Annotated in this window: 48 protein-coding genes, 5 tRNA genes, 1 other RNA gene and 2 pseudogenes (1 of these 56 cut by a window edge); 24 read left to right on the top strand and 32 right to left on the bottom strand. The window is 70.3% G+C overall.

What is annotated here, in order from left to right:
* Window positions 1-227 precede the first annotated feature (227 nt).
* Window positions 228-1,289, bottom strand: coding sequence for an aspartate-semialdehyde dehydrogenase (locus AB0B35_RS18365; protein WP_361046637.1), 1,062 nt, complete (start codon window positions 1,287-1,289; stop codon window positions 228-230).
* Window positions 1,290-1,346: 57 nt separating this feature from the next.
* A complete protein-coding gene (locus AB0B35_RS18360) occupies window positions 1,347-2,612 on the bottom strand; it encodes an aspartate kinase (RefSeq protein ID WP_360523857.1) in 1,266 nt (421 codons plus the stop codon).
* 296 nt (window positions 2,613-2,908) lie between these two features.
* On the opposite strand from AB0B35_RS18360, the gene AB0B35_RS18355 reads away from it, so the two are divergent.
* The 3 genes from AB0B35_RS18355 (at window position 2,909) to leuA (ending at window position 7,075) form a co-directional block, all read left to right on the top strand.
* The gene (locus AB0B35_RS18355) at window positions 2,909-3,685 is read left to right on the top strand and encodes a hypothetical protein (protein WP_360523854.1); all 777 of its coding nucleotides are present in this window, start codon (window positions 2,909-2,911) and stop codon (window positions 3,683-3,685) included.
* Between the two features lie 151 nt (window positions 3,686-3,836).
* The gene (locus AB0B35_RS18350) at window positions 3,837-5,078 is read left to right on the top strand and encodes an MFS transporter (protein ID WP_361046635.1); all 1,242 of its coding nucleotides are present in this window, start codon (window positions 3,837-3,839) and stop codon (window positions 5,076-5,078) included.
* Between the two features lie 272 nt (window positions 5,079-5,350).
* A complete protein-coding gene (gene leuA / locus AB0B35_RS18345; protein WP_361046633.1) occupies window positions 5,351-7,075 on the top strand; it encodes a 2-isopropylmalate synthase in 1,725 nt (574 codons plus the stop codon).
* A 69-nt stretch (window positions 7,076-7,144) separates the two neighbouring features.
* Here leuA and AB0B35_RS18340 read toward each other — a convergent pair whose 3' ends face one another.
* A complete protein-coding gene (locus AB0B35_RS18340; protein WP_361046630.1) occupies window positions 7,145-8,620 on the bottom strand; it encodes an MFS transporter in 1,476 nt (491 codons plus the stop codon).
* Window positions 8,621-8,754: 134 nt separating this feature from the next.
* Here AB0B35_RS18340 and AB0B35_RS18335 point away from each other — a divergent pair, with 134 nt between their 5' ends.
* Both AB0B35_RS18335 and AB0B35_RS18330 read left to right on the top strand, forming a co-directional pair.
* Window positions 8,755-9,384 carry an HNH endonuclease family protein gene (locus tag AB0B35_RS18335; RefSeq protein WP_361046628.1) on the top strand — a complete coding sequence of 210 codons (630 nt, stop codon included), beginning with the start codon at window positions 8,755-8,757 and terminating at the stop codon, window positions 9,382-9,384.
* A gap of 105 nt (window positions 9,385-9,489) precedes the next feature.
* A pseudogene (locus tag AB0B35_RS18330) lies at window positions 9,490-9,723 on the top strand (hypothetical protein); the annotation flags it as partial.
* A 7-nt stretch (window positions 9,724-9,730) separates the two neighbouring features.
* On the opposite strand, the gene AB0B35_RS18325 reads toward AB0B35_RS18330, so the two are convergent.
* Together AB0B35_RS18325 and AB0B35_RS18320 are read right to left on the bottom strand one after the other, a co-directional pair.
* Entirely contained in the window at window positions 9,731-10,810 is a 1,080-nt protein-coding gene (locus tag AB0B35_RS18325) for a hypothetical protein (protein WP_360523839.1), read from the bottom strand.
* A 182-nt stretch (window positions 10,811-10,992) separates the two neighbouring features.
* A complete protein-coding gene (locus AB0B35_RS18320; RefSeq protein WP_361046625.1) occupies window positions 10,993-12,663 on the bottom strand; it encodes an ABC transporter substrate-binding protein in 1,671 nt (556 codons plus the stop codon).
* Window positions 12,664-12,910: 247 nt separating this feature from the next.
* On the opposite strand from AB0B35_RS18320, the gene AB0B35_RS18315 reads away from it, so the two are divergent.
* Window positions 12,911-15,124, top strand: a complete 2,214-nt coding sequence (locus AB0B35_RS18315; protein ID WP_361046623.1) for a DNA polymerase III subunit gamma and tau — start codon at window positions 12,911-12,913, stop codon at window positions 15,122-15,124.
* A gap of 193 nt (window positions 15,125-15,317) precedes the next feature.
* On the opposite strand, the gene AB0B35_RS18310 is transcribed toward AB0B35_RS18315, so the two are convergent.
* The 8 genes from AB0B35_RS18310 to ffs all read right to left on the bottom strand — a co-directional run bounded on the left by AB0B35_RS18310 (window position 15,318) and on the right by ffs (window position 22,925).
* A complete protein-coding gene (locus tag AB0B35_RS18310) occupies window positions 15,318-16,334 on the bottom strand; it encodes an ABC transporter ATP-binding protein (RefSeq protein WP_361046620.1) in 1,017 nt (338 codons plus the stop codon).
* A complete protein-coding gene (locus AB0B35_RS18305; protein ID WP_361046618.1) occupies window positions 16,331-17,467 on the bottom strand; it encodes an ABC transporter ATP-binding protein in 1,137 nt (378 codons plus the stop codon). Before AB0B35_RS18305 ends, AB0B35_RS18310 begins: the two co-directional genes overlap by 4 nt.
* Window positions 17,464-18,477: an ABC transporter permease gene (locus AB0B35_RS18300; protein WP_203698492.1), complete on the bottom strand. Its 1,014-nt coding sequence runs from the start codon at window positions 18,475-18,477 to the stop codon at window positions 17,464-17,466. The genes AB0B35_RS18305 and AB0B35_RS18300 overlap by 4 nt, the downstream gene beginning before the upstream one ends.
* A gap of 111 nt (window positions 18,478-18,588) precedes the next feature.
* Window positions 18,589-20,346, bottom strand: a complete 1,758-nt coding sequence (locus AB0B35_RS18295; protein WP_361046615.1) for an ABC transporter substrate-binding protein — start codon at window positions 20,344-20,346, stop codon at window positions 18,589-18,591.
* A 69-nt stretch (window positions 20,347-20,415) separates the two neighbouring features.
* Entirely contained in the window at window positions 20,416-21,426 is a 1,011-nt protein-coding gene (locus AB0B35_RS18290) for an ABC transporter permease (protein WP_361046612.1), read from the bottom strand.
* A 366-nt stretch (window positions 21,427-21,792) separates the two neighbouring features.
* On the bottom strand, window positions 21,793-22,386 hold the full coding sequence (recR, locus tag AB0B35_RS18285) for a recombination mediator RecR (RefSeq protein WP_360523815.1): 594 nt from the start codon (window positions 22,384-22,386) through the stop codon (window positions 21,793-21,795).
* Window positions 22,387-22,398: 12 nt separating this feature from the next.
* The gene (locus AB0B35_RS18280; RefSeq protein ID WP_361046663.1) at window positions 22,399-22,704 is read right to left on the bottom strand and encodes a YbaB/EbfC family nucleoid-associated protein; all 306 of its coding nucleotides are present in this window, start codon (window positions 22,702-22,704) and stop codon (window positions 22,399-22,401) included.
* A gap of 125 nt (window positions 22,705-22,829) precedes the next feature.
* An RNA gene (ffs, locus tag AB0B35_RS18275) (signal recognition particle sRNA small type) lies at window positions 22,830-22,925 on the bottom strand.
* Window positions 22,926-22,985: 60 nt separating this feature from the next.
* Between ffs and AB0B35_RS18270 the strand changes: the two genes are divergently transcribed.
* A tRNA-Ser gene (locus tag AB0B35_RS18270) sits at window positions 22,986-23,070 on the top strand.
* Between the two features lie 63 nt (window positions 23,071-23,133).
* On the opposite strand, the gene AB0B35_RS18265 is transcribed toward AB0B35_RS18270, so the two are convergent.
* The gene (locus AB0B35_RS18265) at window positions 23,134-25,458 is read right to left on the bottom strand and encodes a carboxypeptidase regulatory-like domain-containing protein (protein ID WP_361046610.1); all 2,325 of its coding nucleotides are present in this window, start codon (window positions 25,456-25,458) and stop codon (window positions 23,134-23,136) included.
* A 349-nt stretch (window positions 25,459-25,807) separates the two neighbouring features.
* Here AB0B35_RS18265 and AB0B35_RS18260 point away from each other — a divergent pair, with 349 nt between their 5' ends.
* The 4 genes from AB0B35_RS18260 to deoD all read left to right on the top strand — a co-directional run bounded on the left by AB0B35_RS18260 (window position 25,808) and on the right by deoD (window position 27,925).
* Entirely contained in the window at window positions 25,808-26,347 is a 540-nt protein-coding gene (locus AB0B35_RS18260; protein ID WP_361046607.1) for a hypothetical protein, read from the top strand.
* 22 nt (window positions 26,348-26,369) lie between these two features.
* Window positions 26,370-26,459: transfer RNA gene (locus tag AB0B35_RS18255), tRNA-Ser, on the top strand.
* Between the two features lie 69 nt (window positions 26,460-26,528).
* A complete protein-coding gene (locus tag AB0B35_RS18250; protein ID WP_361046604.1) occupies window positions 26,529-27,173 on the top strand; it encodes a hypothetical protein in 645 nt (214 codons plus the stop codon).
* 41 nt (window positions 27,174-27,214) lie between these two features.
* Window positions 27,215-27,925, top strand: a complete 711-nt coding sequence (deoD, locus tag AB0B35_RS18245) for a purine-nucleoside phosphorylase (protein WP_203698501.1) — start codon at window positions 27,215-27,217, stop codon at window positions 27,923-27,925.
* 68 nt (window positions 27,926-27,993) lie between these two features.
* Here the strand turns inward: deoD and AB0B35_RS18240 are convergent, their stop codons facing one another.
* The gene (locus AB0B35_RS18240; RefSeq protein ID WP_361046601.1) at window positions 27,994-29,343 is read right to left on the bottom strand and encodes a DUF6114 domain-containing protein; all 1,350 of its coding nucleotides are present in this window, start codon (window positions 29,341-29,343) and stop codon (window positions 27,994-27,996) included.
* Between the two features lie 66 nt (window positions 29,344-29,409).
* The gene (locus AB0B35_RS18235) at window positions 29,410-30,036 is read right to left on the bottom strand and encodes a DUF6230 family protein (protein ID WP_361046598.1); all 627 of its coding nucleotides are present in this window, start codon (window positions 30,034-30,036) and stop codon (window positions 29,410-29,412) included.
* Window positions 30,037-30,667: 631 nt separating this feature from the next.
* Between AB0B35_RS18235 and AB0B35_RS18230 the strand changes: the two genes are divergently transcribed.
* Entirely contained in the window at window positions 30,668-30,892 is a 225-nt protein-coding gene (locus AB0B35_RS18230) for a winged helix-turn-helix domain-containing protein (protein ID WP_144119775.1), read from the top strand.
* Window positions 30,893-31,046: 154 nt separating this feature from the next.
* Here AB0B35_RS18230 and AB0B35_RS18225 read toward each other — a convergent pair.
* A tRNA-Arg gene (locus tag AB0B35_RS18225) sits at window positions 31,047-31,119 on the bottom strand.
* 55 nt (window positions 31,120-31,174) lie between these two features.
* Window positions 31,175-31,265: transfer RNA gene (locus AB0B35_RS18220), tRNA-Ser, on the bottom strand.
* A gap of 144 nt (window positions 31,266-31,409) precedes the next feature.
* On the opposite strand from AB0B35_RS18220, the gene AB0B35_RS18215 reads away from it, so the two are divergent.
* Both AB0B35_RS18215 and AB0B35_RS18210 read left to right on the top strand, forming a co-directional pair.
* Window positions 31,410-33,710, top strand: a complete 2,301-nt coding sequence (locus AB0B35_RS18215; RefSeq protein WP_361046595.1) for a carboxypeptidase-like regulatory domain-containing protein — start codon at window positions 31,410-31,412, stop codon at window positions 33,708-33,710.
* A 163-nt stretch (window positions 33,711-33,873) separates the two neighbouring features.
* Window positions 33,874-36,198 carry a carboxypeptidase-like regulatory domain-containing protein gene (locus AB0B35_RS18210; RefSeq protein ID WP_361046592.1) on the top strand — a complete coding sequence of 775 codons (2,325 nt, stop codon included), beginning with the start codon at window positions 33,874-33,876 and terminating at the stop codon, window positions 36,196-36,198.
* A 46-nt stretch (window positions 36,199-36,244) separates the two neighbouring features.
* Here AB0B35_RS18210 and AB0B35_RS18205 read toward each other — a convergent pair whose 3' ends face one another.
* On the bottom strand, window positions 36,245-36,619 hold the full coding sequence (locus tag AB0B35_RS18205) for a hypothetical protein (RefSeq protein ID WP_361046589.1): 375 nt from the start codon (window positions 36,617-36,619) through the stop codon (window positions 36,245-36,247).
* A 34-nt stretch (window positions 36,620-36,653) separates the two neighbouring features.
* Window positions 36,654-37,451, bottom strand: a complete 798-nt coding sequence (locus tag AB0B35_RS18200) for a type II CAAX endopeptidase family protein (protein ID WP_361046586.1) — start codon at window positions 37,449-37,451, stop codon at window positions 36,654-36,656.
* A 63-nt stretch (window positions 37,452-37,514) separates the two neighbouring features.
* Here AB0B35_RS18200 and AB0B35_RS18195 point away from each other — a divergent pair, with 63 nt between their 5' ends.
* Window positions 37,515-38,627: a globin domain-containing protein gene (locus AB0B35_RS18195; RefSeq protein ID WP_361046583.1), complete on the top strand. Its 1,113-nt coding sequence runs from the start codon at window positions 37,515-37,517 to the stop codon at window positions 38,625-38,627.
* Between the two features lie 88 nt (window positions 38,628-38,715).
* Here the strand turns inward: AB0B35_RS18195 and AB0B35_RS18190 are convergent.
* Window positions 38,716-39,651 (bottom strand): annotated as a pseudogene (locus tag AB0B35_RS18190) (helix-turn-helix transcriptional regulator); the annotation flags it as partial.
* A 384-nt stretch (window positions 39,652-40,035) separates the two neighbouring features.
* Between AB0B35_RS18190 and AB0B35_RS18185 the strand changes: the two are divergent.
* The 3 genes from AB0B35_RS18185 (at window position 40,036) to AB0B35_RS18175 (ending at window position 41,963) form a co-directional block, all read left to right on the top strand.
* Entirely contained in the window at window positions 40,036-40,743 is a 708-nt protein-coding gene (locus tag AB0B35_RS18185; RefSeq protein WP_361046580.1) for a (2Fe-2S)-binding protein, read from the top strand.
* Window positions 40,744-40,951: 208 nt separating this feature from the next.
* Entirely contained in the window at window positions 40,952-41,221 is a 270-nt protein-coding gene (locus AB0B35_RS18180) for a hypothetical protein (protein ID WP_360523779.1), read from the top strand.
* 139 nt (window positions 41,222-41,360) lie between these two features.
* A complete protein-coding gene (locus AB0B35_RS18175; RefSeq protein ID WP_361046577.1) occupies window positions 41,361-41,963 on the top strand; it encodes a GNAT family N-acetyltransferase in 603 nt (200 codons plus the stop codon).
* A gap of 49 nt (window positions 41,964-42,012) precedes the next feature.
* Here AB0B35_RS18175 and AB0B35_RS18170 read toward each other — a convergent pair.
* Window positions 42,013-42,099 (bottom strand) — tRNA-Ser (locus AB0B35_RS18170).
* Between the two features lie 84 nt (window positions 42,100-42,183).
* Here AB0B35_RS18170 and AB0B35_RS18165 point away from each other — a divergent pair.
* Window positions 42,184-43,146, top strand: a complete 963-nt coding sequence (locus AB0B35_RS18165; RefSeq protein WP_361046574.1) for an NAD(P)H-quinone oxidoreductase — start codon at window positions 42,184-42,186, stop codon at window positions 43,144-43,146.
* On the opposite strand, the gene AB0B35_RS18160 is transcribed toward AB0B35_RS18165, so the two are convergent.
* The 7 genes from AB0B35_RS18160 to AB0B35_RS18130 all read right to left on the bottom strand — a co-directional run bounded on the left by AB0B35_RS18160 (window position 43,100) and on the right by AB0B35_RS18130 (window position 48,907).
* The gene (locus AB0B35_RS18160) at window positions 43,100-43,804 is read right to left on the bottom strand and encodes a glycosyltransferase family 2 protein (RefSeq protein WP_361046571.1); all 705 of its coding nucleotides are present in this window, start codon (window positions 43,802-43,804) and stop codon (window positions 43,100-43,102) included. The two genes, AB0B35_RS18165 and AB0B35_RS18160, sit on opposite strands and share 47 nt — an antisense overlap.
* Before the next feature lie 154 nt (window positions 43,805-43,958).
* Entirely contained in the window at window positions 43,959-44,513 is a 555-nt protein-coding gene (locus AB0B35_RS18155) for a hypothetical protein (protein ID WP_361046568.1), read from the bottom strand.
* Window positions 44,514-44,547: 34 nt separating this feature from the next.
* Window positions 44,548-45,963, bottom strand: a complete 1,416-nt coding sequence (locus AB0B35_RS18150; protein WP_361046565.1) for a HAMP domain-containing sensor histidine kinase — start codon at window positions 45,961-45,963, stop codon at window positions 44,548-44,550.
* Window positions 45,956-46,636, bottom strand: coding sequence for a response regulator transcription factor (locus AB0B35_RS18145; RefSeq protein ID WP_361046562.1), 681 nt, complete (start codon window positions 46,634-46,636; stop codon window positions 45,956-45,958). The genes AB0B35_RS18150 and AB0B35_RS18145 overlap by 8 nt, the downstream gene beginning before the upstream one ends.
* 222 nt (window positions 46,637-46,858) lie before the next feature.
* Window positions 46,859-47,353: a hypothetical protein gene (locus AB0B35_RS18140; RefSeq protein ID WP_239167283.1), complete on the bottom strand. Its 495-nt coding sequence runs from the start codon at window positions 47,351-47,353 to the stop codon at window positions 46,859-46,861.
* A 77-nt stretch (window positions 47,354-47,430) separates the two neighbouring features.
* The gene (locus AB0B35_RS18135) at window positions 47,431-48,372 is read right to left on the bottom strand and encodes a rhomboid family intramembrane serine protease (protein ID WP_361046559.1); all 942 of its coding nucleotides are present in this window, start codon (window positions 48,370-48,372) and stop codon (window positions 47,431-47,433) included.
* Window positions 48,373-48,382: 10 nt separating this feature from the next.
* Window positions 48,383-48,907 (bottom strand): peptidylprolyl isomerase, encoded by a 525-nt coding sequence (locus tag AB0B35_RS18130; protein WP_361046556.1) that lies wholly within the window; start codon window positions 48,905-48,907, stop codon window positions 48,383-48,385.
* Between the two features lie 222 nt (window positions 48,908-49,129).
* Here AB0B35_RS18130 and AB0B35_RS18125 point away from each other — a divergent pair, with 222 nt between their 5' ends.
* On the top strand, window positions 49,130-49,807 hold the full coding sequence (locus AB0B35_RS18125) for a hypothetical protein (protein ID WP_361046554.1): 678 nt from the start codon (window positions 49,130-49,132) through the stop codon (window positions 49,805-49,807).
* A 66-nt stretch (window positions 49,808-49,873) separates the two neighbouring features.
* Here the strand turns inward: AB0B35_RS18125 and corA are convergent, their stop codons facing one another.
* The 3 genes from corA to AB0B35_RS18110 form a co-directional block, all read right to left on the bottom strand.
* Entirely contained in the window at window positions 49,874-50,938 is a 1,065-nt protein-coding gene (corA, locus tag AB0B35_RS18120) for a magnesium/cobalt transporter CorA (protein WP_361046660.1), read from the bottom strand.
* 522 nt (window positions 50,939-51,460) lie between these two features.
* Window positions 51,461-52,555 (bottom strand): PLP-dependent aminotransferase family protein, encoded by a 1,095-nt coding sequence (locus AB0B35_RS18115; RefSeq protein ID WP_361046551.1) that lies wholly within the window; start codon window positions 52,553-52,555, stop codon window positions 51,461-51,463.
* 153 nt (window positions 52,556-52,708) lie between these two features.
* Entirely contained in the window at window positions 52,709-53,107 is a 399-nt protein-coding gene (locus AB0B35_RS18110) for a CBS domain-containing protein (protein WP_120321578.1), read from the bottom strand.
* Window positions 53,108-53,323: 216 nt separating this feature from the next.
* Between AB0B35_RS18110 and AB0B35_RS18105 the strand changes: the two genes are divergently transcribed.
* The 4 genes in view from AB0B35_RS18105 to AB0B35_RS18090 are tightly spaced (at most 54 nt apart) and all read left to right on the top strand, a layout consistent with a single transcriptional unit that may run on beyond the window.
* Window positions 53,324-54,073, top strand: a complete 750-nt coding sequence (locus tag AB0B35_RS18105; RefSeq protein ID WP_360523746.1) for a phosphocholine cytidylyltransferase family protein — start codon at window positions 53,324-53,326, stop codon at window positions 54,071-54,073.
* Window positions 54,061-55,131 carry an iron-containing alcohol dehydrogenase family protein gene (locus AB0B35_RS18100; protein ID WP_361046548.1) on the top strand — a complete coding sequence of 357 codons (1,071 nt, stop codon included), beginning with the start codon at window positions 54,061-54,063 and terminating at the stop codon, window positions 55,129-55,131. The genes AB0B35_RS18105 and AB0B35_RS18100 overlap by 13 nt, the downstream gene beginning before the upstream one ends.
* Window positions 55,118-55,822: a CDP-alcohol phosphatidyltransferase family protein gene (locus AB0B35_RS18095; protein WP_361046545.1), complete on the top strand. Its 705-nt coding sequence runs from the start codon at window positions 55,118-55,120 to the stop codon at window positions 55,820-55,822. Before AB0B35_RS18100 ends, AB0B35_RS18095 begins: the two co-directional genes overlap by 14 nt.
* 54 nt (window positions 55,823-55,876) lie before the next feature.
* Window positions 55,877-55,989, top strand: the start of a protein-coding gene (locus tag AB0B35_RS18090) for an ATP-binding protein (RefSeq protein ID WP_361046542.1). The gene runs 1,333 nt beyond the window's last position; only the first 113 of its 1,446 coding nucleotides appear in the window; it begins with the start codon at window positions 55,877-55,879; its stop codon lies off the right edge, out of view.

Below are 55,989 nucleotides of genomic sequence, written 5' to 3'. Positions count from 1 at the left end.
CGGTCGGGTTCACGGCGGCCCGGCGTGCAACTGCTGGATCTAGAAGAGTTGTGGTCGCCGGGGCGACCACAACTCTTCTAGATCCGAGAATCGCCACCCGCCCGCGAGCGCCGCCCCAGACCGCCACGCGGTGCGCTGCCGCGTTGGCACAGCTCAACGCATGTCAGACGTTAAGAAGGGCACCTTCTTCAACGCGGAGCGTTAAGAAGGTGCCCTTCCTTCAACAACTAGCGGGAGAGGTCGGCGGCGAGGAGTTCGGCGATCTGGGCGGTGTTGAGGGCAGCGCCCTTGCGGAGGTTGTCGCCGGTCACGAAGAAGTCGAGGGCACGGGGGTCGTCGACGGAGCGGCGGATCCGGCCGACCCACGACGGGTCGGTGCCGACGGCGTCGATGGGCATGGGGAACTCCCCCGCCGCCGGATCGTCCACCACGATCACCCCAGGCGCGCCCTGCAGCACCTCACGGGCCCCGATGGCGTCGACCTCGGAACCGAAGACCGCGTGCACCGCGACCGAGTGCCCGGTGACCACGGGCACACGCACACACGTAGCGCTGACCTTCAGATCCGGCAGCCCCAGGATCTTGCGGGACTCGTTGCGCATCTTCAGCTCTTCGCTGGACCAGCCGCCGTCCTTGAGGGACCCCGCGAACGGCACCACGTTCAGCGCGACCGGCGCCGCGAACGGCCCCAGGTCGTCGCCGACGGCGTGCCGCACGTTGCCGGGCCGGGTGCCGAGCACCCGGTCCCCCGCGACCTTGGCGATCTGGTCGTGCAGGGTGTCCACCCCGATCTGCCCCGCCCCGGACACGGCCTGGTACGAGGCCAGCACCAGCTCCTTGAGGCCGTACGCGTTGTGCAGCGGGGCGATCGCCACGATCATCGCCAGGGTGGTGCAGTTGGCGTTGGCGATGATGCCCTTGGGCCGGTTGCGGATCTGCGCCGGGTTGATCTCGGGGACGACCAGGGGCACGTCCGGGTCCATCCGGAACGCGCCGGAGTTGTCGACCGCGACCGCGCCGCGGGCTGCCGCGATGGGCGCCCAGTAGGCGGAGACCTCGTCGGGCACGTCGAACATGGCGACGTCGACGCCGTCGAAGGCCCCCTCGGTGAGCGCGACGACCTCGACCTCCTGGCCGCGTACGAGCAGGCGGCGGCCGGCCGAGCGCGCGGACGCGACCAGCCGGATGTCGCCCCACACGTTGCGGCGGTTGCTGAGGATGTCGAGCATCACCGTGCCGACGGCGCCGGTGGCCCCGACGACGGCGAGGGTGGGCAGTTTGTGGCTCATGCCTTCTCCTCGCTCCAGGTGCGGCCGCCGGTTCGCTTGTTTCGCGGGTTCATCGCGCTACCGGCCGGTCCCGGCGTACACCACGGCCTCTTCGTCGCCGCCGAGTTCGAAGGCGTCGTGCACGGCGCGCACCGCGGCGTCGAGGTCGGTGTCGCGGCAGACCACCGAGATGCGGATCTCCGAGGTGGAGATGATCTCGATGTTGACCCCCGCGCGGGCCAGCGCCTCGCAGAAGGTGGCGGTGACGCCCGGGTTGGAGCGCATGCCCGCGCCGACCAGGGAAATCTTGCCGATGTGGTCGTCGTAGAGCAGGCCCTTGAAGCCGACCCGCTCCTGGATCTTCTGCAGGGCGGCCATCGCGGTGGGGCCGTCGTCCTTGGGCAGCGTGAAGGAGATGTCGGTGCGGCCGGAGGCCTCGGTGGAGACGTTCTGCACGATCATGTCGATGTTGATCTCGGCATCGGCCAGCGTGCGGAAGATCGACGCGGCCTCGCCCGGCTCGTCCGGCACGGAGACGATGGTGATCTTCGCTTCGTTCCGGTCGTGCGCGACGCCGGTGATGAGTGCCTGCTCCACGGAAAGGTCCTCCATTGATCCCGTCACCAGGGTGCCGGTGTTGTTCGAGTACGACGAGCGGACGTGGATCGGCAGCCCGAACCGGCGGGCGTACTCCACGCTGCGCAGGTGCAGGATCTTGGCGCCGGACGCGGCCAGCTCCAGCATCTCCTCATAGGTGATCTGGTCCACCTTGGCCGCGTTGGGCACGATGCGCGGGTCGGCGGTGTACACGCCGTCCACGTCGGTGTAGATCTCGCAGACGTCGGCCTTCAGCGCGGCGGCCAGCGCCACCGCGGTCGTGTCCGAGCCGCCGCGGCCGAGCGTGGTGATGTCCTTGGTGTCCTGGGCGACGCCCTGGAAGCCGGCCACGATCACGATCGCGCCCTCGTCGAGCGCGCCGCGCAGGCGGCCCGGGGTGACGTCGATGATGCGCGCCTTGCCGTGCACCGACGTGGTGATGACGCCGGCCTGCGATCCGGTGTACGAGCGCGCCTCGTAGCCGAGGTTGTGGATGGCCATGGCGAGCAGCGCCATCGAGATGCGCTCGCCGGCGGTGAGCAGCATGTCGAACTCGCGACCCGGAGGCAGCGGGCTGACCTGGTGCGCCAGGTCGATCAGCTCGTCGGTCGTGTCGCCCATCGCGGAGACGACCACGCAGACGTCGTTGCCGGCCTTCCGCGTCGCGACGATGCGCTCGGCGACCCGCTTGATCCGCTCAGCGTTGGCGACTGACGAGCCGCCGTACTTCTGCACGACGAGGGCCACGGTTGCACGGCTCCTCTCCACCTCAGGGACTAAAGACGCTTCAGCTTAGCGGCGGGTCCCGCCGCTCCTCGCGGGTCGATCCCAGCTGTCGGGCAGCGCCGCCCGGGAAAGTCCGAGATCCTCTTTCGTACGGCTCCCGTCGCCGCGCAGTCGCCCGCCTCCCCCGCATCGCCGCCGCAGGATTTAACGCTTGTGACGCGCGCCACAGACCGCGGGTTGCCTGATCATTCGGCGATCTTGTGTAGACCGGGGCGCGTCACGCCGGAGATGACGCACGTTGGGTTGAGAATGGGCGCGTGCGCCGGGCTCTCCTCTCCCTCTGTCTCATCGCCGCCTGCTGGTCGGTCTCCGCCTGCGGCGGCGACACGCCGGAGACCACGCCGACGTCGGCCGCCCCGGTCTCCACCGCGCTCCCCGAGCCGGCCGGGGCGCGAGCGCAGCTCGCCGCCCGCGCGGCCGCCGCCAAGGATCTGCGCCAGGTGGCGATGTACACCTTCAAGAGCCCGAAGCGCCCCGACCGCCGCGTGGTGGTCACCCGGGCCGTCGACGGCACCTGGCGCATCGACGTGCCCGGCGGGGCGCACGGCGGCGCGGTGGACATCGCGCTGGTCTTCGCGGCGAACACCCTGCACCAGTGCGCGCTGGCGGCGGGCAACCACCCGTACTCGGGGTGCGTGAAGATCAACGGGGCGCTGCCCGCGAAGGCCGACCTGAAGATCCAGCACCTGATCACGGACTGGCAGAACATGCTCACCGACCGGCGGCTCGCGATCGCCGTCGCCGAGGTCGCCCCGCTGCCCGGAGCCCGCGGCAAGTGCTACTCGGTGGAGTCGTCCGCGGCCAGCATGACGCTGCCGATGGACGCGGGCATCTACTGCTACGAGACCGACGGCACGCTCACCGCGGCCAAGGTCGCCTTCGGCACCCTGCTGCTGGAGGGAACTCCCGGGCTGGCTCCGCCGTCGGTGCAGCTGCCCGGCCCGGTGGTGCCCGGCAACCCGCTGCCGCTGAACGCGCCCCCGTCGCCGAAGCCGTCCGCCAGCACGACGGCCTCGCCCTCGCCGAAGGCCTGACCCGGAGCCCTGCGTCGCGGGCCAGGCCCTTAGCAGATCCGGCCGCGGCCCGCCGTCCCGCGCGCCCGGTTGTGTGGATCGGGTGAAGGAAAGCGCCGGATGGTGGATATCGGCTGGAGAAACCCGGCCGCATCAGGCTGGAATCGGTGCCATGGCCTTACGCGACAACCTCATCCCGCCGCCCGGACTCCCCCGCCGACTCGCCACCCAGAACCTGCTCTTCGGCGTCGGTGCGGGCACCTTCCTCACCGGCAGCGCCGTCTTCTTCACCCGGGTGGTCGGCCTGCGGCCGCACGAGATCGGCATCGGGCTGTCGCTGGCGGCGGCGATCGCGCTGGTCACCGCTGTGCCGCTGAGCGCGCTGACCGACCGGTTCGGCGCGCACCGGATGTGGACGGGCGGGGTCGTGGCCCAGGGCCTGCTCTTCGCGGCGTGGCCGTTCGCCCGGGGCTTCTGGAGCTTCCTGCTCGTCATCGCCTGCCTGGAACTGGTCGCCACGGTCGGCCAGGCCGGGCGCAACGTGTACCTGATCGAGGCGCTCGACCCGGAGACGCGGGTGCGCACGCAGGCGTTCTCCCGCTCCTGGCTGAACGTGGGCTGGTCGCTGGGGGCCGGACTGGCCGCGCTGGCACTGGCGATCGACACCGTCCCGGCGTACTACACGCTGGTCCTGCTCAACAGCGCGCTGTTGCTCGCCAACGCGTACTTCATCAGCCGCCTGCCGCGGGTGGAGCGGAGCGCGACCGCGACCGCCCGGCGGCGGGTCGGTGCGGTGTTCGCGGACCGGCCCTTCCTCGCCGTGACCGCGGTCTGCGCCGTGCTGACCTGCTACATGACCGTGCTGATGGAGGTGGCCCCCCTGTGGCTGCTGCACCGGACCGACGCGCCCAAGTGGTGGCTCGGCGTGATGACGGTGACGAACACGCTCATGGCCACGACGCTGCAGGTCGCGGTGACCAAGGGTGCGCACACCGTCGGTGGGGCGGCGGCGGCCTCCCGTCGGGCAGGCCTGGTGGCCGCGCTGGGCTGCCCGGTCTACCTGCTCACCGGAGCCACCAGTGGCGTCTGGACCATGGTGCTGCTGGTGCTGGCGACGATCCTGCTGACCATGGCCGAGCTGTGGCAGTCGGCCGGGGCCTGGACGTTCATGGCCGAACTGCCGCCGGCCGACCGGCGCGGGGAGTACATCGGCGCGTTCCGGATGGGCGGCTCCGCCCAGTCCATGATCGCTCCGGCGTCGCTGATCGCGCTGGCGGTGACCTCGGGCGGCTGGGGCTGGTTCGCCATCGCGGGGCTGTTCCTCGGCGCGGCGCTGCTGATCGGGCCCGCGGCCCGGCTGGCGGCCCGGTCCCGGGAACAACTGCCCAGCGTGCCGGCCCCGGTGCCTGCCTGACGGGACACGGCGTCCCATTTCGTGGACAGCGTGCCCGAACGGCGATCTATGGGCGTACAGTTGCCGACATCATGTGCTGCGTGAGCCTCCTGCTTCGCCGCCGCGACGAGGTCTGACCGACCGGCACCTCGTCGCGGAGTAGCGACGTGCGCTCGCCCGCTGGTCCCTCCACGTTTCTGGTTGACCGCAGAAGTTGCCGGTTCAACGAATCTTGATAGCGGCCGATGTTCCCTTGGGCACAATCCGCCGCTGGACCACGCGCGAAACACATGATGTCTAGGAGCATGGAAGCCATGTCTGCTGCTGCTCAGCGCCCCAGCAAGATGCCGTACCAGCGTTACCGCGGCTACCACGAACAGTTCCAGGTAGAGGTGCCGGACCGCGCCTGGCCGACCCGCCGCGTCACGGCCGCCCCGCAGTGGTGCGCGGTGGACCTGCGCGACGGCAACCAGGCCCTGATCGACCCGATGTCCCCCGACCGCAAGCGCCGCATGTTCGAGCTGCTGGTGCGGATGGGATACAAGGAGATCGAGGTCGGTTTCCCGGCGGCCAGCGAGACCGACTTCTCGTTCGTGCGGCAGCTCATCGAGGAGCAGCTGATCCCGGACGACGTGACCATCCAGGTGCTGGTCCAGTGCCGCGAGCACCTGATCGAGCGGACCTTCGAGAGCCTGCGGGGCGCGAAGCGGGCGATCGTGCACTTCTACAACTCGACCTCCACGCTGCAGCGCGAGGTGGTGTTCGGCCTGGACAAGGACGGCATCACCGCGATCGCGACGGACGGCGCGCGGATGTGCCAGAAGTACGCCGAGATCATCACCCCGGACACCGAGATCCGGTACGAGTACTCCCCCGAGTCCTACACCGGCACCGAGCTGGAGTACGCGCTGGAGGTGTGCTCGGCGGTCATCGAGGTCATCGACCCGACCCCGGACCGCCCCCTGATCATCAACCTGCCCGCCACCGTCGAGATGGCGTCGCCGAACGTGTACGCCGACTCGATCGAGTGGATGGACCGCCGCCTGCCGCGCCGCGACTCGGTCATCCTGAGCCTGCACCCGCACAACGACCGGGGCACCGGTGTCGCCGCCGCCGAGCTGGGCCTGCTGGCCGGCGCGGACCGGATCGAGGGCTGCCTGTTCGGCAACGGCGAGCGCACCGGCAACGTCGACCTGGTCACGCTGGGCCTGAACCTGTTCAGCCAGGGCATCGACCCGCAGATCGACTTCACCGGCATCGACGAGATCAAGCGCGCCGTGGAGTACTGCAACCAGCTGCCCGTGCACGAGCGCCACCCGTACGCCGGGGACCTGGTCTACACGGCGTTCTCCGGCTCGCACCAGGACGCGATCAAGAAGGGCCTGGACGCGCACGCCCGCAAGGCCGGCAAGGCCGGGGTGCCGGTCGAGCAGTTCGAGTGGGCGGTGCCGTACCTGCCGATCGACCCGAAGGACCTGGGACGCTCGTACGAGGCCGTGATCCGGGTGAACTCGCAGTCCGGCAAGGGCGGGGTCGCGTACATCATGAAGTCCGAGCACCAGCTGGACCTGCCGCGCCGCCTGCAGATCGAGTTCTCGGGCGTCATCCAGCGCCGCACCGACGACGCCGGTGGCGAGGTCACGCCCGCCGAGATGTACGCCGCGTTCGCCGACGAGTACCTGACCGACCGCCGCCTGGCGGTGCGCTCGTACTCGGTGGCCACCGTCGACGGCAAGGTGGAGCTGGTCGCGGAGGCCGATCTGGACGGCGGCGCCTGTCGCCTGACCGGTGTCGGCAACGGCCCGATCGACGCGTTCATCCATGCGCTGAGCGACCACGGGGTGAGTGTGCGGGTGCTGGACTACGCCGAGCACGCGCTGACCTCCGGCGGCGACGCCCAGGCCGCCGCGTACGTCGAGTGCGACGTGGACGGCGAGACCCGCTGGGGCGTCGGCGTCGACGCCAACATCGTCACCGCCTCCCTGAAGGCCGTGGCCAGCGCCGTCAACCGCCACTGACCCCGAAAGCGAAGGAAGGGCACCTTCTACAACGCGGAGCGTTAAGAAGGTGCCCTTCCTTTCGTCCGGTCAGGGGCAGCGGCCGCGTTGGAGAACCTGGGGGAGGTGCTCGGCGGGGGGTGGGCGGTCGGGGCGGTCCAGGCGGACCTTGCCGCAGACGAACAGCGCCAGGACGGCGGCGACGACCATCGCCCCCGCGCACCACATGCCCGCGTCGTAGAACGCCGAGCCCAGGGCCGCGCCGTTCTCGTACTCCTCACCCGACAGGCCCACCACCAGCGGCAGCGCCGCCACGGCGAGCAGCGAACCGGCCCGTGCGGCGGTGTTGTTGACGCCGCTGGCGACCCCGGCGAAGCGCACCTCGACGGCGGACAGCACCGAGGCGGTCAGCGGCGCGACGAGCAGCGTCAGCCCGATCCCGTAGGCGAGCACGCCGGGCAGGATCCCGGTCCAGTAGTTCACCCCGGGAGTGATCTCGCGGATCAGCAGCACGCCGACCGCGCAGCACAGCGGGCCGACCGTCAGCTGCAGCTTCGGGCCGAACTTCGTGGCCGCCGCGCCGGACAGCTCCGAGCCGAGCAGCATCAGCAGCGTCATCGGCAGCGTGGCCAGGCCCGCCTCCAGCGCGTCGTAGCCGAGCCCGGTCTGCAGGTGGATGACGAGCAGGAAGAAGAAGCCGCCGAACGCGCCGTAGGTCAGCACCGTGTAGAGGTTGAGCACGGAGAACACCCGTGAGCTGAACAGCCGCAGCGGCATCATCGCGCCCATCGCCCGGGCCCGTTCCACCAGCAGGAAAGCGATCGCCGCGGCCAGGCCGACCGCGAATCCGCCCAGCACCGGGACCGAGACGAACCCGCGCTCCGGCCAGGCGATCAGGGCGTAGGTGACGCCGCCCAGCGCGGTCGCGCCGAGCAGCGCTCCGGCCACGTCGAAGTGCTGCGTCGACGCGCTGTTCCGGCTCTCCGGGACGTACGCCTTGCTCAGCCAGACGACGGCCGCCGCCAGCGGCAGGTTGATCAGGAAGATCCAGCGCCAGGAAGCCTGGTCGATGAGCACTCCGCCGACGAACGGGCCGAGCGCGGTGGTCGTGCCGGCCAGGCCGGACCAGGCGCCGATGGCGCGCGCCCGGTCCTCCTCCCGGAACGACGACTGCAGCAGGGCGAGCGAGCCGGGCGCCAGCAGCGCCCCGCCCATACCCTGCACCACCCGCGCCGCGATCAGCGTCTCCACGTTCGGCGCGATGCCGCACACCAGCGAGGCCAGGGTGAACCAGACGACGCCGGTGACGAATATCCGACGCCGCCCGAGGCGATCCCCGAGCGCTCCACCGAGCAGCACGAACGAGGCCAGCGTCAGGGTGTACCCGTTGATCACCCACTGCAGCTGCGCCAGGCTCGCGCCCAGCTCCCGCCCGAGCGTCGGCAATGCCACGTTGACCACGGTGGAGTCGAGGAAGGCCATGCCTGAGGCCAGCACCGCCGCGGCGAGCGTGCCCCGCCCGGCGGCACTGCCCATGCGCAGCCCGGCCGCCTCCATTCGGTCCATTGTCGTCCCCGGTCGGCCCGCCGCGCCGGGGAACGCGAAGGTGAGGGATACGTGGTGATGGTGAGGACTGCTCGTATGGTGAGCGGGTGCGATCCCCCAAACCCCCCAGACGTGCCAGAGTCCTCCTACTCCTGGTGGCGGCCGTCGCGGCCGCCGCGACCAGCACCGCGTGCGACCCGGCCACCACTCCGGCCGGCCCCGCCAAGCCCGGCGGCGTCAACGTCGACCCGAACGCGGGCAGCAACGCGCTCGCTTCGCTGTCCAACCTGAAGGTCGCCGCGGCGCGGCCGATGACCGGGTACACGCGGGAGAAGTTCCCGCACTGGAACAAGGCCGGGTCCAACTGCGACGTGCGGGACACCGTGCTCGCCCGGGACGGCAAGAAGGTCAAGCTGGACGGCTGCAACGTCACCGGCGGCGAGTGGTCCAGCGTGTACGACGGCCTGAAGACCACCGACCCGCTCAAGGTCGACATCGACCACATGGTGCCGCTGGCCAACGCCTGGCGGTCCGGAGCGGACGAGTGGACCAACGAGAAGCGCTCGCAGTTCGCGAACGACCTGGACCGGCCGCAGCTGTTCGCGGTGTCGGCGACCAGCAACCGGTCCAAGGGCGACCAGGACCCGTCGCAGTGGAAGCCGCCAAGCAAGGACTATTGGTGCACTTATGCGCAACAATGGATCACGGTGAAGACCTACTGGAAGCTCACCGTGACCACGGCCGAGAAGGCCGCCCTGACCGACATGCTGGGGACCTGTGTATGAGTGAGCACGGCGAGCGTCGCGCATGAGCGAGCGCAGCGAGCGAATCATGAGCACCGGTGGTCATGCGGTGAAGCCGCGAAGCGGGTTCACCGCATGACCGGGCTGACCACGAACATCATGGCCGGGCCTGGCGGTGTCATGACCGACGAGGTGGGCGTGGTCACCGGTGAGCTGACGCTCGCCACGGAGCTGGGCGGCGACGGCACCGCCCGGCTCCGCGTGCAGTACCTGGGCGCCGAGGAGTGGTACACGGTGACCGGCGCGACCGTGCCGGTCACCGACCCCGCCCAGGCCCTGCACCTGCTGGCCGTGGGCCTGCTGAACCGCCCCGAGGGCTGAGCGGCCCTCAGGCCCGGTCGGCGGCCCGCTTGCGCAGGGCCAGCGCGATGCTGGTCCCGACGATGAACAGGGCCAGCAGGGAGTACGCCAGGATGCCGGTCACCTCGTCGATGAAGCTGTACGGCTCCTCGGCTGCCAGTTCGTCCTGCACCGCCACCGGCACGTGCTCGGGCTCGGTCAGCGCGACCGCCTGGTTCTCGCCTTCCATCCCGTCCACGGCCGGATCGGCCGCCACGGCCCGCGGCGCGGGGGCGGCGAACACGTCGCTGCGGGTGCCCGGCAGGTGCCGGGTGCAGCGGCCGGTGTCGTACACGCAGACCATGTAGACGGCCAGGTTGTCGGTGACGATCCGGTCGTAAGCGCCCTCGACCGTCATCGCCACGTGCGGCTCCGCCGGGGACGCCTCGGCCAGGCGCATGGTGAAGGCGAGCCGCCGGGACTGCCCCGCCGGCAGTTCGACGAGGCAGGCGTCGCCGTCGTCCTGGGGGCAGTCGGACCAGGTCACGTCGTCGAACCCGGCCGCGACGGGATCGGCGATCCGCAGCCGGGCGGGCACCGGGCCGGTGTTGCGGTAGAGCACGCCGAGGTGCGCGGTGTCCCCGGTGTGCAGGTCCACCCGTGGCTGCTCGGCGGTCGCCGCGACGTCGACGTACGGTGGCGGCGAGATCTCGACCCCGAACGTGCCGACCGCCGCGGGCACCCCGACGCCCCGGGCGCTGACGGACACCGTGCCCGCCGCGCCCTCCGGGGCGTTCTTGCGGGCGCGCAGGTCCAGCCGGATGGAGAAGCCCTGCCCGGGGCTGATCCGGTCGACCTTGCAGGTGGCTGTGGTCTTGGTGTGGTCGCACCAGTCCGCCGACGCGAGTTCGACCCGCTGGGCGAGCCCGCCGGTCAGCCGCACCTGCAGCACGACCTTGCCGATGTCGTGGCCGGTGGTGTTCTTCAGGCTGACCGCGGTGTCGCCGCCGCCGAGTTCGGTCGCCCCGGCCGCGGCCGGCAGGTCGAGCTTGAGCCCGTCCGCGGCCGGGGCGGCGGCTGCGGGCAGCCCGGCGGCGAGGCCCAGCGCTGCCCCGAATGCGACGGTCATCCAGGCACGAACCACGATTCCCCCATCGAGCGCGGCACGTCGGCCGGGCGCGTTGCGCGGCCCGCACGACGCGGGTCGATTTGCTTTGGCAAGGTGGCAGGCTACCGCGTATCAGTCGATAAGCGGACATTACGCCCGATGCGACACGCGACGTTCCCGCGAGGGGGCCAACCCGGCCAGGCTCAGGTGAACAGCGCGGCGGCGAAGTCCTCGTCGGTGAGCGGGCTCGGCGTGATCCCGGTCAGGTTCTTGTCCAGCACCAGCGCGTCCGGCCCGTGCACCAGCGGCACGGCGGGCAGCAGCTCCAGCAGCCGCGCGTTCAGCTGCTCGTACAGCGGGCGGCGCCGGACCGGGTCGCCGATCCCGTCGACCTCCTTGAGCCGGGCGAACAGGTCGGCGTCGGTGAACCCGAACTCGGCGGTGGGCTTGGCGAACAGCTGGCCCATGAAGTCGTAGGCCTCGCCGTAGTTGCCGGTCACGCCGTACAGGTGCAGGTCATGGGCCTTGCCCTTGGACACCGTGTTGAGGTAGGCGGGCGTCCACCGCTGCTCGATCCCCTCGACCTCGATCCCGGCCGCGCGCAGGTCGGCGGCGAGCAGCTCGAAGATCTTCTTCGGGTCGGGCAGGTACGGCCGGGTCACGTCGCGTGGGTAGTGGAAGCGCAGTTTCAGCCCGCTGCCGTAGCCCGCGGCTGCCAGCAGCTCCTTCGCCTTCGCCGGATCGTGCGGGTAGGCCGCGACGTCGGGGTTCCAGCCGGGGAGCAGCTCGGGGTGGAAGTTCAACGCGAGCTTGGCGCCCTCCGGAAACGCCTCGGCGAGCAGGCGCTGCCGGTCGACGGCGTACGCGATCGCCTGGCGCACCTCGGGCTTGGCCAGGGCCGGGTTGCCGCTCTGGTTGATGCCCAGGTAGAGCGTGTTGAACGCGGGGCGGGTCAGCACGTGGAAGCCCTGCTCGGCGAGCGGCTTGCGATCCTCGAACGCGACCAGGTCGTATCCGTCGATCTTTCCGTCGAGCAGCGCCTGCTTGCGCCGCCCCGCCTCGACGGTCTGGAAGACCAGGTGCTTCACCTTGGCGGCGGTGCCGTGGTAACCGTCGAACGCCTCCAGCTCCACCTTGCGCCCCGCTTTGTCCCAGGACACGAAGCGGTAGGGCCCGGTGCCGACCGGGCTGTTCCCGTACGCCGGGTAGCGGCTGCCCGCGACGGGCTTGTCCGCCTGCTGCTCGCGCAGCGCCTTCGGGCTGGAGATGGCGAACGACGGCAGGGTGAAGGCGGCCGGGAAGCGGCTGCTCGGCCGAGTGAGCGCGATCTGGGCGGTGGCCGGGTCGGCGGCCGTGCACGACTTGAACAGGCTCGCCCCGAGCCGGCTCGACGCGTTCTTGGCGAAGCCGCCGAAGACCGCCTGCCAGGCCGCGCTGATGTCGCCCGCCTGCAGCGCGGCCGGGAAGCGGTGCCAGCGGTCGAAGTTGGCGCAGACCGCTGCGGCGTCGAGGGCGGTGCCGTCGTGGAACTTCACACCCTGCCGGAGGCGGAAGGTCCAGACCGTGCCCGTGCCGTCGACGGAGAAGCTCTCCGCCAGGCCCGGGGCGGCCACTGCGGCCCCGGGCTCGGCCTGGACCAGGGTTTCCAGCACCTGCCTCGTGATGCGTAGCGACTCCGCGTCGGGCGACAGCGCCGGGTCCAGGATGCGGATCTGGCCCATGGCGAAGACCAGGGTGTCCTCGGTGCTCACGGCGGGGGGCGCGCTCGACGCCGGGGCTGCCGGGTCGCCGTCGTCGTCGGTGCAGCCGGCGGCGAGCAGCAGCGCCGCCGCCGTGGCCGTCGCCGACCAGATCCGCCACCGTCGCGCGCGCATCGCGGCCACCTCTGTCCTATTTGCGTGATTACTCGACGACACAGGGTCACCCTGGGCCGACCCTAACGGCCGTCGATGTGTGGCCGCACGGGCGAGCGGGCAAGTGATACCGAACCGTTGTTCGGAATCGGCCCGGACAGCGGTGACATATCGCCCAGCACCCCCACAGCGCGCGCCGGTCCAGCAGGGCGATGGTCAGACCTGCGCGGTACGGTAGCGGGCGACGTTCGTAGGAGGTGTACGCCCCGTGGCGCTGGCGCTGTATCGCAGGTACCGGCCTCGCACCTTCGCCGAGGTGATCGGCCAGGACCATGTCACCGAGCCGCTCATCCAGGCGCTCAAGAGCGGTCGGCTGAACCACGCCTACCTCTTCTCCGGCCCCCGCGGCTGCGGCAAGACCTCCAGCGCGCGCATCCTGGCCCGCTCGCTGAACTGCACCCAGGGCCCGACCCCCGAGCCGTGCGGCGAGTGCGAGTCGTGCAAGGCGCTGGCACCCGACGGCGCGGGCTCGATCGACGTGATCGAGATCGACGCGGCCAGCCACGGCGGTGTCGACGACGCCCGCGAGCTGCGCGAGCGCGCTTTCTTCGCGCCCGCGATCAGCCGCTACAAGATCTACATCATCGACGAGGCGCACATGGTCTCGTCGGCCGGCTTCAACGCGCTGCTGAAGCTCGTCGAGGAGCCGCCGGACTACGTCAAGTTCATCTTCGCCACCACCGAGCCGGAGAAGGTGCTCGGCACCATCCGCTCGCGCACCCACCACTACCCGTTCCGCCTCATCCCGCCGAGCGCGCTCCGCCCGTACCTGGAGCAGCTCTGCCAGCTCGAGGGCGTCGCGGTGGAGCCGCTGGTGCTGCCGCTGGTGGTGCGGGCGGGCGGTGGTTCGGCCCGGGACAGCCTCTCCGTGCTCGACCAGCTCATCGCGGGCTCCGGCCCGGACGGGGTGACCTACGCCCGCGCGGTGGCGCTGCTCGGGGTCACCGACAATGCGCTCATCGACGAGATGGTCGACGCGCTGGCCGCGAGCGACGGCGCGGCCGCGTTCGGGGCCATCGACCGGGTCGCCGAGGCCGGCCACGACTCCCGCCGATACGCCAACGACCTGCTGGAACGGCTGCGTGATCTGATCATCCTGCGGCAGGTGCCGGACGCCGCCGCCAAGGGCCTGATCGACGTGCCGGAGGAGCAGCTCACGCGGATGCAGGCGCAGGCGACCCAGCTCGGCTCGGCGACCCTGTCCCGCTGCGCGGACATCGTGGCCAACGGCCTGGTGGAGATGCGCGGCGCGACCTCGCCACGGCTGCTGCTCGAACTGATCGCGGCCCGCATGCTGCTGCCCGCCGCCGACGAGTCGGGCGCCGCCCTGCTCCAGCGCCTGGAGCGGCTGGAGACCGGCTTCGTGCCCGGCGCGGCCGCCCGCCCGGCCACCGACACCCCGGCCCGCGCCCAGGCCGAGCCGGGCCATGCCCAGCGCGACACCGGCGCCGCTCCCGACGCGCCGAGCGCCGCTCCGGCTGCCACGGGCCGCGAGGCCGCGCGGGCCGCAGCGGCCAGCGCCGCCGCCGGACACGACCGGGCGGGCACCGGCCGCGAAGCCGCTCGGGCCGCAGCGCCCGAGAGTCCCGGCACGGCCTCGCGTCCCGGGGTGGTCTCGCCCGACGGCGGCCCCGTCCGACAGCCGGCGACGGCCCAGGCCGACGGTGCTGCCCGCCAGGCGGCCGACTCCTGGGCCGCGGCCGAACCGGCCCGCGTGCCCGAGTCCGCTGCTCCCGCGCAGCCCGCCCGGACACCCGCACCCGCTGCGGCAAGCGCCCCTGCGGGCGGGACCGACGATGCCACCGCGGTGCGCCGGTCGTGGGACGAGATCGTGCGCATGGTGGGCCGCAGCAGCAAGAAGGCGGCGGCGTTCGCCCGCGAGGCGGTGGTCCGCGACATCGACGGCAACACGCTGGTGCTGCTGTTCAAACACAAGATCCATGCGAACGGGGTGGAGAACGACCCCGCCCCGCTGATGGAGGCGGTGCACCAGGTGCTGGGCGGCAAGTGGCAGTTGCGCTGCGAGGTCGGCGGGGATCCCCGTGCCGCGTCGCGTGCCGCGGCCGCCGCCCCGGCCTCAGCGCCGCCCCGCAGTGCGCCGCCGAAGGCCGCCGCCCCGGCCCGCGCGCCCGCACCCGCCGCCGACGACTGGCCGACCCCGGCCCGCGTCGGCGGTGCGGCCCCGGCCGCTCCCGCACAGCAGACGGGCCGCCGCGCGCCGGTCGTCGACGACGGCCCCCCGCTGGAGGAGCCGCCCTACGACCCGGAGTACGACGGCCCGCCGCCGCGCACCATCGAGGGCTTCGATCCCGGCGACGAGCCGACCGACGAGATCGTCGACGCGACCGTCGCCCGGCAGACCACCGAGCAGGCCGCCGTCGACTCCCTCCGCCGCAGCTTCAACCTCGAAAAACTCGACTGACCCGCCCCGCCTGGCCCTCGCCCGCCGTCCCGCGCGGGCCGGAAACCGCGCAACCCCCGCCGCGACTCTTGAAGAGTCGCGGTCATGAGCCGGCGTGAGGCCCGGCTCTTCAAGAGTTGCGGCAGGTGGTGGGGGCGGGGCAGACGGCGAAGGCCCCGCGGTGTGGACCGCGGGGCCTTCGACATGGGGTGGGTCAGCGCTTCTCGCCCAGTGCCATCGGGAAGTGGCAGGCGGCCAGGTGGCCGGGGCCGTCGTCGCCGTGGCGGGCCAGCGGTGGCGGTGTCGTGGCGCAGATGTCCTGCGCCTTCCAGCATCGGGTGCGGAACCGGCAACCCGACGGCGGGTTGATCGGGCTGGGCACGTCGCCAGTGAGCAGGATGCGCTCCCGCTGGTCGCCCTGCCGCCGGCGCGGGTCGGGCACCGGCACCGCCGACAGCAGCGCGGCCGTGTACGGGTGCCGCGGCGCCTTGTACAGCGACTCCCGGTCCGCGATCTCGACGATCTTGCCCAGATACATCACCGCGACCCGGTCGGAGATGTGGCGCACCACCGACAGGTCGTGCGCGATCACGACGTAGGTCAGGCCGAGCTCGGTCTGCAGGTCCTCCAGCAGGTTGACTACCTGCGCCTGGATGGACACGTCCAGCGCCGACACCGGCTCGTCCGCGATGATCATCTTCGGCTTCAGGGCCAGCGTGCGGGCGATGCCGATGCGCTGGCGCTGGCCGCCGGAGAACTCGTGCGGGTAGCGGTTGTAGTGCTCGGGGTTGAGGCCGACCAGCTCCAGCAGCTTCTGCACCTCGCGCTTGACCCCGAGCTCGGTCTTGACCCCCTGGATCCGGAACGGCGCGCCGACGATGGCTCCGACCGTGTGCCGGGGGTTCAGCGACGAGTACGGGTCCTGGAAGATCATCTGCAGGTCGCGCCGGAACGGACGGAGCCGCCCCTGCGACATGTGCGAGATGTCCCGGCCCTCGAACGTGATGCTGCCGCTGGTCGGCTCGATGAGCCTGGTCAGCAGCCGACCGGTGGTCGTCTTGCCGCAGCCCGACTCACCGACCAGGCCGAGCGTCTCACCCGGCAGCACGTCGAAGTCGAGCCCGTCCACGGCCTGCACCGCGCCGACCTTGCGGCGCAGCACACCCTTGTGGATCGGAAAGTGCTTCTGCAGGCCGCGCACCGACAGCAGGGCGTTGTCCGAGTTGCTCATGCTGTCTCCTCGCTGTGCTCTTCAGAGGCGGAGGGCAGGGCGGACATGTCCGCCACCGCGAGCCCGCCGGTGCCCTCCAGGGTCGGCTTGATCTCGTTGAGCCAGATCTGCTGACGCACCTGCGCGGGCATGTGGCAGCGCACCCGGTGGCCGCTGGTGCCGGTGAGCTGCAGCTCGGGCACGACCGTGTCGCTGGCGCCGCCGGTGCGCCCGTCGAAGGCGCAGCGCGGGTGGAAGGCGCAGCCGGACGGCACGTTGATCAGCGACGGCGGGGTGCCCTTGATGGGCAGCAGCCGCTCGGTGACCGGCTGGTCCAGGCGCGGCATCGAGCCGAGCAGACCCCAGGTGTACGGGTGCTCGGGGTTCTCGAAGATCTCCGTGGCGGTGCCGTACTCGATGCACTTGCCGCCGTACATGACCAGCACGTCGTCGGCGAGTTCGGCGGTGACACCCAGGTCGTGCGTGATGATGATCAGCGCGGAGTTGAACTCCTGCTGCAGGTCACGCATGAGGTCGAGGATCTGCGCCTGCACCGTCACGTCGAGGGCCGTGGTCGGCTCGTCGGCGATCAGCAGCTCGGGGTCGCAGGACAGCGCCATCGCGATCATCGCGCGCTGCCGCATGCCGCCGGAGAACTGGTGCGGGTAGTCGTCGACGCGCCGGTCCGGCTGCGGGATGCCGACCCGGGCCAGCAGGTCGATCGCGTGCTTGCGGGCGACCTTCTTGGACACCTTGTGGTGCACCCGGTACGCCTCGATGATCTGCGCGCCGACGGTGTAGTACGGGTGCATCGCCGACAGCGGGTCCTGGAAGATCATCGCCATCCGCTTGCCGCGCAGCCCGCGCACGGTCTCCGGCGACGCGCCGACCAGTTCCTGGCCGTCCAGCCAGATCTCGCCCGACATCTTGGCGTTGCCGCGGTGGTAGATGCCGAGGATGCCCAGGCTGGACACCGACTTGCCGGAGCCCGACTCGCCCACGATGCCGAGCGTCTTGCCCCGCTCCAGGGAGAAGGTCAGCCCGTCCACGGACTTGACGACGCCGTCGTCGGTCGGGAAGTGAATCTTCAGGTCGCGCAGTTCGAGGAACGGCCGCGCGGTGGGATCCTGCCGAGGAGAGATCACAGTGTTCATGACAGCCTCACCCGCGGGTCGACCACCGCGTAGAGCATATCGACGATCAGGTTGGCGACGACGACGAAGAACGCCGCGAACATCGTCACGCCCATGATCTGGGGGAAGTCCTGCTTGTTGATGGCGTCGATGGCGAAGTAGCCGAGGCCCTTGAGCCCGAACGTGCTCTCCGTGAGGATCGCGCCGCCGAGCAGCAGGCCGACGTCGAGGCCGAAGATCGTGATGATGGGGGTCAGCGCGGCGCGCAGGCCGTGCTTGGTGACCACCACCCGCTCATGCAGGCCCTTGGCCCGCGCGGTGCGGATGAAGTCCTCGCCCATCGTGTCGAGCATGCCGGCCCGGGTGAACCGGGCGTACGCCGCGGCGTTCAGCATCGCCAACGTGATCCAGGGCAGGATCAGGCTGTACGCCCATTCACCTGGATCGTCGGTGAAGTTGACGTAGGTGCCGCCAGGCGCGGTCAGGTCGAACTGGTAGCTGAAGAAGTACAGGAACATCAGGCCGGTGAAGTACGGCGGCAGCGACACACCCGCCAGCGCGCCCGTCATCGCGGCCCGGTCGAAGAAGCTGCCCTTGCGCAGCGCGCTCAGCACGCCGACCGCGACACCGGTGAGCAGCCAGAGGATCGAAGCGCCGACGGTCAGCGAGACGGTGACCGGAAGCCGGTCGACCAGGTCGTCCCAGACGGCGTGGTTGGTGCGGAAGGAGTAGCCGAAGCAGGGAGCGGCGCAGTGCTCGATGCCCGTGCCGTAGTCGTAGTCGGTGCCGACGAAGACTGCCTTGATCCAGTTCCAGTACTGCAGCCAGAGCGGGTCGTAGAAACCCAGCTTCTCGGCGAACACCTGCTGGGCGTGCGCGTCGGCGGTTCGGCTGAGGTATCGCGCGGCGAAGGTCTCGGGCGTGGCGCCGGCGAGGCGCGGAAGCCCGAAGAAGATCAGGAATGTCGAGATGCTGACCACGAAGAGCATCAGCGCCGCGCCGATGGTCCGGCGGATGAAGAAAGTGACCACGATTTCGGCTTGGGCAGCCGGTCCGGCCGGGCGTGAACCCGACCGGACCGGCCACCCTGCGCCTTCACCTACCTTTGGTAATTGCCAGGTGGGTTGGAGCAGGTGTGCTGCTTACTGCGCCACACCCATGGAGAGGTAGTCGTACTGACCGAACGCCTCGTTGACGAACACGTTGGTCACGCCCTTGCCACGCAGCGTCAGAGCCTTGGCCCAGACACCCGGCAGGATGACCGCCTCTTCCATGACGCGCTTGTCGATCTGCGCCCAGAGCGCTTCGCGCTTCTTGACGTCGGTCTCGGCCAGCGCCTGGTCGATCATCTGGTCGACCTCGGGGATCATGACGGAGAGGTTGGACGAACCACCCGACTCGCGGATGACCCGGCTGTCCACGATCTGCGACAGGAAGCCGTAGCCGTCGTTCCAGTCCGCGCCCCAGCCGTTGACCATCAGGCCCAGGCCGGTGGACGGGCTGTTGCGGTAGGACGGCTTGCCGGCGTACAGCGAGAAGTAGTCGCCGACCGGGAAGCCCTTCAGGGTGACCTTGATGCCCACGCGGGCCAGCGCCTGCTGGAACGCCTCGGCGGTCGCCTTCTCCTTGGGACGCTCGGCCCGGAAGCCCATCGTCACCTCGAAGCCGTCCTTCTTGCCGCAAGCCTCGAGCGAAGCCTTGGCCTTCTCGAGGTCACCCTTGTTGTCCGCACCCGCCGGGTAGACGTTGGTCGGCGCGTAGCCCGGGATCTGCGGCGGCATGATGCTGGTAGCGATCTGGCCACCCGCGAACTCGCCACCGAAGGCGGCCTGGTACGAGGTGCGGTCCATCGCGTACATGACAGCCTCGCGGCACTCCTTCTTGTCGAAGGGAGCGACCTTGGGGTTGATCGAGGTGTACCAGAGGCGGGCGACCGACGGGTTGTCGGCGTACGCCTTCTTGTCGGCGTCCTGCAGCACCTTCGGCAGCGCGGCCGGCTGCACACCGGTACCCGCGATGTCGACGTGCAGGTCACCCGAGATCAGCTGGTTGTCGATGTCGTCGGCGTTCAGGCCGATCTTGACGTCGTACGCGTCCGGCAGAGCCTTGCGGTTCGGGTCGGTCGCCTTGTCCCAGTTCGGGTTGCGCTTGAGCGTGAAGCCCTTGCCCGCCTCGTACTTGTCGAACATGTACGGGCCGGAAGCGACGACGTGCTCCTTGTACTTCACACCGGTGTCCTTCGCGGCCGGCACCGGCACGGTCGCCGGCAGCATCGCGAAGTAGTCGAAGCCGCCGAAGGCCTGCTTCAGGTGGAAGACGATGGTCTGGTCGTCCGGGGTCTCGATCGCCTTGGTGTCGGCGGCCTTGTCCTTGAACGGGCCCTTGTAGCCGGCCTCGAGCGCCAGGAAGTCGTTGAAGTAGGTGTAGCCGTTGACCAGCACCTCCTTGTCCATCGACCGCATGACCGCGTACTTCACGTCCTTGGCCGTGATCGGCGTGCCGTCCTCGAACTTGACGCCGGCCCGCAGCTTGTACGTCCAGGTCTTGCCGCCGTCGCTGGGCACACCCAGCGTCTCGGCGAGGTCCGGGACGAGCTCGCCGCTGGCAGCGCCCGGCGCGGGCTTGAACATGACCAGCGAGCGACCGTAGAGGCGCAGCAGGTTCCAGGAGAGGCCGTAGTAGGTGTCGCCGGGGTCAACCGAGTCCCAGTCGGACGAGATGGCCATCTTGAGCGTGCCACCCGGCTTGTCAGACGGGTTGAACACCGAGGTGAGCGCGGCGTTGAACTCCGGCTTCGCCTCATTGGTCTTCGGAGTTTCCTCACCGGAGCCGCAAGCTGCGGTCACCGCGAGTGCGAAGACGGCCGAGGCCGCCGCCAGCACCCTTCCCTTGTTTCTCACTAACTTCCTCCCTGGGGGGAACGGTTCGTGTCTCGAACCGCGCTGTGGGTGGTGTTGCGTTGGCTGGGGTCAGCGCTTGCTCTTGGGATCGAGCGCGTCGCGGAGTCCGTCGCCGAAGAGGTTGAAGGCCAGCACGGTGATGAAGATCGCCATGCCGGGGAAGAACATGAAGTGGACCACCGAGTTGCGCGCCGCGTCGGCCAGCAGGCCGCCCCAGGTGACGCCGGGCTCGCCGACGACCTGGCGCTGCACGCCGACGCCGAGGAAGGACAGCGCGGCCTCGAACAGGATGTTCGTGGGGATGAGCAGGGTGGCGTACACCAGGATGGGCGCCACCAGGTTCGGCAGCATCTCCTTGACGATGATGTACGGCCCGCGGGCGCCCAGGCTGCGGGCGGCGTCCACGAACTCGCGCTCGCGCAGCGACAGCGTCTGCCCGCGCACGATCCGGGCGATGTACGGCCAGTTGAAGAAGCCGATGATGAAGATCAGCAGGGCGATGCGCAGCGAGTTGCCGGACAGCCCGAACGCCCGGTCGGGCAGCACGCCGACCAGGGCGATCGCGAACAGCAGCAGCGGGAACGCCAGGAAGACGTTCATCAGGAAGCTGATGACGGTGTCCACGATGCCGCCGAAGAAGCCCGCGATCACGCCGAGGGCGGAGCCGATGAGCACCGACACCAGGGTGGCGAGGAAGGCGATCAGCAGCGACACCCGGGCGCCGTAGACGACCTCGCTGAACAGGTCACGGCCGTTCTGCGGCTCCAGCCCGAAGAGGAAGTCGCCGCTCATCCCGCTGTTCTCGAAGAACAGGAAGTCGCCGCGGGGCAGGCCGCCCAGTTCCGCCGCGAGCAGGTCGGCGTCCTGGTGGAACTCGTTCGGGGGGTGGCCGAACCAGCTGACGATCAGCGGCGCGAAGACCGCCATCAGGATCAGCAGGATCACCACCACGCCGCCGGCCATGGCCGCCTTGTCGCGCTTGAGGCGCGTCCAGGCGATGCGGCCGAGGGAGCGTCCCTCGATCGCCTTCGCGGGTGCCTTGGTCCCCTCAGGGGCCGAGGTTTCGGTTCGCGTGGCCATATACCGGCTGCCTCCCTGCGGAGGCGACGACGTCGCACCGGTCTGCCCGGACGGGCGGGGGCGGTGCGCCGCGCGCGACATCCGCTCGGTTGTTACCTGCGTGATTCGCGCCGCCCGACCCTCTGTCCACCGTGGGGGCGGTCGGATGACAGGGCGACAGCGGTGGAGTGTGGTGCACGCCACCGCATGATCAGAGCATTCTTCGCAAGTTCGCCCGGCGTCAAGTTCACAGGGTGCCTGTAACCAAGTTCAGGCCGGTCCGTGATGAGGGCGTTATAAAAAACGGACGCGAGGTACGAAGAAAATCGCAGGTAAAAGCCAAGAAGATATCGAGCTATGCGAATCTTTGCGAGATTGGCGGGCCGCTCAGAGGGTCCGTCGGCCCTCAAAAGCGCGACCCAGAGTGATCTCGTCGGCGTATTCGAGGTCGCCGCCGACGGGCAGACCGCTCGCCAACCGGGACACCGTGATGCCCATCGGCTTGACCAGGAGCGCGAGATACGTCGCCGTCGCCTCGCCCTCGGTGTTCGGGTCGGTGGCGAGGATCAGCTCGGTCACCTGACCCGAGCTGAGCCGGGCCATCAGCTCCCGGATGCGCAGGTGGTCGGGCCCGATGCCCTCCAGCGGATTGATCGCCCCGCCGAGCACGTGGTAGCGGCCGCGGAACTCGTTGGTCCGCTCGATCGCCACGACGTCCTTGGGCTCCTCGACCACACACAGCGCGTCCTCACGCCGCCGCGGGTCGCGGCAGATGCGGCACTGCTCCTCCTCGGCGACGTTGAAGCAGAGCACGCAGAAGCGCACCTGCTCCTTGACCCGGGACAGCGCGGCGGCCAGCCGCTTGATGTCGGTCGGATCGGCCGACAGCACGTGGAACGCGATGCGCTGGGCGCTCTTCGGCCCCACTCCGGGCAGCCGGCCGAGCTCGTCGATGAGGTCCTGGATCGCGCCTTCGTACACGGTCGGCCGGGCCTAGAAGGGGAGGCCCATGCCGCCGAGACCGGCGGAGAGCGGACCCATCTTCTGCTCGGTCAGCTTGCGCACCTCGTCGGCGGCGTTGGTGAACGCGGCGGACACCAGGTCCTCCAGCGTCTCGACGTCGTCCGGGTCGACCGCCTTCGGGTCGATGGAGATGCTGCGGAACTCGCCGGAACCGGTCATCTTCACGGTGACCAGGCCGCCCCCGGCCGTGCCGGTGACCTCTGCCTCCGCCAGCGCCGCCTGCGCCGAGGCGAGCTGCGCCTGCATCTTCTGCGCCTGCTTCATCAGCTGCTGCATGTTCGGCTGTCCACCCGGCCGCATCGCCGCACTCCTCTAACAGTCACCCGTCGGATGTCGCCCTCAGCCTAGTCCCCGCCACCGTCACCAGGCGTTGATCATGAAGGCGAGCGGCGTGCGCGGGCATGAAAGGGCCCCCGTGCACCCGGTATTGCCTGCTTATCCTTGCTGCCTTCCGGCCCTGGGGAGGTTCACAGGGTGCCGCCGCACGGGGGCAAGTCAAACTGTACCCGGCGGGGGTGCACGTGCCGACTCCGACCCCGGTATGTATCCTTCTCGACGGAGGATTCGCCTAGAGGCCTAGGGCGCACGCTTGGAAAGCGTGTTGGGATAAAACCCTCACGAGTTCGAATCTCGTATCCTCCGCTCACTGAGCAGCAACGTACAGGAGCCCGGATCACCACGATCCGGGCTCCTGGCGTTTCCGGGTCAGCTGTACGGGTAGACCACGACCTTCTCGCCGGTCGTCGGGATCGACACCGTCTTGGCGCTGTCGAAGTCGGTCCCGCCGTACCAGCCCTGGCCGGGCAGGCCGCCCGCGAACTCCAGCTTCACCTGCTGGCCGCCCATCACGCGGTAGACCGCCTGGCCGCCGGCCTGCTGGACCCAGACGAAGCCGGCCACGTCGCCGTTGCTGTTGTTGTACGCGACCGCGAAGCCGCCGGCCGGTGAGCCGGTCGCCGTCACCTTGACCAGGGCGCCCAGGGCGAGCTGCTGGTCGAACGTGGTGGTCTGCCCCGCGGTGACCGGCACCAGGATGGCGCTCTGCCGCCGGTGGGCGGCCCCGCTCCACTGGAACGCGTGCGTCGACGTCTGGAAGCTCAGCGGCCACGAGTACGGCCCCAGGAAGTCGATCGTGTACCGGCCCTGGGTGTCGACGGCCACCCGGCCCTGACCGGCATCGCCGATCACGGGGGTGACGACGGCGACGGTCCCGCTGGTCACCGGCGCACCGTCGGCACCGGTCACGACGCCCGTGACGGAGCCCTTGCGATCCATGTAGATCTTGTGGATGTCCTTGCGCTCCCCGGCCGCCACGACCACGTTGCGAGCCAGGTCCTGGCTGCCGGTGCCACCGGTGAGACCCACCCACTGCGCGCCGTACGCCGAGCCCGGGCCGGGCAGCGCGAACACCTGGTAGGTGCCCGCCGCGACGTCGAGCACGACCTCGCCGTCGGCACCGCTCTCGCCCGCGCAGCCCTCGAAGAGCCGGAACTTGGTCTTGGTCTGCGTGAACAGGCACACGCCCGCCACCGGCGCACCCGTGGCCGCGTCGACGACCTTGGCCCGCAGCGAGCCGTACGGCACGAGCGTCAGCTCGATCGCGGCCTGCTGCCCGGCCACCACGGTCACCGGAGCGACCTGCTCCAGCGGCTGGTAGCCCGAGGCGTAGACGGCCGGCTGCCAGGTGCCCACGGGCAGCTCGGACAGCGTCGCGACGCCGTCCACCGCGTCAGTGGAGTACGAGCCGGCCTGCACGTAGAAATCGGCGACCGGCGCACCGGTGACGGAGTTCTTCGCGGTGATCCGGATGCTGCCGGTGGCCAGCCGGGAGTCGTCGACCACGACGTTCTGTCCCGCCGTGACGGTGAACTCGTCCGCCGCCTCGCGGCTCGTCTTGCCGTACGCGTACTGGGTGAAGTTGTGCTGCCAGCTGAAGAACATCGCCGAGTACTCGCCGACGAGCAGCCCGTCGACCTGCCAGTCGCCGTTCGCGTCCGTGCGCCCGCTATAGGTGCCCGCGTACTCGTCGATGAGCGACACCTCCACTCCGGCCATGCCGTTGCCCTCGGCGTCGGTGAACCTGCCGCTCGCCGAGCCGGTCGGCAGCAGCGTCTCGTCCACCGCGGTCACGTTGCCCGCGGTGACGGTGAACAGCTGCGCCTCGGCCGCCAGCCGCTTGCCGGGCACGTACTGCAGGACTGAGTGGTCCGAGTCGAACGGGATCATCACCCGGTACGCGCCGGAGAGCACGTCGATCCGGTACCGGCCGTCGGCGTCGGTGCCGGCGTACCCGGCATAGCCGTCATCAGGCCCGCGGAGCAGGACGTCGGTGCCGGCCGCCGGTGTGCCGTCGGCCCGGACGATCCGGCCCGCAACCGCTCCCAGCGGCAGCTCCGTCTCGTCGACGGTGACGGTCTGGCCGGCCGCCAGCGAGAAGATCTGCGCCAGGCTGTGGTCGAGCTTGCCCGGGACGTACTGGTCCTGGGAGCCCACCTTGAAGGCGACACGGTATGCACCCGTCGGCAGCACGGCCTGGTAAGCGCCGGTCGCGTCGGTCTCGGTGAACTGCCAGATGCCGGAGGGCTCGGAACTGAAGGTCACCGTGCGGTGGGGCAGGCCGTTGCCGGCGGCGTCGATGAACCTGCCGGTGATCGTGCCGACTGCGATGAGCGTGTCGTTGACCACGGTGGTCGCGCCCGCGGCGACGGTGAACTCGGCCGCGCTCTCGTAGGTGGGGGTGTGGTAGGCGTACTGCCAGGGTCGGCCTGGCGGGTTGAAGCGAACCTGGTAGCCGCTGCCCGGCGGCAGGTCGGCGATCACGTAGTCGCCGTTGGCGTCGGTCTCGGCCGCGCCGAAGCCGGCGCCACTGGCCTCGACGTGGGCGTTGGCGACGGGCTGGCCACCGTCGGTGAGCCGGCCGGTGATCGTGCCGGTGTCGGGGTCCGCGTGCGCGGCGGCGGCCAGTCCCGTGGTGGCGACCGTCGCGGCGAGCAGCATGATTCCGACCCGGCGCAGCAGATGTCTGCGCATGCGTCCTCGTGGGGTGAGTGGTGGGCGGAGCACACGCACGGGGTGATGTCGGACCCCCGTGAGCGCCGACACCATAGCGGCCGGAACCGACCGTCCGTTGTCCCTAGGTCGGGCCTCCCCCGGCGACAGACGTGAAATTTTTTACCCGCGATGCGCTGCCCGGTTCGTGCCTGTCCGAAGGTATTCGCACCGCATAGCCGCACGCAGGAGTGAATGAACATGCCGTCCCGCAGACCCGAGAAAGCCTCAGCGTGAAGTGGCAGTTACGGAATGTAGTCGTATAGTCGAGGGCACGACCTCACCCCCGGTGGGAGTCGCCTCACAGGCCGGTGTCTTTAGGGGGACAGCCATGCGTGGAGCTTTCGCCCTCGCGACCGTCATGCTGCTGGGCGGCGCGTGTGCCCAGGCGACACAGGGCCCCGCCACCCCGGAACAGGGGCCGGTAGTCAGCGCGACGCCGGTGGTCCAAGGCCCGGACATCGTGCACCTGCAGGGCGTACGTGACGTGCGCTTCGGCGCCAAGCGCGCCGAACTCGAACACCGCCTGGACAAGGCACGCACCGGCTGCAGCACGCAGGTCACCGGCATGCCGCAGGGCAATCTCGTCTTCGCCGCCGACGACCGCCTGGTCATGATGTGGTTCGACGCGCCGCTGCGCACCCCGGAGGGCGTGCACACCGGCAGCACCGTGCAGGAGGCGCGGGCGGCCTACCCGAAGGCGGAGGTGCTGACCGCGCCCGCGGGCAGCCACCGCTTCGACGGGCTGCTGGTCACCGAGGGCGACCGCGGCTACCTGTTCCTGCACGACGGGACCACCGTGCAGAAGGCCGTGGCCGGTTACGGGGAGTACCTGACCCGGCTCTTCAATACCGGTTTCGGGACCTGCTGAACCCTCGTGTAGAGTCTTCGGCGGTGGCGTGTCCGAGCGGCCTAAGGAGCACGCCTCGAAAGCGTGTGAGGGGGTAACTCCTCCGAGGGTTCAAATCCCTCCGCCACCGCCAACGGCAGAACGCCCGGCAGTCCTTCACGGACAGCCGGGCGTTCTCCTTTACCCACCCCGAAAGAGCACCATGCCTGAGACCGCTGTACCCGAGTCCGCCCTGCCCGGCTCCCCCGAGCCGCCGCCCGCGGCGCGTTCCCGGCGCACCGCTGTGATCGTGGGGCTCGCGGTCGACGGCCTGCTGCTAGGCGGTGTGGGGGCGGCGCTGGCGGCCCGGTCCGTGCTCGCCGAGCCGGAACCCCGGCAGATCTCGGTCACCGCCCCGCCGACGCTCGGCGGCCGTCCCCGCATCGTCGACGAGCGCGGCATGGAGACCCTGCTCAAAGCCCTGCCCGACCTGGTCCGCAAGGAGGGGGTGCACCGGACCGGCAGCTTCTACCGCGGCGCGGACGGCGAGTACGGGCTGCTCATGTACGCCCAGGTGGGTGGCTTCGCGAGTGAAGAGGTCGCGTTCGACAACCTGTTCGCCGGGATGGGCGAGACCGGCTTCCCGGTGCTCGGCATCGCCGACGTGCCGCCCGGCCCGCTCGGCGGACGCGCCGCCTGCGGCACGGTGACGGTCGCCGAGCTCGGCAAGGTGCTGCCGGCGTGCGGCTGGGCCGACCGGGAGAGCTACGGCTGGATTCTCTGGTACTCCTCGACCGTCGAGCAGGCGCGGGCCGAGTTCGCCGGTATGCGCGGGCAGATCGAGCTGGTGCGGCCGTCCGGGGCCTGATCTGCCGCCGGGGCACTGCGGCCACGTGGGAAGATCGCGTCATGAGTACGCATATCGGCGCCAAGCCTGGTGAGATCGCGGACCGGGTCCTCATGCCGGGCGACCCGCTTCGGGCCAAATGGATCGCGGAGAACTACCTCGAGGACGCCAAGTGCTACTCGACGGTGCGCAACATGTTCGGTTTCACCGGCACCTACCAGGGCACCCGGGTCTCGGTGCAGGGCTCCGGGATGGGCATGCCCTCGGCCTCCATCTACGCCCACGAGCTGATCAACGAGTACGGCGTGAAGACGCTGATCCGGGTGGGTTCCTGCGGGGCCCTGGCCGAGTCGCTGAACCTGCGCGACGTGGTCGCCGCGATCGGGTCGAGCACCGACTCGAACATGAACCGGATGCGGTTCGACGGCCTGATCGACTACGCGCCTGTGGCCAACTTCGAGCTGCTCCGCAAGGCCGTCGAGGTGGCCGAGCAGCGCGGCATCACCATGCGCGTCGGCCCGATCCTGGCCGCGGACGCCTTCTACACCGACCGCCCCGACCTGTACGACACCCTCGCCGACTACGGCGTGCTCGCGGTGGAGATGGAGTCGGCGGCGCTGTACACGATCGCGGCCCGCTACGACGCGCGGGCGCTGACCATCCTCACCGTCAGCGACCACATCAAGCGCGGCGAGGCCACCACGGCGCAGGAGCGCGAGCAGACGTTCTCGCAGATGGTCGAGATCGCGCTCGACACCGTCGTCGCCGGCTGATCCACCCTCACCCACGACGAAGGCCCCCGGCCGCGGAGCGCTCCGCGGCCGGGGGCCTTACCCTGTGTTCAGATCTTGTGCTCGTCGATCTTCATGTCGGGTGCCCGCAGCTTGGGCGAGTCGACGTACACCAGGTCGATCACCGGGTCGGTGAAGAAGACCAGCGGCGGCGTCAGCAGCGGCGGCTCGTCCGGCGAGTAGTCCACGTCCAGCACGCCGAGGGCCTTGCCCCGGAACCGGCTGGTGTAGAAGTACACCCGGTCGCCCTCCACCGTGAGCTTGGGCGTGGTGATGTCGGTGACCCAGCTGTCCTTGCCGTACACCCGCAGCCGGAAGTCGTTGGTGTCCGACTTGTCCATGGAGAACCGGAGGGTCCGCACGGTCCCACCGTCCTTCGTGGGCAGTTCCACGATCCCGTCGAAGGTGAGCCCGTACATCGTCACCCGGCTGCCGGTCATGAGCGCGGGGCGCTCGGCGACCGGCTGCTGGCCGCGGGCGGCCTTGAGGGTCGGCGCGGGCGACGGGGTGGGGCTGCCGGACGGGTCGGGCGAGGCCGACCCGCTCGGCGACGGGCTGCCGGAAGGCTCCGGCTTCGGGGAGGCCGACGGCTTCGGCCCCCCGGTCGGTGACGGCTCCGGGGAAGGGCACGGCTCCGGTGACGGCGATGCCGACGGCGACGCGCTCGGCGACGCCTGGTCGGCGCCGAGCAGGCCGCCGACCGCCTCGACGATGCCGCCGATGATCTCGCGTACCGGCCCGGTCCGGGCCGCCGTCTGGGTGGTGCCGCAGTCCGCGGCACGCGCGGGCTGCTGTGCGACGACCAGGCTGAGCGCGCTGGTCGCCAGCGTCGCCACGGCGATCACCATGGCGGCGTGGCGCGGGCCGCCCCGGCGCTCGTCGACGACGGTCTCGTCGGCGGCGGGCTGCCGGGGGCCGGGCACACCGTCGCGCAGCGGGTTCACCGCTTGCGGCAGGGTGTCCGTCATCGGCCCGTCGAGCAGGCCGTCCATGTCCGCGTGCTGGTCGCCGTCCGGCTCCGGCTCGCCGCCGTCCCCCGCGTCGCCGCCCGGCTCGGCCGGGTTCCACGCGAAGATCAGGCCGCCACCGGCGATGCCGAGCAGCGTCCCGAGGAACCAGCCGCCCAGGTTCACCGCGAGCAGTGAGTAGATCGCTACGAACACGGCGATCAGCCCGTAGAACATCCGCTGCGCGGGCGTGAACCAGGCCAGCAGCCCGGCCAGCACCAGCATCAGCGGGATGAGCAGCGCCTGGAAGCCGTTGATGCCGACGCTGAGGGTGGCCCCGTCCAGGGTCATCTTCGTGGTGGCGATGATCTCCACGCCGGCCAGTGCGGCCAGCAGACCACCCCAGAACGGCCGGCTGCGCCGCCAGGCGCTGAACCGTTGCCACAGGGTCACGGGTGCCTCCAAGAATCCGGGTGACCGGGAACGTGCCTAGCCAACACGTCCCCGGTCGGGAGCAGCTCAGTCAGCGAAGCAGCCAGTGCTGTCCATGGAGACCGTCAGCGACAGCCCGTTCAGCGCGAACGTGCCGGCCTGGGTCAGCCGTGCGACCTGCTTCACGCCCTGGATCTCGGCCTTGTCGGCCTCCTGGCCGAACAGGCCGGCCTGGCCGTGGTGGGTGCCGCCGGCCGTCAGCTCGGAAGCGTCGGCACCGATGTTGATGTTGGTGAACACCGCGTCACCGGCCAGGCTGTCCATGCCGATGAGCAGGTCCTTCGCCTTCACCGGCGCGCCGTCCTCACGGCCGGCCCGGATGAAGAGCGTGACGTTGCCCAGGCCCGGGATCGGCGTGGTCACCGACTGGCACAGGTTGGTCAGCGTCGCGTCCTTGATCGCCGACATCGCCACCGGGTGCGGCGTGCCGTTCTTCTCGAAGACCACGCTGCCGTACTGGCTGAAGCCGTTGGCCACCAGGGCGTCCGCCGAGATCTTGGCGGTCTGCCCGGAGACGTGGAAGGTGACCGGGACGGCGCCGTTGGCCACGCCGGCCATCAGGCCGGAGACCGCGATGGTCGCCGGGATCACCACGGCGGCGAAGCGCCGCCATCTGGTACGCCCCAGTACCAGATTGCCTTGCGAGTCCTTCACAGGGACCTCCTCGCGATGGTTTCGTCCCGCGGCACTCCGCCTGCGGGGTCTGTCTTCGCCGTGCGCAGGGTGAGGCCGCGCCGGGGTGCCGACGATGTTTCCGCCTTATGACGCGGACCACAAGTGGCAAGCTACTGACCAGTAACAGCGGGTGGTGTGCCGACACGGTGATCACTACGCAACGTCATCAGTGATCTCGGATTTCTTCCGAGAGGCCCGTTTCGCGAGTGGCAGCGATCACACACCGTCTAGATTTACCGATCAGTAACGGTTTGGTAACGGCGCTGTGCGCAGCGGGTTTCCCTCGACCGAATGGCCAGGTCCGGACGCCGACTGGATCTTATATAGACATCCGACCATGCCATTGCGGACAGCCGCGCGGCGGCGCGCCCATGGAGGGCGCGGCGGCTCACACCAACCCGGATGCGGCCGCCGCGCCCGGCGTACCGCCTACGCGTCCCTCGCAGCAGTCGGCACACCATCGGTCTCTCTTCCCGTGGGGTGCGAGCCATGGGAGAGAGACCGCCATCACCATAAACGAGCTAGTTGACTATGTCTAGATATCCAGCTGAAGAGTTGATTCGGGGCGAGTGACGGTGATCTACTACTGAAGCGAGCCATGGGAGATGGTATGACCGCGAAGTACGAACGGCTGGCTAACGCCATCCGCGAGAAGATCCGCTCGGGGGAGCTGAAGCCGGGCGACAAACTGCCGTCCATCAGCCAGATCCGAGAGGAGTACCAGATCAGCTACGGTTCGGTCCGCGGCGCGATGCTGGTGCTCAAGGCCGAGGGCCTGATCGAGGGACGCCAAGGGGACGGAGTCTTCGTCAAAGACCCCAACCGCAAGGACTGACCCTCCGACGCCTGCACGCCCGCGCCGCCACGGTGGTGCGGGCGCGACGGCGTGTGCGCCGGATCGGCCACGCGCACCCGCCTCGCACGAAACCCGCACCTCAGGCCGGAAACGCAAACGCCCCCCTGAACATTGCTGCTCAGGGGGGCTTCTGTGCGCCCGAAGGGACTCGAACCCCTAACCTTCTGATCCGTAGTCAGATGCTCTATCCGTTGAGCTACGGGCGCTTGGTGCGGGATCAGCATACACGGCCGGATTCCCGGTCGTTCAGGTGGTCCTGCGCGGAGGCTCCGGGATTCGAACCCGGGAGGGGCTTTAAGACCCCAACCGCATTAGCAGTGCGGCGCCATAGACCGAACTAGGCGAAGCCTCCTTGGCGGTCCGCGGGTTTCCCCGATGACCACCGACGCAGAAGAATACCGTGCCCCCACGGCCTTGAGCAAAACGGATACCGTGTCGCGCACGGGGACTTCCCCGCGCTGTGTTCAACCCCTCCTTCTCACCAGTCGAGGACCACATGCGCAGGACACTGCGCCGGCTCGGACTCGTGCTGCTCGCTGCGACCGTCGCCACCACGGGATTTGCCGCGCCAGCCCACGCCGATCCGGACACCGGCACCATCACCGGACACCTCACCGACAACGGCCAACCCGTCGCCGACGCCCAGGTCAACGCATACGGCGACGGATGGGGCTCGGCCACCACCGACGCGACCGGACGGTACGAGATCACCGGGCTGACGCCCGGCTCGTACGTCGTTCAGTTCCAGGCCGCGGGCCACCCGGAGCAGTACGCCCACAACGCCCGCACCTGGGACGAGGCGGCCCAGATCCCGGTCACCGCCGGGGGTGTCACCACCGCCGACGAGACCCTGCTCCCGTACGGGAGCATCACCGGCCGCCTGGCCGACGCCGACGGCAACGGCCTCAGCGCGTGGGTCAGCGCGCAGAGCGAGACCGGTCTGAGCTCCTCCACCTGGACCTCGGACGGCAACTACACGCTCGGCGTGCACGCCGGCCGCTACCAGGTGCAGTTCCAGTTCGGCAACGGCACCTCCCAGTGGGCGTACGGCAAGCGCGACAACGGCGACGGCACGTTCTTCGACGTCGCCGTCGGCCAGTCGGTCACCGTGAACGACACCAAACTGCCGACCGGCAGCGTGGCCGGCCAGATCACCGCCGTCGACGGCGGCCCCGTCTTCGGCGCCGAAGTCCAGCTGTTCGGGACCGACGGCAGCTACGGCCCGAGCGCACGCACCGAAGCCGACGGGACCTACCTCATCGACGGCGTGTTCGTCGGCGACTGGCGGGTGCGCGTGACCCGCGAGTCCGGCCTGCAGCAGTGGTACCCGAACGTGTGGACCGAGCAGGCTGCCGGGTCCGTCGCGGTGACGGCCGGCAACGTGCGCACGGTGAACCAGCAGCTGCTGCCGACCGGGTCGCTCTCCGGGCGCTTCACCGACGCGGGCGGCAACGGGCTGGCCGACGTGCAGGTCGGCCTGCAGTACGCCGACGGCAACTGGCTGGACGCCTCGACGACCACCGACGCGGACGGCGCCTACTCCTTCCCCGAGCTGCCCACGGCCCAGTACGTGGTGCGGTTCGACGGCGGGAACGGCGTCGACCAGTGGGCGCACGGCAAGACCAGCTTCGGCTCCGCCGACCGGGTCACCGTCACGGCCGGCCAGAACACCGTGGTCGACGACGTCAAGCTGCCCAGCGGCAGCCTGCGGGTGACGGCCAAGAACGCGCTCACCGGCGCCGCGATCGACACGTTCTCGGTGTACGTCGGCATCCACTCGGCGGACACCGACAACGGCGTGGTCACCTTCGCCGACCTGCGGGCCGGGGACTACCTGGTGAACTCGTGGGCCAGCGGTTACGCGTCGGCGGACGTCCCGGTCACCATCACCGCGGGCCAGCAGTCCACGATCACGCTGCTGCTGACCCCGCAGGCCACGTTGACCGTCAAGGTCGTGGACAAGGCGACCGGCCGGCCGCTGGCCGGCGTCTGCGTCGTCACGATCGAGCCGGCCCACCCGACGGTGCCGGACGGCTGCGGTGACCTCACCGGCGCTGACGGCAAGGTCACCATGAACGAGGACCCGGGCAAGGTGCAGCTGTTCGCCTTCCCGGCCGAAGCGCCCGGTTATGGCGCGCAGTGGCTCGGCGCCAACGGGGGCACCGGCCTGCAGGGTCAGGCGCGCGACTTCACCCTCACCGCCGGGCAGACCTTCACCGCGCCGACGATCAAGATGGACCGGGCCGGCACGATCACCGGCAAGGTCACCACGAAGACCGGTGCCATCCAGTACGGCACGGTCCGGGCGCTGGACGAGAGCTTCAACATCGGCGGCGGGATCGGCTCGGTCGAGGTCGGCGCGGACGGTCGGTACACCATCGACTTCCTCGGGCCGTACCAGTGGCCGCTGCTGTTCAAGGCGCTGGACCACGCTCCCCAGTGGAGCGGCGGCACCGGCAACCGGTTCATCTCCGAGCGGATCACGGTGACGGCCGGCCAGACCACCACCTACGACTACAAGATGACCCGGGGCAACCTGATCACCGTCAAGATCCCGGGCCTGCTCGACAACGGTTTCATCGTGGTCGAGAACGCTGCCGCGGGCGACATCTCCGGCGCGGGCTGGACCGAGCAGAACTTCGCCGAGGGGGCGACGTTCCGGGTGCTCGGCCCGCAGACGGTGAAGATCCGCTGGATCGGCAGCGAGGGATGGAGCTGGTGGGGCGGCACCGACCGGGCGAGCGCCACGCCGGTGTCCGTTCCGGCGGGCGGCAACACGGTGATCGTGCTCAGCTGAGCAGGCCACTCGCGAGAACGGCGGGGCCGGGACGGTGACGTCCCGGCCCCGCCTTCGTTCACGGGGCGGCGCGCTGACGGACCCGGCCACTAATGTGCGAACCACATTCACGGGGCCCTTCATCACCCGTGTGTGCACATCCCTCTCACACCTTTGAGGACGAATGCGCAGACACACCCTGCGCCGGTTCGGGTTGATGCTGCTCGTCGCGACGGTCGCCACCATGGGACTGGCCGCGCCGACGCATGCCGCACCCGGGACCGGCGCCATCTCCGGGCGACTCACCGACAACGGAACACCCGTCGCGGGCGCCGCGGTGGACGCCTACGGCGAGGGCTACGGCTCCGCCGTCACCGACGCGGACGGCCGCTACCGGATCACCGAACTGGCACCGGGCAGCGACTACCGCGTCTACTTCATGCCGCAGGGACGTATGCCCCAGTACGCCCACCGCGCCGTCAACTGGGACACCGCGACGCCGATCACCGTCAACGCGGGCGCGGAGACGGTGGTCGACGACAGCCTCATCCCGGTCGGCACCGTGACCGGCCGGCTCACCCGCCCCGACGGCAGCCCCATCCCCTGGTGCTGGGTCAGCATCGCGACGCCCGACAACGGCAGCCTCGCGGACGTGCTCACCGACCAGAACGGCGAGTACACGCTCCAGGCGCCCGCCGGGCCGCAGCGGATCAGGTTCTCCGGCCCGATCGCCACGCAGTACGCCCCGGGCAAGCGCGAGTACGGCGAGGCCGGGGTGTACCAGGTCGTCGCGGGCGAGACCATCACGGTCGACGAGACCTCGCTGCCCGTCGGCACCGTCACCGGGCGGGTCACCCGCACCGACGGCTCACCCGTGGTCTGGCAGACGGTCATCGCGGTGGAGGCCACCGACGGCGACGACGTCGGCGTGGGCAACACCGACGGCGACGGCGTCTACCGGATCGACGTGCCGCCCGGCGCCTACGTGATCGGCCTGGAGACCGGCGAGACGGTCAAGTGGGTGCCGGGTGGCCGGACCCGGGCGGACGCGCAGGTCTTCACGGTGGCCGCGGACACCGTGATCACCGTCGACGAGGTGGTGCGCGGCACCGGCCGAGCGCAGGGCCGGTTCACCGACCGCGACGGCAACGGCCTGGGCGAGGTCTCGGTCGTCTTCCACGACACCGCCTTCGGCGGCTCGTACACCGCGATCACCGACTACGCCGGCTACTGGCGGATCAACAGCATCCCCGAGGGCTCCTACCAGGTCCAGTTCAGCTCGCCGGACCAGTTGATCGACCAGTGGGCCTACGGCACCACCAAGGCGGCCGAGGCCGCGACGATCACGATCGCGCAGTACGAGACCGTCTACGTGAACGACACGAAGCTGCCTGGCGGCAGCGTCCGGATCACCGCGAAGAACGCGGTCACCGGCGCCCCCGTCGAGAACTTCTACGCGCTCACCGGCCACTTCGGCGCGGTGGGCTGGCAGGGCGTCGCGCTGCTGGCCGACGTGCCCGCGGGCACGCACGAGCTGAACGTCTACGCCGACGGTTTCGTCAACGCCGTGGGTGTGCCGGTAACCGTCGTGGTCGGCGAGCAGACCGAGATCGAGGTGGCGCTGCAGCCGTACGCACTGCTCCGAGCGCAGGTCGTCGACGCGGCGACCGGCGCGCCGGTCGAGGGCGTCTGCCTGCACCCGGCGACCGTCGACCGGTTCCGGCTGTTCGAGGGCTGCCACTCCACGAGCTCCGCCGACGGCTACGTCACCATCCCCGTCGAGGCCGGTCGTCACCAGGTCTTCGCCCTGCCGCTGGGCGACTCGCCCTACGGGGCGCAGTGGGTCGGGCAGGACGGCGGCACCGGTGACCAGCGCGAGGCCAAGTCCTGGACGTTCACCGCGGGTCAGCTGCGCGACATCCACAAGATCCGGATGGACCGGGCGGGCGTGGTCACCGGCCTCATCACCGGTGCCGACGGCGCGCCGGTCACCGGCGGCCAGGTCGCGATCGCCACGCCCGTGGTCGGCAACGGCAACACGGGCGCCGTCGACATCGGTGGCGACGGCCGGTACACCATCGACTTCCTCGGGCCGTACCAGTGGCCGCTGAACTTCCAGACCGGCACGCACGCCTGGCAGTGGAGCGGCGGGCAGGCCAAGCGGTACGACGCGGTCGCGGTGAGCGTTCAGGCCGGGCAGACGACGACCTACGACCAGCAGCTCAAGCTGGGCACCGAGGTCCGGGTGACGGTCACCGGCGGACCGCCCGGCGGCTTCGCCGTGGCATACACGGTCGGCACCGGCGACGTGGCCGGTTACGCCTGGGTCGAGCAGTCCGGCGCCGAGGCGGTCTACCGGGTGCTCGGCTCGCAGCACGTGAAGCTGCACTACAACACGGGCAGCGGCGACCGGTGGGGCTGGTACGGCGGCACGGACTACGCCTCGGCGACGTCGGTGCGCGTCTACGCCAACGGCACTCCGACGGTCGTGTCCTACCCGTTCAGCTGAGCGGTTCACGGAGGCGAGGGGGCGGCCTGTGCCGCCCCCTCGCTCGTCATCGGGCGGAGAACCGTCCGGCCAGGGTGGCGAGCAGCACCCCACCCGCCATCAGCACGGTGAAGCAGACCCAGGCCGGCGGCCACGGGTTCGCGTCCGGCGTGCGGTGGGTCAGGTACGACACCAGCAGCAGTGCCGACGGCACCCCGGCGGCGAGCGGCATCGCCTGCCAGGGCGGCACGCCCGAGCGGCCGAGCCACAGCCCGAGCGCCAGCAGCACCAGCGTGAACACGACCACCGCCCAGGTGCGCACCGGCGTCGTCTCGATCAGCTCGCCGGGGTGCTCCGGCCGGTTGCGCAGGTCCCACGGGATCAGCAGCAGGTAGGCCGCGCCCGAAAGCAGCGGGGCGAGCACGGTCGCGAGAGTCCGCATGTCACCATGCTTACCCCGGACCGGCGAAGATTGCTCAAATCCAGTCGAGATGCTTGGCGAGCAGGGCGTACCCGACGAAGGCGACGATGTCGAGCAGGGAGTGCGCGACGATCAGCGGCCCGGTGCGCTTGTAGCGCAGGAAGAACAGCGCGAACACCACGCCCATGATCGCGTTGCCGACGAACCCGCCGAAGCCCTGGTAGAGGTGGTACGCGCCGCGCAACAGCGCGCTGGCCGCGATCACGGCGGGCACGCCCCAGGACAGCTGGCGCAGCCGGGTGATCAGGTAGCCGACGACCACGACCTCCTCCAGGATCGCGTTCTGCACCGCGGCCAGCAGCAGCACCGGCAGCGCCCACCACACCTCCCCGAGGCCCTCGGCGACGACCGTGGTGTTCAGGCCCAGCTCCCGCGCGGCCACGTACAGGGCCAGCCCCGGAATGCCGATCACGGCGGCCAGCAGTGCCCCGGAGCCGGCGTCGAAACCGCGGCGGGTCCCGTCGAGCCCGAGCAGGCCGCGCGCGCCGAAGCGGCCGTCCCAGCCGGGCCCGCGATTGAGCAGGTGAGCCGCGAACAGGGCCGGGACCAGCGCGAAGAAGATGCCGGCGAGCTGGAAGGCCAGATCGAGCCAGGGGCGGTCGGGGGTGCGGGCGACGTTGAGCTCGGAGGCCTGCTGGTTCAGCGGCGCCGGGCGGGTCAGTTTGTCGATGAGGGACAGCGCCGACCACACCGCGGAGTGCCCGAGGGAGACGCCGAGCAGTAGCCAGACCTCGTTGCGCAGGACCGGGCGGGTGGGGGTGGAGATCCCCCGGACGAGCTCTTCAGCAGCCATGACACAACAGGGTCGCACAGTCTGTGCGACGGTCGAACGCGCTGCGTTGACATCGTTATGAACGTGAGCGACCTTCAGCGGCTGTTGAAAGAGAGCTGGACACTTGTCGAGGAGCAGCAGGACAAAGTGGCCGGCTACTTCTACGCGCGGATCTTCCTCAACAATCCGGGCGTGCGGGACATGTTCCCGGTGACGATGGACGTGCAGCGGGCCCGGCTGCTGGGGGCGATCGTGACCGCGGTGCAGTCCGTCGACGATCCCGACCGGTTCGACGAGTACCTGCGCTCGCTCGGCCGGGACCACCGCAAGTTCCAGGTGGTGCCGGAGCACTACGAGGTCGTCGGCGCGGCGCTGCTGGAGGCCATGCGCACGTTCGCGGGCCCCGAGTGGTCCTACGAGTACGACCAGGCCTGGCGGGACGCGTACGACGTCATCGCCCGCAAGATGCTCGCGGGCGCCTCGGCCGACAGCAACCCGGCCTGGTGGCATGCGGAGGTCGTCGCGCACGAGCGCCGCTCCAGGGACATCGCGCTGCTGACCGTGCGCCCGTTCCAGCAGCTGGAGTACCGCGCGGGGCAGTATCTGTCGGTGGAGGTGCCCAAGTTCCACCCGCGGGTGTGGCGCACCTACTCGGTCGCCAACGCGCCGCGCACCGACAACACGATGGACTTCCACGTCCGGGCGCTGGGCGCGGGCTGGGTCTCCGGCGCGCTGGTGCGCCGGGTGAAGGCCGGCGACCTGGTGCGGCTGGCCGCCCCGATGGGCTCGATGGTGCTCGACCGGCGCTCGACCCGCGACATCGTCTTCGTCGCCGGCGGCACCGGCCTGTCGCCCATCAAGGCGCTGCTGGAGGACCTGACCACGTTCAACCGCACGCGGTGGGTGCACGTCTTCTTCGGCGCGCGCAACCGCGACGACCTGTACGACCTGGCGTCCCTGCAGGAGATGGCGGCCGCCTACCCGTGGCTGTCCATCGTGCCGGTGTGCAGCGACGACCCGGGTTGGGGCGGTGAGGAGGGCACGGTGGCCGACGCGCTGTCGAGGTTCGGCCCGTGGATGGAGCACGACTTCTTCGTCTCCGGCTCGCCGAACATGGTCCGCGGCACGCTGCGCTCGCTGTCACAGCTGAAGGTGCCGCAGACGCGCATCCGGTACGACGCGTTCAGCGAGCACTGAGCGCCCGTCTCCGTGGTCCGAGGCCCGCCTGACCGGCGGGCCTCTTCGTTTCTCAGTGCGCCGCGACCACGGGCGGGGCCGAGCTGACGGCGCGGAAGCGCCACTGCAGCTGGAACCGGGCGTTCAGCGACGGGTCCTCGGTGCGCCAGGTGAACACGGCCCGGTCGCCTTCCAGCTCGCGCACGATCGGCGTGCGCAGCGGGGCCTCCTCGGCGGCCATGGACGTCTCGACGCCCCACACCTGCGGGTCGAGCATGGCCGGGAAGCGCATCTGCACCACCAGCCGCCGCGTGGGCAGCCGGACGGCCCGCTCGAACCAGGTGCCCCACTTCAGCTCGTCGACGCGGTAGCGATACTCCACCGTGGTCCGCTCGCCCGGGTAGAGCGGGAAGCGGCCGTCGGCGTTCTCGAACAGCAGCCAGATCTCCTTGAACGCGTCGCGGTCCTGCTTGGCCCGCCACACCATGGGCTCGGCCGCACCGGGCTCGCCGCAGAACGCCACCAGGTGCAGCTCGTCCAGCCCGAGCGGGTACGCCCGGTGGTGGGCGTTGGAGCGCTGCGGCTGGCCGGGGTAGCGGTCCACCGCCACCCGGATCAGGTAGCGCGTCACCGGCTCGTTGCCCGCGTTGTAGAGGGCGCGGCGCACGACCAGGTGGTAGTCGCCGTCCACGTAGGTCAGCTGGGCTTCCTCCAGCTCGACGACGAGGCCCGTGCCGGGCGGCAGCCACTGGGTGGGCACCGCGGGCTCCCTGGTGAGCAGAGTGGCCGGTCCGCGGGCCTGCCTGGCCTCCTCGTACTCCTGGAAGCGCCGCCAGATCGCGCCGCCGGCGTTGAGCACGGCCTCGGCCCGGCGGGCGAAGTCCTCGGTCGGCCGATGTCTTCGGCCCTCGATGTGGCTGATGTACGAGGGATCGAATCCCATCCTGCTGGCGAGCTGCTTCTTGGTCATGCCGCGGTCTATCCGCCACCGGCCGAGCTCGGCGGCGAACGCCTCGACGGCACGTTCCACCGGCGAAACGCTCATGACCCTGCCCCGCTCCGCTCGGTCATGCCACACCTCGCCCCCTCCTCCGCTCGTCGTGAATCCTCATTCTTCGTGGCCCGAGGACCAGTTAATGAGAACTGCTGATTACCTGACAAAAACCTTGACAGGCGATCAAGTGGCCGGGCGGTGCAGGAGTCCACATAACAGACGCAGAAGTGACACAGGGTGAGTAAACTGACCCTGGTCTGGTTAGCCTAGCCTTATCGGGGTACAGTGAGGTCAACCCCGTCTTGGCTGGTGCCTGTGCAGGAGAGGATCGGTGAGGAACGAGTGCGTACGCTGACGCCTCTCGTACTGACCGACGCCCTGCGCCCCCTGACCGTCACACTCAGTGCGACTCGCCGTCGCCTTGGGTTCTCCGCGGTGCACGGGCTCGCCGACCCGCTGCTGGTCACCGACGACGAGGGCTGGACGCCCGCCTCCCGGCTGCTCGACGGTTCGGCGCTGCCCGCCCTGTTCGACACCGCCGTGAAGCGCTGGGGCGCGGCCCCGCATGCCGCCGCGACGCTCGCCTGGAAGTCGTACACCTACTGGGTCGCCATGCCGGCCGTGCTCAGCTGGGCCGCCGCACGCCGCGTGCCGATCATCGAGACCGACCGCACCCTGCTGCGCTTCGGCGGCGACGAGCCGGGCGCGGCCCTGGTGCAGGTCGGTCTGCGCGCGCCCCAGGTCGCGGTGCTGCCCGACGATCCGCTCGCACATGCCGGAATGCCCGGCATCACCGTCGTGCCCGACGAGACGCTGCTGCTCAAGACGCTGCGCACCAGCCTGCTCGACCAGCACCTCGACCCGCTGTCCGAGCGCATCCGCGCCGAGGTCAAGGTCGGCCGGCGCACCCTGCTCGGCTCGGTCGCCTCCGGCATCGCGTACGCGGTGCTGCGCAGCGCGCCCGCCCTGCCGGGCTCGACCGCGGCAGGCACCGCCCAGCAACTGCTCGACGCGCTGGATCTGGGCGACCTGGTCGACATCGGAGTGGGTGACGGCGGCGAGCCCGAGGTCCACCGGCGCACCTGCTGCCTGGCCTTCACCCTGCCGCAACCGAAGGTCTGCTCCGGCTGCTGCCTGCGCTGATTGCGGCACCCTCTCACGAGCCGGCCCCGCCGTGCCCCACGACCACGGCACGGCTTCGAATCCTATGTAGATGAACGGCGTGAGCTGCGATCCGCGCGCCTCCACCTGCGATTCATTCCGTATCCGAAGGAGTGACGGGAGCTATCGCCGGTCCGAACGAATCGATATGTTGGCATCTCCTATCACTCCTAGTTATGGAGGTGTCACGATGCGCAAGCTCGGCATCGGCAAGCGGCTCGCCGTCATCGGCGCGGCCACCGTCGCGTTCGCGGGAGCGTCGGCGATCACGGCCAGCCCGGCCCACGCCACCCCCGGCGACTGCAGCGCGTTCCTGGCTGCGGCGGGCTACGGCGGCCTCGAGTACGGGCTCGCCTGCACCCTGGGCGACCTGTCCTACACCCTCTGCACCACGAAGCTCACCCTGCTGAGCGTGCCGCCGGCGACGGCGGACGTGGCGTGCCGGCTCGCCGCGGCGTGACGGCCTGAAACGGGTGCGGCCCTCGAACATCCTGGGTCCGAGGGCCGCACCTCCCCAATGTAAGGGCCAGCCCCACCCCGCCGCTGCGGGGTGGGGCTTCCGCTTGACAGCAGCCGCCGCCGTCGCGAAAGGATGAGCCGTGAGGACGATCACCACCCCCGCCGCCATCCCCGCCGGAAGTCTCGCCGCCCACCCTCAACCGCTGCTCTCTGCCCCGGGTGACCTGCTCATGCGGCCTTGGGAGAACACCGACGCCGCCGCCTTCCTCGGGGCTTACCAGGACCCCGCGATCCAGCGCTGGCACACCCGCCAGCCCCGCTCCGAGGACCAGGTCCGCGAATGGTTCGACTCGTACCGTCAGGCCTGGGCACAGGAGACGGGCGCGAGCTGGGCGGTGACCCGCGGCGGCGGCGAGGTGCTGGGGCGCCTGGCCATCGGGTCGCTGAACCTCGACGACGGCGTCGCAGGGTGCGCCTACTGGGTGCTGCCCGCCGCCCGCGGGGCGGGTGTGGCCTCCCGCGCGCTGAACGCCCTGGGTGAATGGGCGCTGGGCGAGGCAGGTTTCCACCGGCTGCACCTGGACCACTCGACCCGCAACGAAGCCTCCTGCCGGGTCGCCGTCAAGGCAGGCTTCGCCCTGGAGGGCACCAAGCGCAGCGACGCCGTGCACTCCGACGGCCGCCACGACATGCACCTGCACGCCCGCATCCGGGGCGACGAGCCGCCCGCCCGGCCCGTGTGAACGCCAAAGGCCGGCAGGTCGCTTCCTGCCGGCCTTTGCTTCATCGCTGCGGAGGGTAAGGGATTCGAACCCTTGAAGACATCGCTGCCTTAGTGGTTTTCAAGACCACCGCCATCGGCCACTAGGCGAACCCTCCTGGCGTATCGCCGACGACCAGTGTGCCAGACGCGCCGCGCGCCCGCCCGGACCGGTCTCGGGGCAAGATGGTCTGGTGCACGCCATGACTATTCCCGCCAACGGTGAACTTGCCTGGTCAGAGGTCCCCGATCCGATACCGGCCGAGGGTGAGGTGCTGATCCGGATCGCCGCCACGGCGGTCAACCGGGCCGATCTGCTCCAGGTCGCGGGCGTCTACGCGCCGCCCCCGGGCGCGCCGCCGTACCCGGGCCTGGAGTGCTCCGGTGTGATCGAGCAGGGAGCCGGTCCGTGGCGGCCGGGTGACGAGGTGTGCGCCCTGCTCGGCGGGGGCGGCTACGCGGAGCTGGTGGCGGTGGACGCGTCGCACGTGCTGCCGCTGCCGGACGGCGTGGACGTGGTCACCGCCAGCGGGCTGCCGGAGGTGGCGTGCACGGTGTGGTCGAACCTGACCATGGTCGCCGGGCTGCGGGCCGGGGAGACGGTGCTGATCCACGGCGGTGGCAGCGGGATCGGCACGTTCGCGATCCAGTACGCCAAGGCGCTCGGGGCGCGGGTGGTGACCACGGCACGGGCGGCCAAGCACGAGCAGCTGCGGGCGCTCGGCGCGGACGAGTGCCTGGACTACACCGCCGACGACTTCTCGGGCGTCGGGGCGGACGTGATCCTGGACATCATCGGCGCGGCCTACCTGGAGCGCAACGTGCAGGCGCTGGCGACGGGCGGCCGGCTGGTCGTGATCGGCCTGCAGGGCGGCACGAAGGCGGAGATCAACCTGGGTGCCCTGCTGGCCAAGCGGGCGAGCGTCACGGCCACCGCGCTGCGCTCACGGCCCGCGGCGGAGAAGGCCGCGATCGTGGCGGGGGTACGGCAGGACGTGTGGCCGCTGCTGGCGACGGGCGCGATCCGGCCGGTGGTGGACCGGGTGCTCCCGCTGACCGAGGCGGCCGCCGCACAGCGGACCGTCTCGGCCAACGAGCACGTCGGCAAGGTGCTGCTGGTTACTGCTGGGCCGACTTCGGCACCGGGCGCAGGCGCTCGCGCATGAGGATCAGCAGGGCTTCGATCCCGTCCATCGCGGTGATCTTCTTGCCCTCTTCGCGGGTGCGGGCGGTGTAGCTGATCGGCACCTCGTACGGCCGGTTCTTGCGGCGCAGGAGCTTGCCGGTGACCTCCGCCTCCATGCCGAAGCCCTTGGACTTGACGTTCAGCGAGCGGTAGAGCTCCAGCGGCATCAGCTTGAAGCAGGTCTCCAGGTCGCCGATGTACGAATTGAACAGCACGTTGGCGAACAGGGTGACGCCCTTGTTGCCCATCACGTACCAGAACGAGAAGGCGGCGTGCCCGCCGAAGCTGCGGTTGCCGTAGACGACCTTGGCGCGGCCGTCGAGCACCGGGCCGAGCAGCTTGGGGATGTCGCGGGGGTCGTACTCCAGGTCGGCGTCCAGGATGACCATGTAGTCACCGGTGGCGGACTCGACGGCGGTGCGGATGGCCGCGCCCTTGCCGGCGTTCTTCGCGTGGTGGAAGGCCTGCAGCCGCGGGTCGTCGCAGTCGCCGAGGATCTCGGCGGTGCGGTCCTTGCTGCCGTCGTTGACGACGACGAGCTCGATCTCGCAGGGGTAGTCGACCGCGAGTGCCTGCTTGAGCGCCTCGCCAAGCCGGGCCTCTTCGTTGTAGACCGGCATGAGGATCGATAGCTTCACAGGGCTCTCCGCTGCTGACGCGTGCTGGACCGGCCGAGTCTAGCCCTTACGCCGGATCACTGCACATCAGGCGAGGTCACCAACCTCTTGACAAAAAGGAAGGGCACCTTCTTAACGGTATACGTAGTAGAAGGTGCCCTTCATCACTGCCGGCTCAGCGGGCCAGCGGAATCACGATCAGCCGGGCCGTGGGCGTGTCGCCCTCCTTGGGTCCGGCCAGGGCGACCTGCGCGCCGGCCTTCAGCTCAGTGGGCTGGATCGTGGCCCGCTTCTCCACCACCCGCAGCTTCTCACCGTACTTCCACGTCTGGGTGAATCCGTCCGCCGATTTCACAGTGATCGACTCCGCGTCGACGGCGGTGACCACGCCGCGCTGCACGAGCACGGTGACGGGGCCCTTCTTCGTCTCCACGACGGCCTCGCCGTGCTGCACGTCACGGCGCAGCGCGACCCGCAGCGCGTGGCGCTTGCGCCAGTTGCGCAGCCGGTCGTCCAGCTTGTCCTTGGTCCCGGGCGAGGGCGAGACGAGGGCGTCGAGTTCGCTCTCGGCGGCGACGAGGTCGTCGGGCGCCACGCCCATCGCGGCGAGCGCCTCGGCCTCGACCGAGGCGACCAGTTCGGTGGCGGCGGCCGGCAGGTCCGACGGGGCGCAGGCGGTCAGGCCGAGCAGTGACAGGCCCAGAGCGACGGTCAGGCTGAGTCTTCTCATGACCGCAGCCTGCCGGGCCGTCGCGCGGGTGCGGTCAGGCCGAGGTTCGGGGCAGGTAAACCGTGAACCGGGCACCGCCCTCGGCCGCGTGACCGGCCTCGATGGTGCCGCCGAGGCGTCGGGCCAGCCCGGCTGCCAAGGCCAGGCCCAGCCCACTGCCGGTCTGGCGTACGCCCTGGTAGCGCTGGTGCAGCGCGCCCCGCTCGAAGGCGACGGCCAGGTCGTCGTCGGTGAGGCCGGGGCCCCCGTCGCGGACCTCGATCGCGGTGCGGTCCGGCAGCGGGCGTACGGCGACCACGATCGGGCAGCCGGGCGGCACCACCCGCAGCGCGTTCTCGACCAGGCCGTCGACGATCTGGCGCAGCCGCAGCGGGTCGGTGTGCGCCCACACCTCCCCCGCCGGGACCTCGGCACGCACCGGCACGCCCGCCTGGGCGGCGCGCGGGGCGAAGGCCCGCTCGGCAGAGGTCGCCAGGGACACCAGCTCGACCTCGGTGACCTGGATGGCGAAGTCGGCGGCGTCGAGCCGGGCCAGCGACAGCAGGTCGGCGACGAGCCGGTCCAGGCGCTCCGCCTCGGCGAGCACGGTCTGCCCGACCTCCTGCGCGCCGTCGGGGCCGACGACGCCGTCGGACAGCGCCTCGGCGTACCCCTTGATGGTGGTCAGCGGGGTGCGCAGCTCATGCGAGATGGACAGCAGGAACTCGCGCTGGCGCCCTTCGCTGGTGGCCAGCGCCTCGGCCAGCTCGTTGATCGAGTGGGCGAGCCGCTCCACCTCCTGCGGCGGCTCGGCGGCCAGCCGCACCGTCCGGTCGCCGGAGCTGAGCCGGGCCGCGGCGGTGGCCGCGTTGCGGATCGGGCGGGCCAGCCTGCGGCCCAGCAGTACGCCCGCCAGCACGCCCGCGCCGAGCCCGGCCAGCAGCGGCAGCCACAGGTAACGCAGCACCTGGCGGCTGATGCCGGTGGCCGCGGGGCGGGCCAGCACCACGCCGTCGCCGGTGTCGAGCGGGCGGCCTTCCACCATGGAGAGCCGGCCACCGACCACCGCCAGCCGCTCGCTGACCTGCTTGCCGTCGGCGATCTGCTGCACGACCCGGGCGGGCAGCCCCGGCCGGTCGGCGGCCCCGGACGTGATCAGGTATGCGGTGACGTCGCCGTCGAGCTTGCGCAGCTGCTCGATCAGCCGGGCGTCCGCGGCCGGGGCCCGCCGCGAGCGCAGCACCTGCGCCACCACGTCGGTCTGCGAGACGAGCCCGTCGCGGGCGGCCTGCTCGGCGGCGCGGGCGGCCAGCGGCACCGCGACCAGCGCGGTGACCACCAGCGTGATCAGCGCGACGACCACCCCGGCGAGCACGGCCCGGGTGGTCAGCGTGGTGGTGCTGGCGGTGGGCCGGGGCGGCGCGGCGAGCACCCGGATCGGCACGGTGAGGTCGGCGCGGCGGTCAGGCATCGGCGGTGTACCCCACGCCCCGCACGGTGCGTACGACGTGCGCGGCCGCGCCGAGCTTCGCCCGGACCTGCGCCACGTGCACGTCGACGGTGCGGGTGCCGCCGTGCGCGGCGTACCCCCAGACGGTGGACAGCAGCTCGTCCCGGGTGTAGACCCGTCCCGGCCGGCTCATCAGGTGTGCCAGCAGGTCGAACTCCGTGCTGGTCAACTGCACGGCGGCACCGTCGACGGTGACCTCGCGCCGCGCCGGGTCGAGCCGCACCGGCCCGACGGCACGGCTGCGATCGGGTTCGGGCGTCCCGCCGGACCGGCGCAGCACCGCCTTGAGCCGGGCCACCAGCTCCCGTGGGCTGAACGGCTTGGTCAGGTAGTCGTCGGCCCCCAGCTCCAGCCCGACGATGCGATCCACCTCGTCGTCGCGGGCAGTGAGGAAGATGATCGGCACCCAGATGTCCTCGGCCCGCAACCGCCGGCAGATCTCCGTGCCATCCATCGACGGCAGCGCGATGTCCAGCACGCACGCGGTCGGCCGCAGCCTGCGCGCCGCCGCGAGCCCCGCGGCCCCGTCGGACTCCACCTGCACGCCGTACCCGTCACGCTGCAGATACAGCCGAATCAGATCAGCAATGGGCCGCTCGTCCTCGACGACGAGCACCAGCCCCTTCTCCGTCACACCGCCATGATGTCCGAGCCATGTACGAACCGTGTAAGCGCGCCGCAAATCCTGCACCCCAGCCGCGCTGGTTGATCATGAACTTAAGGACGTGCTGGACGGCGGGTCACTCCCCGGCCGCCGTGATCACCGCAACGGCACAGCACGGCCACAGGTGATCACGGCGGGAAGGTGGGGACACGCCGTCGAACACGCCCTTAAGTTCATGATCGACGGGGCGGGTCAGGCGCCGACGAGGTGGTCGGTGAAGGAGGCGTAGGGGGTGGTGTTGAGGCCGGCGGTGCGCTGGGCGATGAGTTTGGGCTTGAAGACGTGGGAGAAGAGGGCGTCGAGGTGCCAGACCTGCTTGGGGTGTCCCGCGTGGATCCAGAAGCGTTCGCGGATGCCGTCGACGGCGGTGGCGGCGAACTCGATCGCGGACAGGCGCGGGTCGGGGTGCCAGGTGACGTTGGCGAGGTGCCGCAGGTCGGTGTTCAGGTGCAGGCGGAGGCGGCGCAGGATGCGGCTCTCCTGGGTGATCACCAGGCGGCGGTAGGTCAGCAGCATCAGGAACTCGCGGCCGAGCGGGCGTTCGGGGCGCAGCGCGCGGGCGACGAGCACGGTGGCGTCACCGGCTTCGACGCAGCGGCGGAAGATCGGCATATGCCGGCTGACCGTGGCCATGGGGATGCCGGCCTCACCGGTGGCGGGAAGGAACGTACGCGAGAAGACGTCCATGTAAGGAGCAACGACTGCGCGTGACACACGTCACGCGAGTCACTCATGCGGTCGATCGCCGCCCGGCTTCTCCCTGGTCAGCGGGTCAGCGAAAGAGCCACTGCCACGCCCATCAGCCCGAGGAACGTCAGCACCAGCACGGCGGTCTGCACCAGGGTGCGGTTCTCCCGCGGCGCGTACGCCAGCCCGGCGCCCACGATCGCCCCCGTGGCGAGCCCGCCCAGGTGGCCGGCGATGCCGATGCCCGGCACGGTGAACGAGATCGCGACGTTCACCACGATCACCGGAATGATCGCGGACGCGTCCCGGCCCAGCCGTTTCAGCACGAAGAAGTAGATCGCGAAGAGGCCGTAGATCGCCGTCGAGGCGCCCGCCCCGACGCCGCCCCCGCCGAAGACGTAACCGGCGACGTTGCCGCCGATCCCGCAGATCAGGTACGCGGCGGCGAAGCGCACGGGACCGAGCGCGGCTTCCAGCGGGCGGCCGAGCACCCACAGCGCCCACATGTTCAGCACCAGGTGCAGCAGGCCGTAGTGGATGAACATCGCGGTGAACAGGCGGTAGTAGGCGCCGTCGTCGACCCCGGTGTAGACCGTGCCGAACGCGGGGTGGGCGCCGATGTAAGGGCCGTCCGGCGCGACGGTCACCGTCGGCCCGAGCACGCCGCCGAGCCATTGGATCGCCGTGACGTCGGTGAACAGGCCGCCGCTGAACACCGCACCCATGCCCGCCATCAGGATGCCGACCACGAACACGGCCAGGTTGAGGCCGATCAGCGCCTTGGTCACGTAGCCGTGCATGCCGACCTGCGACCCGCCGAAGTGGGTGAGGGCCGGGCGCTGCGTACGCCGGCCCTCTGCCACGCACTCGGGGCAGTGGTGGCCCACCGACGCCGGAATCATGCAATCCGGGCAGATGGGCCGCTCACATCTGCTGCACTTGAGGTACGTCTCCCGCCCCGGGTGGCGGTAGCAGCTCGGTACGGGCGGCAGGCCACCCTGGGGTGCGGGAGACGTCATGGATGCGAGACTAGCGCTCGATTTCGATTCGCTCGATGACGATCGCGTCGCGCGGCCGGTCGCCGGCGTCGGTCGGCGTGCTGGAGATCGCGTCGACGACCTTCTGCGAGTCCGCGTCCGCGACCTTGCCGAAGATGGTGTGCTTGAAGTTCAGCCAGTTCGTGGCCCCGGTGGTGATGAAGAACTGCGACCCGTTGGTCTTCGGGCCGGCGTTCGCCATGGCCAGCAGGTAGGGCTCGCTGAAGCTGAGCTCCGGGTGGAACTCGTCGTCGAAGGTGTATCCCGGGCCGCCACGACCGGTGCCGGTCGGGTCGCCAGTCTGGATCATGAAACCGTCGATCACACGGTGGAACGGCGTGCCGTCGTAGTACGGGCCGGTGATCGGCTGGCCGGTCCGCGGGTCGGTCGCACCCGCCTTGGTGCCCTCGGCAAGCTCCACGAAGTTCTTCACGGTCTTCGGGGCGTGGTTCGGGTACAGCTCCAGGCGGATGGGTCCGGCGCTGGTGTGCAGGACGGCGAAACGGGCGTCGGCCACGGCTGACTCCTGATATTCGAGTGGTTGGTTACCGACAGATTCTCCCATGTGCCCGTTCCGGGTGTGCGATGGCGTCCGGCGAGGCAGGATGGCAGGCAGGGACATGAACGGGGCGCGCTTTCGCCATGACGGCGCGCCCTGCGATACCACCGCACGGGCGCGGGGGCGCCCGAAGCGATCGGCTGTCCGGCGCGGGGGCGCGGGGCAGGAAGGCGGGGGAAGATGCTCGGATTTCACAAGAAGACGCGCGGGGAGCTGATGCGCGAGGAAATGGGCCAGAGCTGGGACCATTTCCTGCAGGCGGCGACCCATGCCGCCGGCGGGGTCGGGGCGTCGTTCGGCCCGACCACCGGACGCATGCGCCGGGTCACCTCGCGCGGCATGGACTCGACGGTGTCCGCACTCGCGCCGCTCGCCGCGGCGTACCGGGAGGGGGCCGCCGACGCCATGCACGCGTCCAAGAAGGCCAACGCCAAGGCGCGCAAGCACAAGAAGGGGGGCCACGTGTCACGCAGTGGCAACACGGGGATGCTGATCGGGCTGCTCGCCGCAGGCGCGGCCGTCGGCATCGCCGGTGCGCTGGTCATGAAGCGCCGCCGCCAGCAGCAGTGGTCGGAGTACGACCCGAGCCAGGCGCTGGAGTCGATGCGCTCCGAGACCAAGTCGATGACGGACAAGGCCACCGGCAAGGCCGACTCGGTGCTCGACAAGGCCACGCACCACACCAGCAAGGCGATGGACAAGACGGCCGACAAGCTGCACGAGGCGGCGTCCTCGGTCCGGGGCGGCCGCGACACCATGAAGTCGAAGATCGGCGACGCGGCCGAGGCGGCCAACGACGCCACCGACAGCTTCGCGTCGAAGTACTCGTCCAGCGGCTCCAAGAACGGCCGCATGTAACCAGCAGCCGGTTAACAAGGGCACCTTCTTCTACGTATTCCGTTAAGAAGGTGCCCTTCCTTTGGCTTAGAGCCAGCCGGAGCGGCGGAGGAGGCGGTAGATGGCGAAGGAGAAGCCGAGCATCACGGTCAGGACCATGGGGTAGCCGTACTTCCAGTGGGTCTCGGGCATGAAGTCGAAGTTCATGCCGTAGATGCCCGCGATGGCGGTCCAGACGGCGGCGATACTCGCCCAGGCGGCGACCTTGCGCATGTCGTTGTTCTGGTCGACGGTCACCTGCGCCAGCCGCGCCTGCATGATCGAGATCAGCAGGTCGTCGAACGAGCCGACCTGCTCGACCACGCGGGCCAGGTGGTCCTGCACGTCCCGGAAGTACTTGCGCAGCTCCTTGGAGATCTCGGGGGTGTCGCCGATCAGCAGCTGCAGCGGCCGCTGCAACGGCAGCACCGCGCGCTTGAACTCGACCAGCTCCCGCTTGAGCTGGTAGATGCGCTGCATCCGGCCGCTGGAGTCGCGGGCGAAGACGCTCTCCTCGATCAGGTCGACGTCCTGGCTGATCCCGTCGGCGGCCTCGACGAAGAGATCGACCACGTGGTCGAGCACCCCGTACGCCACCGCCCACGGGCCCTGCTTGAGCAGTTCGGGCCGGGCCTCCAGGTGCTCACGCACCGGCTTGAGCCGGCAGGCCTCGCCGTGGCGCACGGAGATCACGAAGTCGGGCCCGATGAAGAGCATGATCTGCCCGGTCTCCACCACCTCGGAGTGCTCGGTCAGCTCCGTGTGCTCGACGTAGCGCGCCGCGCGCATGACCAGGAAGTGCACGTCCCCGAACTGCTCCAGCTTGGGCCGCTGGCCGGCGCTGACGACGTCCTCCACCGCCAGCTCGTGCAGGTCGAACGCCTCGGCGATGCCCGCCATCTGCTCCTCGCCCGGGGCATGCAGGCCCAGCCACACGAACGCGCCCCGCTGCCGGCGCGCCTGCGCCAGCGCCGCGCGGTAGTCACCGGGCGACGGCTGGCGGATGCCGTCGAGGTAGATGGCGCAGTCCACGATCGCGTCGGCGCGCGCACCGGGCTGCGCCGGCACCTGGCCGGCCTCGGCGTCGCCGCTCAGCCCGACCAGCCGGCCCATCGCGCGGGCGGGCGCAGTGATGGCGCGGGTCAGCCGGTCGCCGCGGACGTACGGGTTGGCGGATCGTCGGCCGTTGTCGTCTCGGATGTCGTCAACCACGATCGCCTCCTTCGCCGGGTCGCCGACCGCCGGAGACTCCACCGACAGGCTACTTGGGCGACGGGACCGGCGCGGACTCCCGTGATCGTGAGTGGACTCGGCGCGGCGGGTGAGAAAGAGGCGCCGGGTGGACCACGTGTGCCGCTATCGGGGGGAATGCGACTCGGTCCACCCGGCGCCGGAACGCCACCCGGGGTGGGGGGTGGGTGACGCTCCTTTTCATTGGGGGCGGGGGCAATGCGGGCGGGGCCCCACGCGCCACGAGGTCTCGATCATCACGGCACGCCGCGTGCTCATCACTCGGTCGGCGACAGGCGCCCGACGCATTGTGATCCTCGTAACCTCGCGAGGGGAACCCCACCCAGGCCCGATCCGACTGTCAGAAATACGACAGAACAGCCGTCGGATATCCGAATCTACCGATCAACCGCGAACGGCGTCGATGGCCTCGGCGAGACGACGTACGCCCTCGTCGATCTGGTCCACGGTGACCGCGCTGAACGCGAGCCGCAGCGAGTTCTCGCCGCCCTCCAGCAGGAAGTCCGAACCCTTCACCACGGCCACACCACGCTCGGCGGCGGCCGGCAGCAGCTTGTCGACGTGCACGTCGGCGGGCAGCTCGATCCAGAGGAAGTAGCCGCCGTCGGGCTCGGTGAACGAGACCCCGTCAATCCGCTTGCGCAGCGACTCCGCCAGCACGGTGGCCCGCTCGGCCAGCGCGGCGCTGACCGTGGCCACCGAGCGCTCGATGTCGCCGGAGGCGCAGAACTCGTACACGATGCCCTGCGCGACCTGGCCCGCCGAGATGTACAGGTTGGTGGCCTTGCCCGCGATCGCGTCGATCAGGCCCTTGTCGCCGACCAGGTAACCGACCCGGACACCCGGGCAGACGGTCTTGGTGAAGGAGCTGGCGTGCACCACGACGCCCGCGGTGTCCAGCGACAGCATCGTCGGCAGCGCGTCACCGCGGAAGCGGATGTCGACGTACGGGTCGTCCTCGAAGATCGTGAAGCCGAACTCCTGCGCCAGTGCGAGCAGCTCGTGCCGCTTGGCCTCGGACAGCGTCACGCCCGCCGGGTTCTGGTAGTTCGGGATGATGTGCGCGAGCTTCGGCCGCACGCCCGACTCCAGCAGGGCGCGCAGCTCCGCGGTGTCGATGCCGTCCGGGTGCAGCGTGACCTGGTGCACGACCGCGCCGAGGTTCTTCAGGTTCAGCAGGGTCCGGTCGTAGGTCGGCTTCTCCACCACGACGTGGTCACCGGGCTGTACGAGGTGGTTGAAGAGGAACGCGTCGGCCTGCAGGGAGCCGTTGGTGATCAGCACCTGGTCGGTGGACACCCCGTGCTTGGCCGCGATCCACTTGCGGAGCGGGCCGTAGCCGTAGGAGTTGCCGTACGCGGTGAGGCCGGCCGGGTCGTTGGCGAAGGCGCGGACAGCCGCGGCGCTGAGCCCTTCGACATCGACGATGTCGAGGCTCGGAGCGCCCCGGGCGAACGAGATGAGCTGCTCGGCGGTCATGTTGAACAGGTTAATGCGCCCGAAATGCGAGAACGCTCCACCCGCCCCTTCGTGTCATCCGCCATGATCACGACGAACCTTGCGGGAACCGGGGCCGATCGCCGGAAACAGGCGTGCGTCACCCGCGGTTCCCCGCAAGATCGTCAAAGGCGGTCAGACGGAGGCGGCGGCCTCGGCGCGGCGCAGCGCCCAGACGCGCATCAGGTCGCGGACCGAGATGATGCCGAGCACCTCGTCGCCGTCGAGCACGACCAGGTGACGGAACCCGCCCCGGGCCATCGCCATGGCGGCCTCTTCCAGGCTCCAGTGCGGCGCCGCGTAGACGACGTCCCAGGTGATGTGGTTGGCGCACTGCTCCACATCCGGATCGAGGCCGGAGCCGATGGCGTTGAGGACGTCGCGCTCGGTCATGATGCCGAGGCCCTCACCGTCCGGGTCTATCACGATCGCCGAGCCCACCCGGCGCATCGCCATCAGCTGGGCCGCCTGGCGCAACGTGTGCTGTGGGCCGACCATCAGGACCGGCTTGCTCATCGCCTCACGAACGTGCATTGCGTGCTGCGCCTGTGCAGCGTTAGCCATATGCAATCACCCCTTCGGAACGCAACCCCATTGAAACGCACCGTACGGACATCTTGGGCCGGGTTGTGGGCAACTCACAAGACTTGTTATAGGTCGCGGCTTGTGCTGGCTCGGCCGCCGCGCGCGGGTGCAGTAGCCTTCACCAGCGACGAAACACCTCCATAACCCCCCTCGAAGGAGCCTTTAATGATCGGGATGGTGCTGGCCGCGGGCGCTGGACGCCGGCTGCGCCCCTACACCGACACGCTGCCCAAGGCCCTGGTGCCGGTGGACGGCGAAACGACGATCTTCGACATCGCCCTGCGCAACCTGGCGAAGGTCGGGCTCACCGAGATCGTGGTCGTGGTGGGTTACCGGGCCGAGGCGGTGCAGGCCCGCCAGGCGGCCCTGGAGGAGAAGTACGGCGTCACCCTCACCCTCGTGCACAACGACAAGGCCGAGGAGTGGAACAACGCGTACTCCCTCTGGCTGGCCCGCGAGCACTTCGCCCGGGGCGTGCTGCTGGTCAACGGCGACACCGTGCACCCTGTCTCGGTCGAGCACACCCTGCTGGCCGCCGCGGAGGCCGCCGAGCACGCCGACGCGGGCATCGTGCTGGCGCTCGACGACCACAAGAAGCTGGCCGACGAGGAGATGAAAGCGATCTTCACAGCGGACGGCCGCCTGGAGAAGATCACCAAGCTGATGGACCCGGCCACCGCGCACGGCGAGTACATCGGCGCGACGCTGATCCGCCCCGAGGCCGCCGCGGCGCTGGCCGACGCGCTGCAGACCACCTTCGAGCGGGACCCGAACCTCTACTACGAGGACGGCTACCAGGAGCTCGCGAACCGGGGCGGCGTCATCCGCGGCGCGTCGATCGGGCAGATCGCCTGGGTCGAGGTCGACAACCACGACGACCTGGCCCGCGCGCGGGAGATCGCATGCCACTACTGACCCGTTCGGTGCAGACCCCGCTGAGCATCGACGTCCGGCGGGGCGCCGTCGCGGGCCTGGCCTCGCTGCTGGCCGACCGGCGCATCTCGGCCGGCGGCGACGTGGCGGTCGTGGTCGGCCCCGGTCAGGGCGAGCGGATCGTCGACCTGATCGGCCCCTCGCTGGACCGTGCCGAGTTCATCAACATCGAGGGGGGCACCCTCGAATCGGCGCTCGACCTCGGCCAGCGGCTGCGCGGGCGCAACTACGACGCGGTGGTGGGCATCGGCGGCGGCCGGACCATCGACACCACGAAGTACGCGGCCTCGCGGTACGGCATACCGATGGTCAGCGTGGCGACCAGCCTCGCCAACGACGGCATCGCCTCCCCCATCGCCACCCTCGACCACGACGGCGGACGGCCTTCCTACGGCGTGCACATCCCGCTGGCCGTGGTCGTGGACCTCGACTTCGTCGAGGCGGGACCGGACCGGCAGACCCGTTCCGGCATCGGCGAGACACTGAGCAACGTCAGCGCCATCGCCGACTGGGAACTGGCGCACCGGGTACGCGGGGAGCCGGTCGACGGACTCGCGGTCGCGATGGCCCGATCCGGGGCCGAAGCGGTGATCAACCACCCCGGCGACGCCACCGACGACGTGTTCGTGACGCTGCTCGCCGAGGCCCTGATCACCACCGGCCTGGCCATGGCCATCTGCGGCACCTCGCGCCCGTCCAGCGGCGGCTGCCACGAGATCTCGCACGCGCTCGACATCCTCCGGCCGGGCACGGCGGCGCACGGCGAGCAGTGCGGCGTCGGCGCGCTGTTCTGCACCTACCTGCGGGCGTCCGTCGACAAGGTGCACGAGGCGCGGTTCGCCCAGCTCAGCGCCTGCCTGAAGCGGCACGGGCTGCCGCGTACGCCGGCCGACCTCGGCATCAGCGACGAGGAGTTCGTCGCCGCCGTCGAGTTCGCCCCGCGCACCCGACCCGACCGGTACACCATCCTCGAACACCTCGACCTGGGCCGCGACGAGCTGGCCGACCGGGTGGCAGACTACGCGGATGCCGTCCACTGACACGCTGACCACGCCCCGTCCCCGGGTCGCCGACTTCTACGCGGTGAACCGGGGCGGCGGGCTGTTCTCCGAGGCGTTCAGCCAGCGCCTCGGCGCGGTGTTCGCGCTGGTCGCGGCCCGCACCGGGCTCAAGCCGACCCACCTCACCCTGCTCAACCTGGTCATCGGCATCGCCGTGTCGGTGGTCCTGGTGCTGCGGGCCCAGGACGGCACCGCCGCGATCACCCCGCTGTACGGGCTGCTCGCGCTGGTCGGCTGGCAGGTGGCGTACTCGCTGGACTGCGCCGACGGGCAGCTCGCCCGGGTGACGCGCCAGGGCAGTGCGGCGGGTGCCCGGATCGACATCCTGTGCGACGTGGCCTCGCAGATCCTGCTGGTCACCGCGCTGGTGGCGGTGGCCCGGCCGCCGCTGTGGCTGGGCGCGCTGTTCGCGGGCTCGTGGATGGTCAACCTCGTGACCAGCGTGCTGGCCAGCCAGGGCGACGCCAACTCGATGATGACCTCGACGTCGCTGCCGGTGCGCATCGTGAAGCTGGTGCGCGACTACGGTGCGGTCATCTTCGTGGCCGGGCTGGTGCTGACCGTCGCCCCGGCGCTGACGATCTGGTTCATCGCCGCGTTCACGGTGGTCAACTTCGGCTTCCTGCTGGCCAGCATCACCTTCACGGCCCGTACGGCACTCCGCGGCTGACTTGTTAGAACCATAGTTCTTAGAACTACACCTCTAAGAACTATGGTTCTACGTATGCTCGCGAAACCGGACAACGTCTTCGATCGCACCGCCGAGTGGGCCGCGCTGGCCCGCTTCGCCGGTTCCCCCGCTGCCAGCGCTCGATTCGGCGTGGTCAGCGGGCGGCG

This window comes from Catellatospora sp. NPDC049133 (assembly GCF_040648455.1).
GTDB lineage: Bacteria > Actinomycetota > Actinomycetes > Mycobacteriales > Micromonosporaceae > Catellatospora > Catellatospora aurea.
The sequence above is the reverse complement of the archived record's forward strand: the minus strand, read 5'-3'. Positions and strand labels throughout refer to the sequence as shown.

Coding starts and splice junctions, on each gene's coding strand:
- AB0B35_RS18365 (WP_361046637.1), bottom strand. CDS start 1,289: ATGAGCCACAAACTGCCCACCCTCGCCGTCGTCGGGGCCACCGGCGCC.
- AB0B35_RS18350 (WP_361046635.1), top strand. CDS start 3,837: ATGGCCTTACGCGACAACCTCATCCCGCCGCCCGGACTCCCCCGCCGA.
- leuA (WP_361046633.1), top strand. CDS start 5,351: ATGTCTAGGAGCATGGAAGCCATGTCTGCTGCTGCTCAGCGCCCCAGC.
- AB0B35_RS18340 (WP_361046630.1), bottom strand. CDS start 8,620: ATGGACCGAATGGAGGCGGCCGGGCTGCGCATGGGCAGTGCCGCCGGG.
- AB0B35_RS18325 (WP_360523839.1), bottom strand. CDS start 10,810: ATGACCGTCGCATTCGGGGCAGCGCTGGGCCTCGCCGCCGGGCTGCCC.
- AB0B35_RS18320 (WP_361046625.1), bottom strand. CDS start 12,663: ATGCGCGCGCGACGGTGGCGGATCTGGTCGGCGACGGCCACGGCGGCG.
- AB0B35_RS18310 (WP_361046620.1), bottom strand. CDS start 16,334: ATGAGCAACTCGGACAACGCCCTGCTGTCGGTGCGCGGCCTGCAGAAG.
- AB0B35_RS18305 (WP_361046618.1), bottom strand. CDS start 17,467: ATGAACACTGTGATCTCTCCTCGGCAGGATCCCACCGCGCGGCCGTTC.
- AB0B35_RS18290 (WP_361046612.1), bottom strand. CDS start 21,426: ATGGCCACGCGAACCGAAACCTCGGCCCCTGAGGGGACCAAGGCACCC.
- AB0B35_RS18280 (WP_361046663.1), bottom strand. CDS start 22,704: ATGCAGCAGCTGATGAAGCAGGCGCAGAAGATGCAGGCGCAGCTCGCC.
- AB0B35_RS18265 (WP_361046610.1), bottom strand. CDS start 25,458: ATGCGCAGACATCTGCTGCGCCGGGTCGGAATCATGCTGCTCGCCGCG.
- AB0B35_RS18260 (WP_361046607.1), top strand. CDS start 25,808: ATGCGTGGAGCTTTCGCCCTCGCGACCGTCATGCTGCTGGGCGGCGCG.
- AB0B35_RS18250 (WP_361046604.1), top strand. CDS start 26,529: ATGCCTGAGACCGCTGTACCCGAGTCCGCCCTGCCCGGCTCCCCCGAG.
- deoD (WP_203698501.1), top strand. CDS start 27,215: ATGAGTACGCATATCGGCGCCAAGCCTGGTGAGATCGCGGACCGGGTC.
- AB0B35_RS18230 (WP_144119775.1), top strand. CDS start 30,668: ATGACCGCGAAGTACGAACGGCTGGCTAACGCCATCCGCGAGAAGATC.
- AB0B35_RS18215 (WP_361046595.1), top strand. CDS start 31,410: ATGCGCAGGACACTGCGCCGGCTCGGACTCGTGCTGCTCGCTGCGACC.
- AB0B35_RS18210 (WP_361046592.1), top strand. CDS start 33,874: ATGCGCAGACACACCCTGCGCCGGTTCGGGTTGATGCTGCTCGTCGCG.
- AB0B35_RS18205 (WP_361046589.1), bottom strand. CDS start 36,619: ATGCGGACTCTCGCGACCGTGCTCGCCCCGCTGCTTTCGGGCGCGGCC.
- AB0B35_RS18200 (WP_361046586.1), bottom strand. CDS start 37,451: ATGGCTGCTGAAGAGCTCGTCCGGGGGATCTCCACCCCCACCCGCCCG.
- AB0B35_RS18180 (WP_360523779.1), top strand. CDS start 40,952: ATGCGCAAGCTCGGCATCGGCAAGCGGCTCGCCGTCATCGGCGCGGCC.
- AB0B35_RS18165 (WP_361046574.1), top strand. CDS start 42,184: ATGACTATTCCCGCCAACGGTGAACTTGCCTGGTCAGAGGTCCCCGAT.
- AB0B35_RS18155 (WP_361046568.1), bottom strand. CDS start 44,513: ATGAGAAGACTCAGCCTGACCGTCGCTCTGGGCCTGTCACTGCTCGGC.
- AB0B35_RS18150 (WP_361046565.1), bottom strand. CDS start 45,963: ATGCCTGACCGCCGCGCCGACCTCACCGTGCCGATCCGGGTGCTCGCC.
- AB0B35_RS18140 (WP_239167283.1), bottom strand. CDS start 47,353: ATGGACGTCTTCTCGCGTACGTTCCTTCCCGCCACCGGTGAGGCCGGC.
- AB0B35_RS18135 (WP_361046559.1), bottom strand. CDS start 48,372: ATGACGTCTCCCGCACCCCAGGGTGGCCTGCCGCCCGTACCGAGCTGC.
- AB0B35_RS18125 (WP_361046554.1), top strand. CDS start 49,130: ATGCTCGGATTTCACAAGAAGACGCGCGGGGAGCTGATGCGCGAGGAA.
- corA (WP_361046660.1), bottom strand. CDS start 50,938: ATGGGCCGGCTGGTCGGGCTGAGCGGCGACGCCGAGGCCGGCCAGGTG.
- AB0B35_RS18115 (WP_361046551.1), bottom strand. CDS start 52,555: ATGACCGCCGAGCAGCTCATCTCGTTCGCCCGGGGCGCTCCGAGCCTC.
- AB0B35_RS18110 (WP_120321578.1), bottom strand. CDS start 53,107: ATGCACGTTCGTGAGGCGATGAGCAAGCCGGTCCTGATGGTCGGCCCA.
- AB0B35_RS18105 (WP_360523746.1), top strand. CDS start 53,324: ATGATCGGGATGGTGCTGGCCGCGGGCGCTGGACGCCGGCTGCGCCCC.
- AB0B35_RS18100 (WP_361046548.1), top strand. CDS start 54,061: ATGCCACTACTGACCCGTTCGGTGCAGACCCCGCTGAGCATCGACGTC.
- AB0B35_RS18095 (WP_361046545.1), top strand. CDS start 55,118: ATGCCGTCCACTGACACGCTGACCACGCCCCGTCCCCGGGTCGCCGAC.